This is a genomic window from Falsiroseomonas sp. (assembly GCF_051859025.1).
Lineage (GTDB): Bacteria > Pseudomonadota > Alphaproteobacteria > Acetobacterales > Acetobacteraceae > Falsiroseomonas.
Window position 1 is genome coordinate 1 of record NZ_JBHYGL010000017.1, and the last position, 53,699, is coordinate 53,699.

Annotated in this window: 57 protein-coding genes and 1 other RNA gene (1 of these 58 running past the window's edge); 19 read left to right on the forward strand and 39 right to left on the reverse strand. The window is 71.5% G+C overall.

The window, feature by feature from the left end; all coding sequences use genetic code 11:
• On the reverse strand, positions 1–981 hold the full coding sequence (locus tag ACTIE5_RS16360; RefSeq protein ID WP_439550770.1) for a Bug family tripartite tricarboxylate transporter substrate binding protein: 981 nt from the start codon (positions 979–981) through the stop codon (positions 1–3).
• 124 nt (positions 982–1,105) lie between these two features.
• Between ACTIE5_RS16360 and ACTIE5_RS16365 the strand changes: the two genes are divergently transcribed.
• Positions 1,106–2,281 carry a M20 metallopeptidase family protein gene (locus tag ACTIE5_RS16365; RefSeq protein WP_439550771.1) on the forward strand — a complete coding sequence of 392 codons (1,176 nt, stop codon included), beginning with the start codon at positions 1,106–1,108 and terminating at the stop codon, positions 2,279–2,281.
• Positions 2,278–3,261: a ketopantoate reductase family protein gene (locus ACTIE5_RS16370; RefSeq protein ID WP_439550772.1), complete on the forward strand. Its 984-nt coding sequence runs from the start codon at positions 2,278–2,280 to the stop codon at positions 3,259–3,261. Before ACTIE5_RS16365 ends, ACTIE5_RS16370 begins: the two co-directional genes overlap by 4 nt.
• Before the next feature lie 4 nt (positions 3,262–3,265).
• Here the strand turns inward: ACTIE5_RS16370 and ACTIE5_RS16375 are convergent, their stop codons facing one another.
• Entirely contained in the window at positions 3,266–4,186 is a 921-nt protein-coding gene (locus ACTIE5_RS16375) for a hypothetical protein (protein WP_439550773.1), read from the reverse strand.
• A gap of 67 nt (positions 4,187–4,253) precedes the next feature.
• Here ACTIE5_RS16375 and ACTIE5_RS16380 point away from each other — a divergent pair, with 67 nt between their 5' ends.
• The gene (locus ACTIE5_RS16380; RefSeq protein ID WP_439550774.1) at positions 4,254–4,907 is read left to right on the forward strand and encodes a cytochrome b; all 654 of its coding nucleotides are present in this window, start codon (positions 4,254–4,256) and stop codon (positions 4,905–4,907) included.
• An 8-nt stretch (positions 4,908–4,915) separates the two neighbouring features.
• On the opposite strand, the gene ACTIE5_RS16385 is transcribed toward ACTIE5_RS16380, so the two are convergent.
• A complete protein-coding gene (locus ACTIE5_RS16385) occupies positions 4,916–5,137 on the reverse strand; it encodes a hypothetical protein (protein WP_092958167.1) in 222 nt (73 codons plus the stop codon).
• 122 nt (positions 5,138–5,259) lie between these two features.
• Between ACTIE5_RS16385 and ACTIE5_RS16390 the strand changes: the two genes are divergently transcribed.
• Entirely contained in the window at positions 5,260–5,592 is a 333-nt protein-coding gene (locus ACTIE5_RS16390) for a DUF1491 family protein (RefSeq protein WP_439550775.1), read from the forward strand.
• Positions 5,593–5,632: 40 nt separating this feature from the next.
• Here the strand turns inward: ACTIE5_RS16390 and ACTIE5_RS16395 are convergent, their stop codons facing one another.
• The 11 genes from ACTIE5_RS16395 to ACTIE5_RS16445 all read right to left on the reverse strand — a co-directional run bounded on the left by ACTIE5_RS16395 (position 5,633) and on the right by ACTIE5_RS16445 (position 16,144).
• Positions 5,633–7,330: a methyl-accepting chemotaxis protein gene (locus ACTIE5_RS16395; protein ID WP_439550776.1), complete on the reverse strand. Its 1,698-nt coding sequence runs from the start codon at positions 7,328–7,330 to the stop codon at positions 5,633–5,635.
• An 84-nt stretch (positions 7,331–7,414) separates the two neighbouring features.
• Entirely contained in the window at positions 7,415–8,263 is an 849-nt protein-coding gene (locus tag ACTIE5_RS16400; protein WP_439550777.1) for an isocitrate lyase/PEP mutase family protein, read from the reverse strand.
• Positions 8,263–8,895: a uracil phosphoribosyltransferase gene (upp, locus tag ACTIE5_RS16405; RefSeq protein WP_439550778.1), complete on the reverse strand. Its 633-nt coding sequence runs from the start codon at positions 8,893–8,895 to the stop codon at positions 8,263–8,265. The genes ACTIE5_RS16400 and upp overlap by 1 nt, the downstream gene beginning before the upstream one ends.
• Before the next feature lie 46 nt (positions 8,896–8,941).
• Entirely contained in the window at positions 8,942–11,761 is a 2,820-nt protein-coding gene (locus ACTIE5_RS16410; RefSeq protein ID WP_439550779.1) for a peptidoglycan -binding protein, read from the reverse strand.
• Positions 11,761–12,900, reverse strand: a complete 1,140-nt coding sequence (locus ACTIE5_RS16415) for a flagellar motor protein MotA (RefSeq protein ID WP_439550780.1) — start codon at positions 12,898–12,900, stop codon at positions 11,761–11,763. The genes ACTIE5_RS16410 and ACTIE5_RS16415 overlap by 1 nt, the downstream gene beginning before the upstream one ends.
• Before the next feature lie 5 nt (positions 12,901–12,905).
• The gene (locus ACTIE5_RS16420) at positions 12,906–13,382 is read right to left on the reverse strand and encodes an OmpA family protein (protein WP_439550781.1); all 477 of its coding nucleotides are present in this window, start codon (positions 13,380–13,382) and stop codon (positions 12,906–12,908) included.
• A gap of 83 nt (positions 13,383–13,465) precedes the next feature.
• The gene (locus tag ACTIE5_RS16425) at positions 13,466–14,320 is read right to left on the reverse strand and encodes an inositol monophosphatase family protein (protein ID WP_439550782.1); all 855 of its coding nucleotides are present in this window, start codon (positions 14,318–14,320) and stop codon (positions 13,466–13,468) included.
• A 114-nt stretch (positions 14,321–14,434) separates the two neighbouring features.
• The gene (gene efp, locus ACTIE5_RS16430) at positions 14,435–15,004 is read right to left on the reverse strand and encodes an elongation factor P (RefSeq protein WP_439550783.1); all 570 of its coding nucleotides are present in this window, start codon (positions 15,002–15,004) and stop codon (positions 14,435–14,437) included.
• Between the two features lie 110 nt (positions 15,005–15,114).
• Positions 15,115–15,291, reverse strand: coding sequence for a hypothetical protein (locus ACTIE5_RS16435; protein ID WP_439550784.1), 177 nt, complete (start codon positions 15,289–15,291; stop codon positions 15,115–15,117).
• A 155-nt stretch (positions 15,292–15,446) separates the two neighbouring features.
• Positions 15,447–15,875 (reverse strand): type II toxin-antitoxin system VapC family toxin, encoded by a 429-nt coding sequence (locus ACTIE5_RS16440; protein ID WP_439550785.1) that lies wholly within the window; start codon positions 15,873–15,875, stop codon positions 15,447–15,449.
• Positions 15,872–16,144, reverse strand: coding sequence for a type II toxin-antitoxin system Phd/YefM family antitoxin (locus tag ACTIE5_RS16445; protein ID WP_439550786.1), 273 nt, complete (start codon positions 16,142–16,144; stop codon positions 15,872–15,874). The genes ACTIE5_RS16440 and ACTIE5_RS16445 overlap by 4 nt, the downstream gene beginning before the upstream one ends.
• Before the next feature lie 130 nt (positions 16,145–16,274).
• On the opposite strand from ACTIE5_RS16445, the gene ACTIE5_RS16450 reads away from it, so the two are divergent.
• Complete coding sequence (locus tag ACTIE5_RS16450; protein ID WP_439550787.1) at positions 16,275–17,192, forward strand: hypothetical protein; 918 nt, start codon at positions 16,275–16,277, stop codon at positions 17,190–17,192.
• A gap of 45 nt (positions 17,193–17,237) precedes the next feature.
• Here ACTIE5_RS16450 and ACTIE5_RS16455 read toward each other — a convergent pair whose 3' ends face one another.
• Entirely contained in the window at positions 17,238–18,236 is a 999-nt protein-coding gene (locus tag ACTIE5_RS16455; protein WP_439550788.1) for a lysine-2,3-aminomutase-like protein, read from the reverse strand.
• Between the two features lie 39 nt (positions 18,237–18,275).
• Here ACTIE5_RS16455 and epmA point away from each other — a divergent pair, with 39 nt between their 5' ends.
• Positions 18,276–19,400, forward strand: coding sequence for an EF-P lysine aminoacylase EpmA (epmA, locus tag ACTIE5_RS16460; protein WP_439550789.1), 1,125 nt, complete (start codon positions 18,276–18,278; stop codon positions 19,398–19,400).
• Positions 19,401–19,405: 5 nt separating this feature from the next.
• Here the strand turns inward: epmA and ACTIE5_RS16465 are convergent, their stop codons facing one another.
• The 3 genes from ACTIE5_RS16465 to ACTIE5_RS16475 are packed head-to-tail and all read right to left on the reverse strand — an operon-like array spanning position 19,406 to position 21,452.
• The gene (locus ACTIE5_RS16465) at positions 19,406–20,167 is read right to left on the reverse strand and encodes a sulfite exporter TauE/SafE family protein (protein ID WP_439550790.1); all 762 of its coding nucleotides are present in this window, start codon (positions 20,165–20,167) and stop codon (positions 19,406–19,408) included.
• A 29-nt stretch (positions 20,168–20,196) separates the two neighbouring features.
• Entirely contained in the window at positions 20,197–20,964 is a 768-nt protein-coding gene (locus ACTIE5_RS16470) for an FkbM family methyltransferase (protein ID WP_439550791.1), read from the reverse strand.
• Between the two features lie 14 nt (positions 20,965–20,978).
• On the reverse strand, positions 20,979–21,452 hold the full coding sequence (locus ACTIE5_RS16475; protein ID WP_439550792.1) for a hypothetical protein: 474 nt from the start codon (positions 21,450–21,452) through the stop codon (positions 20,979–20,981).
• Positions 21,453–21,740: 288 nt separating this feature from the next.
• On the opposite strand from ACTIE5_RS16475, the gene ACTIE5_RS16480 reads away from it, so the two are divergent.
• Complete coding sequence (locus ACTIE5_RS16480) at positions 21,741–22,100, forward strand: hypothetical protein (protein WP_439550793.1); 360 nt, start codon at positions 21,741–21,743, stop codon at positions 22,098–22,100.
• Between the two features lie 3 nt (positions 22,101–22,103).
• On the opposite strand, the gene ACTIE5_RS16485 is transcribed toward ACTIE5_RS16480, so the two are convergent.
• The gene (locus ACTIE5_RS16485) at positions 22,104–22,979 is read right to left on the reverse strand and encodes a PhzF family phenazine biosynthesis protein (RefSeq protein WP_439550794.1); all 876 of its coding nucleotides are present in this window, start codon (positions 22,977–22,979) and stop codon (positions 22,104–22,106) included.
• 131 nt (positions 22,980–23,110) lie between these two features.
• Between ACTIE5_RS16485 and ACTIE5_RS16490 the strand changes: the two genes are divergently transcribed.
• Positions 23,111–23,572 (forward strand): hypothetical protein, encoded by a 462-nt coding sequence (locus tag ACTIE5_RS16490; RefSeq protein ID WP_439550795.1) that lies wholly within the window; start codon positions 23,111–23,113, stop codon positions 23,570–23,572.
• Between the two features lie 7 nt (positions 23,573–23,579).
• Here ACTIE5_RS16490 and thiE read toward each other — a convergent pair whose 3' ends face one another.
• The 5 genes from thiE to ACTIE5_RS16515 all read right to left on the reverse strand — a co-directional run bounded on the left by thiE (position 23,580) and on the right by ACTIE5_RS16515 (position 26,945).
• Positions 23,580–24,224, reverse strand: a complete 645-nt coding sequence (gene thiE / locus ACTIE5_RS16495) for a thiamine phosphate synthase (RefSeq protein WP_439550796.1) — start codon at positions 24,222–24,224, stop codon at positions 23,580–23,582.
• Positions 24,225–24,264: 40 nt separating this feature from the next.
• A complete protein-coding gene (locus ACTIE5_RS16500; protein WP_439550797.1) occupies positions 24,265–24,693 on the reverse strand; it encodes a DUF4345 domain-containing protein in 429 nt (142 codons plus the stop codon).
• A 28-nt stretch (positions 24,694–24,721) separates the two neighbouring features.
• A complete protein-coding gene (locus ACTIE5_RS16505; RefSeq protein ID WP_439550798.1) occupies positions 24,722–25,450 on the reverse strand; it encodes a sulfite exporter TauE/SafE family protein in 729 nt (242 codons plus the stop codon).
• Positions 25,451–25,561: 111 nt separating this feature from the next.
• Positions 25,562–26,473, reverse strand: a complete 912-nt coding sequence (locus ACTIE5_RS16510) for a class I fructose-bisphosphate aldolase (protein WP_439550799.1) — start codon at positions 26,471–26,473, stop codon at positions 25,562–25,564.
• A gap of 46 nt (positions 26,474–26,519) precedes the next feature.
• Positions 26,520–26,945, reverse strand: coding sequence for a hypothetical protein (locus ACTIE5_RS16515; RefSeq protein ID WP_439550800.1), 426 nt, complete (start codon positions 26,943–26,945; stop codon positions 26,520–26,522).
• Positions 26,946–27,098: 153 nt separating this feature from the next.
• On the opposite strand from ACTIE5_RS16515, the gene ACTIE5_RS16520 reads away from it, so the two are divergent.
• The 5 genes from ACTIE5_RS16520 to ACTIE5_RS16540 all read left to right on the forward strand — a co-directional run bounded on the left by ACTIE5_RS16520 (position 27,099) and on the right by ACTIE5_RS16540 (position 29,370).
• Entirely contained in the window at positions 27,099–27,329 is a 231-nt protein-coding gene (locus tag ACTIE5_RS16520) for a hypothetical protein (RefSeq protein ID WP_139225993.1), read from the forward strand.
• A gap of 3 nt (positions 27,330–27,332) precedes the next feature.
• Positions 27,333–27,662 carry a cell division protein ZapA gene (locus ACTIE5_RS16525; protein WP_439550801.1) on the forward strand — a complete coding sequence of 110 codons (330 nt, stop codon included), beginning with the start codon at positions 27,333–27,335 and terminating at the stop codon, positions 27,660–27,662.
• A gap of 9 nt (positions 27,663–27,671) precedes the next feature.
• Positions 27,672–27,828: non-coding RNA, 6S RNA (gene ssrS, locus ACTIE5_RS16530), on the forward strand.
• A 139-nt stretch (positions 27,829–27,967) separates the two neighbouring features.
• Positions 27,968–28,549 (forward strand): 5-formyltetrahydrofolate cyclo-ligase, encoded by a 582-nt coding sequence (locus ACTIE5_RS16535; RefSeq protein ID WP_439550802.1) that lies wholly within the window; start codon positions 27,968–27,970, stop codon positions 28,547–28,549.
• Complete coding sequence (locus tag ACTIE5_RS16540; RefSeq protein ID WP_439550803.1) at positions 28,549–29,370, forward strand: TIGR00282 family metallophosphoesterase; 822 nt, start codon at positions 28,549–28,551, stop codon at positions 29,368–29,370. Before ACTIE5_RS16535 ends, ACTIE5_RS16540 begins: the two co-directional genes overlap by 1 nt.
• Here ACTIE5_RS16540 and ACTIE5_RS16545 read toward each other — a convergent pair.
• The 4 genes from ACTIE5_RS16545 to ACTIE5_RS16560 all read right to left on the reverse strand — a co-directional run bounded on the left by ACTIE5_RS16545 (position 29,367) and on the right by ACTIE5_RS16560 (position 33,671).
• Positions 29,367–30,323: a hydroxymethylglutaryl-CoA lyase gene (locus ACTIE5_RS16545; RefSeq protein ID WP_439550804.1), complete on the reverse strand. Its 957-nt coding sequence runs from the start codon at positions 30,321–30,323 to the stop codon at positions 29,367–29,369. The two genes, ACTIE5_RS16540 and ACTIE5_RS16545, sit on opposite strands and share 4 nt — an antisense overlap.
• A 45-nt stretch (positions 30,324–30,368) precedes the next feature.
• On the reverse strand, positions 30,369–31,355 hold the full coding sequence (gene ppk2, locus ACTIE5_RS16550) for a polyphosphate kinase 2 (protein WP_439550805.1): 987 nt from the start codon (positions 31,353–31,355) through the stop codon (positions 30,369–30,371).
• An 85-nt stretch (positions 31,356–31,440) separates the two neighbouring features.
• On the reverse strand, positions 31,441–32,181 hold the full coding sequence (locus tag ACTIE5_RS16555) for a metallophosphoesterase (protein ID WP_439550806.1): 741 nt from the start codon (positions 32,179–32,181) through the stop codon (positions 31,441–31,443).
• Positions 32,181–33,671: a cryptochrome/photolyase family protein gene (locus ACTIE5_RS16560; protein ID WP_439550807.1), complete on the reverse strand. Its 1,491-nt coding sequence runs from the start codon at positions 33,669–33,671 to the stop codon at positions 32,181–32,183. Before ACTIE5_RS16560 ends, ACTIE5_RS16555 begins: the two co-directional genes overlap by 1 nt.
• Positions 33,672–33,821: 150 nt before the next feature.
• Between ACTIE5_RS16560 and ACTIE5_RS16565 the strand changes: the two genes are divergently transcribed.
• Entirely contained in the window at positions 33,822–34,421 is a 600-nt protein-coding gene (locus tag ACTIE5_RS16565; protein WP_439550808.1) for a fasciclin domain-containing protein, read from the forward strand.
• Between the two features lie 58 nt (positions 34,422–34,479).
• Here ACTIE5_RS16565 and pdeM read toward each other — a convergent pair whose 3' ends face one another.
• The 4 genes from pdeM to ACTIE5_RS16585 all read right to left on the reverse strand — a co-directional run bounded on the left by pdeM (position 34,480) and on the right by ACTIE5_RS16585 (position 40,988).
• On the reverse strand, positions 34,480–35,205 hold the full coding sequence (pdeM, locus tag ACTIE5_RS16570; RefSeq protein WP_439550809.1) for a ligase-associated DNA damage response endonuclease PdeM: 726 nt from the start codon (positions 35,203–35,205) through the stop codon (positions 34,480–34,482).
• Positions 35,202–37,772 carry a ligase-associated DNA damage response DEXH box helicase gene (locus tag ACTIE5_RS16575; RefSeq protein ID WP_439550810.1) on the reverse strand — a complete coding sequence of 857 codons (2,571 nt, stop codon included), beginning with the start codon at positions 37,770–37,772 and terminating at the stop codon, positions 35,202–35,204. Before ACTIE5_RS16575 ends, pdeM begins: the two co-directional genes overlap by 4 nt.
• A gap of 48 nt (positions 37,773–37,820) precedes the next feature.
• On the reverse strand, positions 37,821–40,082 hold the full coding sequence (locus ACTIE5_RS16580; RefSeq protein WP_439550811.1) for a glycosyltransferase 61 family protein: 2,262 nt from the start codon (positions 40,080–40,082) through the stop codon (positions 37,821–37,823).
• A 255-nt stretch (positions 40,083–40,337) separates the two neighbouring features.
• Complete coding sequence (locus ACTIE5_RS16585; RefSeq protein WP_439550812.1) at positions 40,338–40,988, reverse strand: GNAT family N-acetyltransferase; 651 nt, start codon at positions 40,986–40,988, stop codon at positions 40,338–40,340.
• A 212-nt stretch (positions 40,989–41,200) separates the two neighbouring features.
• Between ACTIE5_RS16585 and ACTIE5_RS16590 the strand changes: the two genes are divergently transcribed.
• Positions 41,201–42,328 carry a ligase-associated DNA damage response exonuclease gene (locus ACTIE5_RS16590; RefSeq protein WP_439550813.1) on the forward strand — a complete coding sequence of 376 codons (1,128 nt, stop codon included), beginning with the start codon at positions 41,201–41,203 and terminating at the stop codon, positions 42,326–42,328.
• On the opposite strand, the gene ACTIE5_RS16595 is transcribed toward ACTIE5_RS16590, so the two are convergent.
• Positions 42,224–42,994 (reverse strand): hypothetical protein, encoded by a 771-nt coding sequence (locus ACTIE5_RS16595; protein WP_439550814.1) that lies wholly within the window; start codon positions 42,992–42,994, stop codon positions 42,224–42,226. The two genes, ACTIE5_RS16590 and ACTIE5_RS16595, sit on opposite strands and share 105 nt — an antisense overlap.
• A 41-nt stretch (positions 42,995–43,035) precedes the next feature.
• Between ACTIE5_RS16595 and ACTIE5_RS16600 the strand changes: the two genes are divergently transcribed.
• Positions 43,036–44,637 carry a cisplatin damage response ATP-dependent DNA ligase gene (locus tag ACTIE5_RS16600; protein ID WP_439550815.1) on the forward strand — a complete coding sequence of 534 codons (1,602 nt, stop codon included), beginning with the start codon at positions 43,036–43,038 and terminating at the stop codon, positions 44,635–44,637.
• Between the two features lie 155 nt (positions 44,638–44,792).
• Here ACTIE5_RS16600 and ACTIE5_RS16605 read toward each other — a convergent pair whose 3' ends face one another.
• Positions 44,793–46,856, reverse strand: coding sequence for a DUF4139 domain-containing protein (locus ACTIE5_RS16605; protein WP_439550816.1), 2,064 nt, complete (start codon positions 46,854–46,856; stop codon positions 44,793–44,795).
• Between the two features lie 131 nt (positions 46,857–46,987).
• Here ACTIE5_RS16605 and ACTIE5_RS16610 point away from each other — a divergent pair, with 131 nt between their 5' ends.
• The 3 genes from ACTIE5_RS16610 to bfr are packed head-to-tail and all read left to right on the forward strand — an operon-like array spanning position 46,988 to position 48,769.
• Positions 46,988–48,031, forward strand: coding sequence for a Fe(3+) ABC transporter substrate-binding protein (locus ACTIE5_RS16610; RefSeq protein WP_439550817.1), 1,044 nt, complete (start codon positions 46,988–46,990; stop codon positions 48,029–48,031).
• 35 nt (positions 48,032–48,066) lie between these two features.
• The gene (locus ACTIE5_RS16615) at positions 48,067–48,243 is read left to right on the forward strand and encodes a (2Fe-2S)-binding protein (RefSeq protein ID WP_092958090.1); all 177 of its coding nucleotides are present in this window, start codon (positions 48,067–48,069) and stop codon (positions 48,241–48,243) included.
• 43 nt (positions 48,244–48,286) lie between these two features.
• Complete coding sequence (gene bfr / locus ACTIE5_RS16620; RefSeq protein ID WP_439550818.1) at positions 48,287–48,769, forward strand: bacterioferritin; 483 nt, start codon at positions 48,287–48,289, stop codon at positions 48,767–48,769.
• 9 nt (positions 48,770–48,778) lie between these two features.
• On the opposite strand, the gene ACTIE5_RS16625 is transcribed toward bfr, so the two are convergent.
• The 5 genes from ACTIE5_RS16625 to ACTIE5_RS16645 form a co-directional block, all read right to left on the reverse strand.
• Entirely contained in the window at positions 48,779–49,012 is a 234-nt protein-coding gene (locus ACTIE5_RS16625) for a hypothetical protein (protein ID WP_439550819.1), read from the reverse strand.
• Between the two features lie 30 nt (positions 49,013–49,042).
• Positions 49,043–49,747 carry an MBL fold metallo-hydrolase gene (locus tag ACTIE5_RS16630; RefSeq protein WP_439550820.1) on the reverse strand — a complete coding sequence of 235 codons (705 nt, stop codon included), beginning with the start codon at positions 49,745–49,747 and terminating at the stop codon, positions 49,043–49,045.
• On the reverse strand, positions 49,744–51,264 hold the full coding sequence (locus ACTIE5_RS16635) for a GH3 family domain-containing protein (protein ID WP_439550821.1): 1,521 nt from the start codon (positions 51,262–51,264) through the stop codon (positions 49,744–49,746). Before ACTIE5_RS16635 ends, ACTIE5_RS16630 begins: the two co-directional genes overlap by 4 nt.
• A gap of 91 nt (positions 51,265–51,355) precedes the next feature.
• Positions 51,356–53,083, reverse strand: a complete 1,728-nt coding sequence (locus tag ACTIE5_RS16640) for an ABC transporter permease (protein WP_439550822.1) — start codon at positions 53,081–53,083, stop codon at positions 51,356–51,358.
• 23 nt (positions 53,084–53,106) lie between these two features.
• Positions 53,107–53,699, reverse strand: partial view of a flavin reductase family protein gene (locus tag ACTIE5_RS16645; RefSeq protein ID WP_439550823.1) — the 3' portion only. 49 nt of this gene lie beyond the right edge of the window; only the last 593 of its 642 coding nucleotides appear in the window; the start codon falls outside the window, past its right edge — the gene reads right to left on this strand; its stop codon occupies positions 53,107–53,109.

Here is a 53,699-nt window from a genome sequence, read left to right on the forward strand (position 1 = left end):
CTAGTCTGCCGTAGCTCCGGAGGTCCGCACAACCGGGGCCCATGCCGCAACCTCGGAGGCGACGAAGGCGCCGAATTGCGCCGTCGTCATGTCGCCCGGCGTGCCGCCCAGTTCCGCGAAGCGCTGGCGCGATTCGGGGGTGGCGATCACCGCCATCGTCTCCCGGTGCAGGCGTTCCACGATCGGCGCTGGCATCCCGGCCGGGCCGGACAGCGCGAACCAGGATGTGCTGACCAGGTCGAAACCCTGTTCGCGGAAGGTCGGCACATCGGGGAAGGCGGGGTGCCGTTCCGCGCTGCTCATCGCGATCGCGCGCACGCTGCCCTGGCGGACATGGCCCGCGGCGGAGGGAAGGCTGTCCGACATCATCGGCACCTGGCCCGCGATCACCGCCGTCATCGCCGGGCCGGCGCCGCGGAAGGGCACGTGGGTGTGGTCGATCCCTGCCATCTCGCTGAACCGGACCAGCAGGAGGTGGTTCGACGAACCGGCGCCGGAGGACGCCATGTCGAGCCCGCCGCGGCGCGTCTTCGCGATGCGGACGAGGTCGGCGAGGTTGCCGATCTCGCTTCGCGGGTTCACCACCCAGACGGAGGGGTTGGTGATGACCATGGCGATGTGGGTGAAGGACCGGACCGCGTCGTAGCGTACCCGGCTGCCGTAGAGGGCGGGGCTGATCGCGTGGCTCGCGATGTTGCTCATCACCAGGGTCTGGCCGTCCGGTGCCGCGTCAGCGACCACCTGGCTGCCTGTCGTCGCACCCGCGCCGGGGCGGTTCTCGACCACGACAGGAACGCCCAGTCGCTGGGCCAGCCCATCGGCCACCAGCCGGGCGCTGAGGTCCGTGCTGCCGCCGGGCGCGAAGGGCACCACGAGGCGGATGGAGCCTGACGGCCATGTCTGGGCGCGCACCAATGATGGCGCGGCTACCGCGGCAGCGGTTCCGGCGATCAACGCGCGGCGATGGATGAGCCCCGGCATTCGGCCTCCTTGGACGTTGGCAGGCGTATGGCACGCAGTTTCCGGCACTCGCAAGCCGGCGCTTCTTGCCATGACCACTTCTTCACCTACCATGGCGCCAGTAAATTGCGCGGAGTCAACGCCCATGCTCATCAACGATCCCGGGCGACGCATCCGGGAAGCCGTTTCGGCCATGGAGCCCTCCCTGGTCGCGATCCGCCGCGACCTGCACGCGCATCCCGAACTCGCCTTCGAGGAAACACGCACCGCGGGTGTCGTGGCTGCTGAACTCGCGCGGCTGGCGATACCGCATCGCGCGGGGCTCGGCCGCACCGGCGTCGTCGGTGTGATCGAAGGCGGGCGGCCAGGCCCGACGCTCGCCATCCGCGCGGACATGGACGCCCTGCCGATCCATGAGGATACGGGCCTGCCCTACGCCAGCACCGTCGCCGGCAAGATGCATGCCTGCGGCCACGACATCCACACCACCACGCTGCTCGGCGTCGCTGCCGTGCTGCGCGACATGGCGCCGCAACTCGCCGGCCGCGTGCTGCTGGTGTTCCAGCCGGCGGAGGAGATTCTTGAAGGCGCCGCCGCAATGATCGCCGATGGCGCGGCGGAGGGGATCGACCTCGCGCTCGGCTTCCACAACCATCCCGACATGAAGGTCGGCACCTTCGGCTTCGCGCGCGGCGCCTGCCTCGCGGCCTCCGACCGCTTCGACCTGATCGTGCGCGGCAAGTCGGGCCATGCGGCGCATCCCTATGCCGCCGTCGATCCCATCGTCGCCGCCGCGAATTTCGTCGCGCAGGTGCAGACGGTGGTGAGCCGGGAGGTGAAGCCGCTGCATCCCGCCGTGGTCACGATCGCGCAGTTCACCGGCGGCACCACCTACAACATCATTCCCGAACGCGTGCACCTCCGCGGCACCGTGCGGACGCTGCACGAGGCGGCGCGCGAAACGGCGGAGGTCGCGATCCGCCGCCTGGTGGCGGGGCTGGAGACGGGAATGCGCGTGGCCTGCACGCTCGACTACCAGCGCAAGGTGCCGCCGCTGGTCAATGACGATCGCGTGCTGGAACCCACCATGGCCGCCGTGCGCGCGCAGTTCGGCGAGGTGGTGGAGGAAGGCGAGGCCTCCATGGGCAGCGAGGACTTTGCCGAGTTCGCGGCGCGCGCGCCGTCCTTCCAATTGCGCATCGGCAGCGGTGCGGAGGGGCGCGACGACCGACTGCACAACGACAAGTACCAGCCTGATGAACGCTGCATCGGCCTTGGCGTGCAGGCGCTGAGCCGTGCCGCGCTGGACCTGCTGTCTTGAAGGTCTGCGTCTTCGGTGCCGGCGCCATCGGCGGGCATCTGGCGGCGCGGCTGGCGCGCGGTGGCGCGGAGGTTTCGGTGATTGCGCGCGGCGCGCACCTCGCCGCCATGCAGGCCAATGGCCTGACCGTTCATGCCCATGACGGCACGCATGTCGTGCCCGTGCGCGCGAGTGCGGATCCTGCCGAACTCGGCCCGCAGGATGCCGTGGTGGTCACGGTGAAGGCGCCGGCGCTGCCCGCCGTCGCGGCGGGCATCGGCCCGCTGCTGGGGCCGGATACGCCCGTGGCCTTCGTGATGAACGGCATTCCCTGGTGGTACTTCCTGGCCGGCGACGTCCCCATGGCGGGGCTGCGTCTGCCGGAGATCGATCCCGACGGTGTGCTGGAACGCAGCATCGGCATCCGCCGCACCATCGGCGGCGTGGTCTATTCCGCGACGGAGGTCATCGCACCTGGCGTGGTGCGATCCGAACACGGCAATATCCGCGTCATCCTGGGCGAACCCGATGGCAGCGTCAGCGACCGAGCGAAGGCGCTGTCCGGGGTGCTGGAAGCCGGCGGCATGCCATCGCCCGTCACGCCCGACATCCGTGCGGCGGTCTGGGCGAAGCTGCTCGGCAACCTGTCCTCCGGCCCCATCTGCGCGCTGACGCGCCGTGGCGTGCGGGACAGCCTGGCGGATCCGGAACTGCGCGCCATGGCGCGGACGGTGGCGGAGGAAGGGCGCGGCATCGCGGCCTCCCTCGGCATCGCCATTCCCGACGACGTGATCGATCGCGTCGCGGCCAGCAACATGCAGCACAAGCCGTCCATCCTGCAGGACCTTGAACTGGGCCGGCCGATGGAAATCGATGCGCTGTTCGGCCTGCCGCTGAAACTGGCGGGCCTCACGGGGGCGAGCGTGCCCAACCTGTCGCTGCTGGTGGCGCTGGTGAAGCAGGCGGCGCGCGGCGAGGGCCTTTATCCGCCGATCGGGTAGCGATTCAGCGCGGCATTTCCACCTGCCCCAGCACCCAGCCTTCCCAGCTGCGGATCCAGGGGTCGTCGGGCACATGGTCGGGCTGCCGCCCATCCAGCACGGCGATCATCGCCAGCAGGCCGAGCACGCAATCCATCCGGTCCTCCCCGGCCGCATCGGCGCCGAAGCCGGCCTGCATCATCGCCACCAGCGCCGGGGAGGGCTCCACCCGCAGGCGGGCCATGGCGGCGGCGAGTGGCGCGGCCAGGGCGCGGCGGGGGGCTTCGGCCCGCTTGCTGCCGGGCATCACCAGGCCAAGCTGCCGCAGCGCCTCCGCCGGATAGACCTCCGCCAACACGGCGCGGCCTGGGGCGAGCAGCGCGTGCAGCGCCCCATCGAAGGGCCACAGCGCGATGGGGGCGCGGTTGGCCAGGGCAGGGGCCAGCCAGTCCCGCCAGGCGCTGATGGCGGCCTTGCCGGATTGGTTGGCGCCCAGCGTCCAGAATACCGGCGCGCCGGCCGGGCGCAGCGCGGTCGCGCGGTCGCACCAGCGGGAGAGGCCCTGCGCGGAGCCCAGGCCGATGGCGGCCGCATGGGCGGCGCGTGTCATGCCCTTCACGCCGCGGGCGGGGTAGAAGGGGCGGGCGGCGCTCACCGTTTCCAGCGTCGGGCTGACCGTGAAGAAATCCGGCATCGCGGTGAGACCCGCGAGGAACTGGCGGAAGCCCGACTCGGGGCGCTGCGCCGCCCATTCGCGCGGCACGCCGAGGGGAAGGTCGAGTCCCAGCGCGACCGGCACGCCTTCCGCCAGCAGGGTCGGAAGCAGCGATGCGGTATCGCCCACCAGGCGCGGTGCCTCCGCCTGCCAGCCGCTATCGCCGCGCCGGGCGAGGGCGATCCAGCGCTTGGCGGGGCTGATGCTCCAATCCGCATGGGCGGCGATCACGGCTTTCGCTTCCAATGGCTGCGCCCGGTCATGCCATAGTGGCATCGAGGCCGGGAGAGGATGTCCGATGTCGAGCACCAGCGGGGTTCAGCCCCTTCGCGGCGAGGATTCCCAGCCGCTCCGCGGCGAGGATTCCCAGCCGCTCCGCGGCGAGGATTCCCAGCCGCTCCGCGGCCAGGATTCGGTTCACCCTGACGGCCAGTATTCCGCGCTCGCAAAACTGTTCCACTGGGTCACGGTGCCGCTGATGGGGCTGGCGCTGGCTTCCGGCCTGGTCATCCGCTTCATCAAGGATGATCCGAAGATGGCCTTCTACGCGCTGCATGAAAGCATCGGCCTGCTGATCCTGGGGCTGGCGGTGGCGCGGCTGGCCTGGCGGGGCATCAGCCGCCCGCCCGCGCTGCCGGACCACCTGCCGGCTTCCATGCGCGCCGCCGCGGCCGGCGTGCATCACGCGCTTTACGCGGCGCTGATCCTGCAGCCCCTGCTCGGCTTCTTCACCACCAATGCCTATGGTTTTCCGCAGCAGGGCGCCACGGCCTTCCTGGGCTTCATCGACCTGCCGAAATTCATGGAACCCTGGGCAACCCTGGCGACCGTGCTGCACTGGGGGCACAGCATCATCGGCTGGCTGTTCCTGCCCCTGCTGGCCGCCCATATCGGCGGCGCCATCTTCCACCATGCCATCCGCAAGGACGGCACGCTGATGCGGATGTTGTAAGGCGGGAACTACTTCTTGAGCGGCTGATGGGCCTTGTCGAGCAGGCGGCCGAACCAGCCCTTGGGCGCGGGCGGCTTCTCGGCCTCCGCCACCTTCGCGGCTTCGGCTGCTTCCAGCTTCGCGCGGCGGTCCTTCTCGGCCAGCCACTTCTCGAGTGTCATGCCGGCCTTCGCGGCGCGCTTCGCCTCATAGGCGCGCTGGCCTTCGGTCAGTTCCTGCGGCTTCGCCATGGGCTGGGGCACTCCCTTTCGCGTGAGTGAATGGCGTGGCGCGGCCGGCTTCGCAAGGGCCCGGCGGGTGGGTGCGCATCACGGCTTGCCTGCGGCGCCCGACGGGCCGAGGGTGCGGCCCCATGGATCCACGCGTGAAGGCCGGCATTTGGGTTTCGATGGCATTGCGCCTGTCCGACATCGCCGGACGGTCGGGCGCAGTGCTGCGCAAGGGGGACCCGGATTCGGGTGGCATCCTCTGCGTGCTGCGGGGCAGGGAGGGGATCATCGTCCTGTCCCAGGTGCGGGACGCGGAAGGCCGTCCCGCCTGGCTGCGCGGCACCGGGCCGGCGCCGGTCGATGACCAGGCGGCCGATGCCTATGTGGAGCGCCAGGTGAAGCGGGACCCGGATCTCTGGGTGGTGGAGTTCGACGCCCCGGACCTGAAGACACCCTTCGAGGCGACGATCCTGTAGAGGCCCCGCCCCCGCCTGCGCGGGGGAGGGGCCTGCCGGTTCAGGCCGCGGCTTGGCGGCGGAGCTGGCTGGTCAGGTTGCCGATCGCGCCCTTCAGCGCCTCGCCCTGGCGGGCGACCTCGGTGCTGGCGCGCTTCACTTCCTGCAGCGCCGTGACCGCGTCCCGAGCCGCATCACCCACGCCGGCGATGCCGCCGGAGACAGTTCGCGTGCCGACCGCCGCGTCATTCGCCGCGCGGGCAATCTCCCGCGTCGCCGCGCCCTGTTCCTCGACCGCGGAAGCGATGGCGGTGGCGGTGGTGCTGGCCTTGTCCACCGCTTCCCCGATGCCGCGGATGGCGTCCACTGCCGCGCGGGTCGTGGCCTGGATGTCGGCGATCTGGCGGTTCACCTCCTCCGTCGCGCGGGCGGTCTGGGCGGCAAGGGTCTTCACCTCCCCGGCCACCACGGCGAAGCCCTTGCCGGCCTCGCCGGCACGCGCGGCCTCGATGGTCGCGTTGAGGGCCAGCAGGTTGGTCTGGCCGGCGATGTCGCCGATCAGGCGCGTCACCTCCCCGATCTTGCGCGCGCCGTCAGCCAGCGCGGCCACGGTCTGGTCCGTCGCACGGGCGCGGTCGGCGGCTTCGCCGGTCGCGGCGGCTGAGGAAGCGACCTGGCGGGCGATCTCCGACACGGTGGCGGAAAGCTCTTCCGCCGCCGCGGCCACGGTCTGCACCGAATTGCTGGCCTGCTGCGCGCCGGAAGCGGCGCCGGCGGTCTGTTCCTGCGTATGGATCGCCGTCTGCCCGACCGTGGTGGCGGAGGCATCGAGCTGCGTCGCCGCGGCGCCGAGCGTGGCGGCGACGGCGCCGAGGGAGCTTTCGATCTGCTCCGCGAGTTGCAGCGTCGTGGCGCGGCGTTCACGGCTCGCGGCTTCGCGCGCCTCGGCGGCTTCCGCTTCCAGTTCGCGGGCACGGATGGAGTTCTGCTTGAGCGCCTCGACCGCCAGGGCCATGCCGCCGAGTTCGTCGCCACGCTCGGTGCCCGGCACGGGCTGGTCCAGCTTGCCATCGGCGATTCGAGCGAGGGAGGCGGTCAGCGCAGCGAGCGGACGGATCACCGTCAGCAAGATCATCAGCCCCGCCAGCAGCAGCGTGACCGGCACGCCGATGCCGACGGAGAAAAGGGCCGTGTGCCCGATCCCGTCCAGCACGCGGTCCGCTTCCTCGTATTGCGTCTGGGACTGGGCGGCGGCGCGTTCCTCGATCTGGCGAAGCAGGGTCCGGGCCTCGCCAACGCTTCGCGCCGCGTCGAGCGCCAGTCGCCCGGCCTCATCCAGGCTGCCGGTGCGCGAAAGGTCGCGGATCCGGTTGGCGATCGGTTCGTAGATGTCCAGCATGCCGCGCAACGTACGCAGATCGGCCTGGCCTTGGGTGGACGCGCTGCGGGCCACCTCATCCAGCCTCTCGCCCAGCATGGCGCGTTCACGCTCCATCGTCCGTTCGAAGGTCTCGCGGCGTTCGGCGGGCAGGTCGATCGGCAGGAATTCCACGGCGCGGGCGTAGGACAGTAGGTTGCTGGTGGCGCGCCCGGCGGCGAAGACGCGTTCGGTGGCGACGCGGTTCGCGATGGACCGCGCCTCGATGTCCTTCGATGCGCTGTAGGCGTTCCAGCCCAGCAGCGCGGCCACCGCCCCCACCAGCGCGATGGCAGCCAGAAGCTTGGGCAGAAGACGGATGCGGTTCAGTTGCGTGAGCACGGGTGGACCTCGGCGTTCATCGTCAACCGGGACGAGTTGTCCCAGGACTGCGTTTCTTTTGCCGAGGCGCGTGTTGACGCTGTCTTACTCCGTGGGATTTGTGGATGATTGTCCACGCCAAGCGAAAAATTTGTCCAGATCACCACCGGGCATGCGGGCGCCCAGCGCATCCAGGTCGCCCTGCATCAGCCGTGTCGCCGCTTCTGTCACGGCGCGCCAGGCGATGGCCGCCAGGGCGCCGCCGATGCTGACACGACGCACACCGAGCGCCGCGAGATCGGCCATGGAGAGCCCGATCGGGCGATGGACAAGGACATTGACGGGGCAGGGCCCCGCGACGCGCACCACCGATTCGATCTGTGACGCGGTCGTCAGCCCGGGCACATAGATCACATCCGCCCCCGCATCGCGGTAGGCGGTGATGCGGAGGAGCGATTCGAGCAGCGGGTCCGGATGACCGGTGAGGAAACACTCCGCCCGGCCCACCAGCATGACATCGGCGCCTGATGCGTCGATGGCATCCCGCGCCACGCGCAGCCGCGCAACCGACTCGGTGAGCGGGAAGAGCGGCCGGGCCGGATCGCCGGTCGCATCCTCCACCGACAATCCCGCGACGCCGGTCGCGACGCAGCGCGTTACGGCTTCGGCCACCTTGGCCGCGCCCTCCCCGAAGCCATGGCCGAAATCCGCGTTCACCGGCAGGTCGGTGGCGGCCACGATCTCCGCGATGGCTGCCAGCGTGGCATCGAGGTCGAGAGCCCCGTCCGCCAGGCCGCGCGCCCAGGCGGCGCCGCTGCTGGTCGTGGCCAGCGCCTTGAAGCCCTGGCCCGCCAGGTAGCGGGCGCTGCCGGCATCCCAGGGGTTGGGCAGCAGGAAGCAGCCTTCCGCGTGCAGCGCCCGGAAGGCGGCGCGCCGCTCTGCGAAGGGGTCCATCATTCCGTGCCGAAGCAGCGGTCCCCGGCATCGCCAAGGCCGGGGACGATGAAGCCGCGATGGTCCAGCTTCTCATCCAGCGCCGCCGTGAAGATCGGCACGTCCGGATGCGCGGCCGCGAGTTTCGCGACCCCTTCCGGCGCGGCCACGACGCAGACGAAGCGCAGATGCGGCGCGCCCGCTTCCTTCACCCGCTGCACCGCCGCGATGGCACTGCCGCCGGTGGCCAGCATGGGGTCGAACAGGATGGCGCCGCGCGTCTTCACCTCCGGCGGCATGCGCAGCATGTACTGGCTCGGCTTCAGCGTGTGTTCGTCCCGCACCAGGCCGACATGGCCGACAGGGGCTTCCGGCAGAACCTGCATGCCCCCTTCCATCAGGCCGAGCCCGGCGCGCAGCACCGCGACCAGCACGGGCTCCGGTGCCTCCAGCATGCGGTGGTCCATTTCCGTCAGCGGGGTCGTCACCTTCGCCATCACGGTCGGCAGGCCGCGCGTGGCCTCCATGGTCAGCAGCGCGCCGATTTCGGCCAGCAGCCGGCGAAAGCGGGCGGAGGGGGTGGCGGCATCGCGCAGCGCGGCCAGGCGATGGGCGAGCAGCGCGTGATCGACGATGTGGAGTTGCGGGACCATCTCGGGCTTCCAGGCAAAAGGGGTGGCGTCATGCAGGTGGCGAAGGTCAGCGGGGCGTGACCTCGACCACCGTGAGGTCGGCGGAAACGCGCTGGGCCGCGGCGCGGGCGGCGGCGATGGCAGCACGCAGCGCGGTGGCGAAATCCTGCACCGGTTCGATGATGGGACGCGGCGTGGCGAAAAGCGGTGCCTCCGACGCCACGGCCAGCACCAGGTCGGTGCCGAAGGGCGGCTCCGCCATCCAGCCCGGGAAATTCGGGCGCGGGGTGCCGAGGCGAAGCCGCAGCCCGGCCTGCTGCCGGCCCAGCGTCTCCAGCGTCACCGCCTTGTTGTCGGAGGACAGGTAGACCAGCGTGACATGCGCCGCCCAGTCCGGCAGCGCCACGTCGAAGAGCAGCGGATCGCCTTCCCGCACCGGATTGCCATTGCCGAGGCCGATGCGCATGGCCGCGGCGCCGGCGGAGGGCTCCACCGGCCGCAGCGCTTCCAGCACCGGGCAATAGGGGCCGTCGAATTCCGCGACGGCCAGGCGCGGCGTGGCGCCCGGCAGCGCGGCGCGGAGCCGGGCCTGGCTGCCACGCGGCCCGATGCCGGCCACCAGGCTGCCGCCCTGCAATTCCGCGACGCGCCCGCAGGCGAGCCCGCGGATCGCTTCCTGCGTGTTGCGTGCCGGCGTCGGTGCCGCGGCGCGCGTGCCGGCGGGCCCGGCTTCCAGGCGCAGCTCGATCCGCCGGTTGCGGGCAAAGGCGTCGGGCGTATCGCGGTCATCCAGCGGCTGGGTGTCGCCGAAGGCGGCGGCGGCCAGGCGGTTGGCGGGCAGGCCTTCCTGCATCAGCAATTGCGCGACCGCGATGGACCGCGCGGCGGAGAGTTCCCAGTTGCTGGCGAAGCGGCCACCGCCGCGCACCGGGCTGCGATCCGCATGGCCATCGACGCGCAGCACCCAGGCGAGGTCCGGCGGGAACTGCCCGGCCAGGTCGATCAGCACGCGGGCAAGGTCGCGGATCTGCGCCTGGCCACCCGGCGACAACTCCGCGCCGCCGACGGGGAACAGCACTTCCGACTGGAAGACGAAGCGGTCACCGACGATGCGGACTTCCGGCCGGTCGCCGAGCACGCGGCGGAGACGGCCGAAGAAGTCGGAGCGATACTGCTGCAACTCCTCGACCCGAGCGGCCAGCGCCGCGTTCAGCCGCGCGCCCAGGTTGACGATCTGCGCGTCCTTGTCCCGGCCTGCATTCTCCTCCGCTTCCAGCGTCGCGGCGACGCGGGCGAGTTCGGCGCGCAGCGCCTCCAGCTGGCGCGTCAGCAGCGCGACCTGGGTGCGGGCGCTTTCGGACAGGCGGGCATATTCGGCGGCCTGCCCATCGGCGGCGGTGCGGGAGCGTTCGGCATCCTGCACGCGGCGGCTGGCCTCCGTCGCGAGGAGCGTGGCGGCGGCCCGCGCCCGATCGGCATCCTGGGCGGCGCGCTGCGATTCCTGGGCCACGCGTTCGGCCGCGGCGCTGCGTGCTTCCGCGACGCCGGCGCCCTGCCGCGCCTCCCCGGCCAGGCGTTCGGCGGCGGCGGTGCGGGCGGCCGCTTCGGCAGCTGCGCGATGGGCGGCGCTGGCGCGCGCCGCGGCTTCGGCAGCCTCCCTCTCAGCAGTCGTGGCGCGGCCGGTGACGTTGGCGAGCAGGCGCTGAGCCTCCCCCAGTGCCGCTTCCGCCGTGCCGCGCAGCCTTTCCTCATCGCCGGCGCGTGCCATGGCCGCCGCCGCCTGGCGTTCCATCTGGTCCCGCAGGGCTTCCAGGCCGCGGATCTGGTCGGTCAGCCGGGCGATGTCGGACAGCCGCGCCTCGATCGTCGCGCGATCGGCGCGGACGGTGCGGTCCAGCGCGGCCGCTTCCTCCCGCAAGGTCGCGATATCCCGCTGCGCGGCGGCCAGAGACGCGCGGGCGGCGGCGAGGTCGCGGGCCAGCGCCTCGGCTTCCCGGCGGCGGGCTTCCAGCGATTCCGTCGCGGTGTCGCGCGCCTGGCGCGTGGCGGCCAGGTCGCGCGCCAGCGCCTGGCCCTGGTCGCGCGCCTGCGCCAATTCGCGTTCGCGCTGCGTGCGCTGGTCCCGTTCGGCGGTCAGGTTGCCCGACAGCGCCGTGATCTCGTTCCGCGCCATGGCGAGGTCACGCTGCGTCGCTTCCCGCGTCGTGCGTTCCTGGGCGAGGTCGCGCTGCGTCGCCTCCCGCGTGCCACGTTCCTGCGCCAGGTCGCGCGCAAGGGCGGTGGATTGGTCGCGCGCCGCCGCCAGGTCCCGGCGCACGGCCTCCAGCGCCGCACGCTCCGCCGCCAGCAGGCGCTGCGCGTCGGTCAGGGTGCGGACGGTGGCCGCGGCATCGCCGCCCGCGGCCTCGGCCCGCGCCAGCGCCTCCGCCAGACGCCCTTCGAGTTCCGCGATGCGCGCGGCACCGCCACCGGCGGCGAGTTCCAGATCCGCGATGCGGGCAGACAGGCGATCGCGTTCCGCCCGTGTCGCTTCGCGTTCCGCCGCCAGGCGGTCCCGTTCCTCCCGCAGCACGGAGAAGTTGCGGGCCAGCGCCTCCCGCGCCGCGCTGCTCGCGCGCAGTTCCTCCGCGGTGCGGGAGAGCCCGGTGCGCAGTTCCTCCGCCTGCCCGCGTTCCAGCGCCAGCAATTCGGAGAGTTCGCTGACTTGCCGGTTCAGCCGTTCCAGCGCCCGGTCGCGCGACGACAGCGCGACGGAAAGGAAGCCCTGCGCCAGCACGAAGACGAGCAGGACGAAGATGATGACCATGAGCAGCGTGGACAGCGCGTCCACATAGCCCGGCCATGCCTCCAGCCCGCCACCGCCCTTGCGCCTGCGCCGGAGTGCCATCAGCGCGGGGGTTCTTCGGCGAGGGCGGCAATGGTGCGCGCCAGGACCTTGATCTCGTTCCGGATCTCGCTCGTCGCCTGCATGCGGCCCTGGGTCATCTCCTCCAGGATCCGGGCCAGGTAGAGTTCCTGGTTGCGGATATGGCCGCGGCTTGCCTCATCCAGCGCGCCATTCGCGGTGGCTTCGGCCATGCGGGCGAGCGTGGGCGCCAGCGTCGCCTGGCTTTCCGCCATGCGGGACATCAGCACCTGCGCCGCGCGCATCTGGTCGGCCAGGATCGAAAGCCGCTCCGTCAGCGTCATCAGCGCCTGGTTCGACTGCACGCGTCCTTCCTCGCCACGGGCGATGGCGCGGTGCAGTTCCTCCATGTTCTCGGCGCTTTGTTCCAGCAGCGCCTGGACATAGGCGGGCATGGAGCCTTCGCCGTCGCCGCCCAGCGAACCGCTGGACAGCCGCGTGGAGGAGGCCAGCCAATCCTCCAGCTCCACATAGAAGCGGCTTTGCGCCTGGCCGGCCTGCAGGTCGAGGAAGCCCAGCACCAGCGCGCCGGCCAGCCCGAGCATGGATGAGGAGAAGGCGATCGACATGCCGCGAAGCGGCTCCGCCAGCCCCTGCTTCAGCTGGTTGAACAGCTGGTTGATGTCGCCGGAGCCGACCGACATGTTGGTGATGACGTCGGAGACGGAGCCGATCGTCAGCAGCAGGCCCCAGAAGGTGCCGAGCAGGCCGAGGAAGATCAGCAGCCCCGTCCCGTAGCGCGAAAGTTCCCGGCTCTCATCCAGGCGGGATTCGATGCCGTCCAGCACGCTGCGCATGGCCTGGGCGGACAGCGTCAGCCGTTCCGACCGGCGCTGCGCGAACATGCTGGCCATGGGCGCCAGCAGCCGCGGCGCGCGGTCCGGCGTGCCGGCCGTGGCGGGGTTCCTGAACCCCTCCAGCCATTCCACTTCCCGCGTCAGGGACAGCACCTGGCGGATGTTCCAGCCGATGCCCAGCATCAGCACCGCGGCGATGACGCTGTTCAGCAGGATGTTGGCGGCGAAGGCGTGGGCGAGTTCGCCCGACAGCAGCACGACCAGCACGGCGACGGCGCCGAGGAAGCCGAGCATGCGCCAGAGGAAGGTGGTCGGGCTGGTCATGCGGATCAGCTTCTCCCGGGTCGGCGTTCGCCGGCGCGGACCGCGCCGGGGGGCAGGATATCGGCAGCGTCCAGCGCGGCATTGGTGCGGCCGAGGGCACGGACATCGATCCGCGTCTCCTCCAGCCCGCCCGCCACCAGCGCATCCCGCACCGCCGTCGCGCGGGCCAGGCTGACGCGTCGCGCGGCGGAAGCATCGGCCACCGGGCCGCTGGCATGGCCTTCGATGGTGATGCGGCCGGAACCCTGGGCGTGGGCGGCGGCCAGCCGCCGGCCGATTTCCGCCAGCGTCGGTGCCATGCCCGCCTGCAGGCCCGACTGGCCGACGAGGAAGGCAACGCGGTAGGCCCCATCCCGCAGCGGCGACATGCCGGCCGGCAGGGCCAGCGGTGGGGGCGGCGCCGCGCGATGCTGCGCGCGCGCCGGCAGCGCGGGCAGGAGCGGGGCCGTGAGGGCGGCCAGAAGGACGCGGCGCGTGAGCATCCCAGCACCCTAGATGAAGTTCCGGCCCGGCGGAATCACCAGACCGGAATTGACGCCCCTGTCAGCGCTCCGCGCTGCGGTGGCTACCGCTCCGCGATACTGGCGCGGGCGGCCTGGGCGGCGGCGATACCCTCCGCCACCACTTCCCGCAGCTTCGGGTGCAGCGCCTGGTTGCCGACGACGACGTCGCCCGTCTCATAATGCTGGTCGCCGCCGCTGGGGTCGCTCACGAAGCCGCCGGCTTCCTTCACGATCACCAGCCCCGCCGCGATGTCCCACTTGTTGAGGCCGAGTTCCCAGAACCCGTCGTAGCGGCCGGCAGCGACCCAGGCGAGGTCGAGCGCCGCGGCACCGAAGCGCCGTACCCCCGCGACCTGCGGCATCAGGCGGCCGAGCGTCGCGCTGAATTCCGCCTTGCGCTGCACCTTGGCGAAGGGGATGCCCGTGGCGAAGACGGCGGAAACCATGTCCCGCCGCGCCGACACGCGCAGCCGCTTGTCGTTCAGGTAGGCGCCCATGCCCTTCTCGGCCCAGAAGAGCTCATTCCCCGCGGGGTTGTAGATGCAGCCGCCGACGAGTTCGGTCTGGTCCGGGCCGAGCCGCTTCTCGATGCCCACCGAGATCGCCCAATGCGGGATGCCGTGCAGGAAGTTGGTGGTGCCGTCGAGTGGATCGACCACCCAGCGCCATTCCCAATCGCCCTCGGCCTGGCCGCCTTCCTCGCCGAGGAATGCCCAGCCGGGGCGGGCGCGGGACAGTTCCTCCCGCAGCGTCTGCTCGGCGCGGAAATCGGCCTGGCTGACGAAATCGCCCGGGCCCTTCGACGTCACCTGGAGGTTCTCGACCTCTCCGAAATCGCGCAGCAGCCGGCGGGCGGCTTTCTGGACGGCGCCGACGACGACGGACATGGCGGGGGAGAGGCGAGGGGATACGGCCATGGGGCGGGCGGGGTCCGGATGAAGGGGTGGAAAGAGCGGAACGGCCCGCCCCCTGTGCGAGGGGCGGGCCGGGCAGGCGGTTCGGGTGCCCTGGCTTGCGGCCAGGGCGGGGCGTCAGCCCTTGGCGCGCTCGTAGTAGGACCCGTCCTCGGTCTTCACCACGATCCGCTCGCCGACCGTGATGAAGGGGGGGACCATGGTCTTGATGCCGTTGGAGAGCACGGCCGGCTTGTAGGAGGAAGCGGCGGTCTGGCCCTTCACGACGGGGTCAGCCTCCACGACTTCCAGCACCACCTGTTCCGGCAGGTCCATGGAGACGGGCTCGCCTTCGATCAGGCGGACGTTCACCGTCATGTTCTCGACAAGGAAGGGCAGGCGATCGCCGAGGATCTCCTTCGGCACCTGGGTCTGTTCGTAGGACTCAGGGTCCATGAGGACCAGCATCTCGCCTTCCGCGTAGGAGAAGGTGAATTCCTTGTCCTCGGTCGTCAGGCGTTCGACAGTATCCGCGGTGCGCCAGCGCTGGTCCTTCTTGGCGCCGGAGCGGATGTTGCGCATGTCCACCTGGATGACGGCCGCGCCCTTGCCCGGGATCATGATGTTCTGCTTGAGGATGGTGTAGCGCTGGCCTTCGAATTCGATGACCATGCCGGCACGCATCTGGTTGGCCTGCATCTTCGCCATGGCGGTCTGCGTCCTGGATCAGCGGGTGTGGTGTGTGACGGGGCGGATACAACGTGGGGGAGGTGAGGGCAAGCGGCGGGGCTTGGCGTCTCGCTGCCCGCGGTCGTAGGTCAGACGTCCCAGATCGCCGTGACGACCGTCAGTCGGAGCAGGGCGAAGCCGAACGCGATCACCGCACATGCCGCGCTCCCCCAAGCCTGTATCCGGTGGTCCAGCGCGAGTTCCCGTTCGCAATGGACCAGCCCCCCGGAAGCCTGGGCGTAGTCATCGGCCAGACAGGTGGCCATGAAGTCTGTGGCTGGAGCCATGGCTTCGTGGACAGCGCCGCCGGCCAGGGCAGCGCACAGCAGCGAGCCGGCGATGATGACGACGAACCGGCGCGTCGCGAAGCCCCAGCGGCCAGGCGGCGGCCATGCCTCCCGAGGTCATTCCCGAAGCGGCCTTAGCAACCCAGCACGCCCACATGGCCTGCGGCCCCGTAGGCCAGGATCAGTCGGTCCCGCGTGATGACGGTCAGGCCCTGATCGCGGGCGGTGGCGATGATGAGGCGGTCGCCCGGGTCGCCATGCAGGTCGCCCGGCAGCCATGAGGCATCGACGGCGATGCCCGGCGTCAGCGGCGCTTCCTTGATGCCGGGGGCCGACATCAGCCGGGCAAACCAGGTCTTCGGGTCCGGCGTGAAGACCATCGGTGCACGCTGGCCGCGCGGCCGGCTCAGCAGTCCGATCTCCCAGGCCGAAACGGGCGAGACGTGGATGCCTGGCCCTTCGCCGGCACGCTGGATGGCCGCAAGGGCGGCGGGCGCCATGGGGGCGCCATCCGCCAACCAGATCACCGCGCAGGTATCGAGCAGCACGCCGCCGGCCGTCATCGATAGGTCAGCCCCTCGGCGGCGCCGAATTCTTCCTCCGCCACCGGCGCTGTCAGGTCCAGCCCGGGCGGGATGGTGACGCTGCCGCGCATGAACCCGTGGAGCCCGGCCACCGCGGCCGGTTGCGCCATCGGCGCGGTGACCACGGCTACCACCTTGCCGCGCTTCGTCACCTCGACGCGCTCCCACTCCCCGGCATTCAGCCGGTCCAGCAGGTCGAGGCAGGTGGCCTTGAACTCGGTCGCGCTGATGAGTTTGGCGGTCGGCACCGGGGACCTCCTATGGTCATTTCAGATGACCATATGGAGCCCCGCGCAACAGGCGCAACACATTCCCCCACCCACCCGCTGCTAGCCTGCCCGCGCCGCCCATCCGCCTGGCGCCGGAGGTCCCGCCCCCATGACCTACTACTCCCCCGCCGCCTATGCTGGCCTCTATCACGCCATCCCCATCATCGATCAGTGCCTCGGCATCTCCGTCACGCTCGACATCCAGCGCTACGTCAACGGATGGACGCCGGAGAACCAGACCGAATACTACGTCCTGCTCTCCAAGCTCGCCGGGAAGCTCAAGCTGAAATCGCCAGCCGCCGTGCGGGCGCAGTCGCAGCCCTTCTTCATTAAGGGGCATGATTCGCTGATCAACCCGGCGGAGGAGTGGTACGACGCCTCCCTCTCCCGCGCCTATGCCTGCCGCGCCTCGCCGGAGGAGATCGCGGATGCGGTGCGGCTCGCGCATTTCTGCGGCATGACCAACGGCAATCCCAAGGCCTATGGGGAGAAGTGGTTCGGGCTGGACTGCAACACCTTCGTCGGCAACTGGCTCGGCATTTCCCCGTCCTCCGCCATCTTCGCCTATGCCATGGGCTACGGGAAAGGCGACAAGCTGCCGGGCGCCACGCCCGACGTCTACGCCACCCGCAACCGCCTGCCTTTGGCGCTGGTGACGGACGCCGCGAAGGTCACGGAAGGCACCGTCGCCTGCACCTTCGGGGAGAAGGATTCCCGCGGCTTCCGCTGGCGCCACATCGCGCTGGTGGAGAAATGCGAGCTGGTGCAGGGCTCGACCTACAACCTCTGGCTCGCGGAATGGGGCACCAAGGGGAATATCGAGAAGCACCGCACATCGCCCGCCAAGCCGAAGCAGGTGGAAATCACGTCAGGGAAATTCTGCGCGGAGATGCCGACGAAGGAGGTCCTGGCCTTCGATGGCACGGACCCCGGCGGCAAGGCCGCCAAGCGCATCTTCTTCGATGGCAGCAGCCTGGATGATCTGCCGCATCGCGGCTGGCATGTCGGCGGGATGTACGGCGTCTGAGGGCGGGATAACCCCCAACCTCACCCGCAAGCCCGGGGGAAGGAGTTAACCCACCTCCCACACCGGCCCGAGCGGCACCTTGCCCGCGCCGCCTGGCCGTTCCTGCACATAATTCGGCCAGGCGAGCCCGGTGACGCGGTGGCGCAGTTGGCGGAGCAGCGCGCGGCCTTCCTCCGCCGGTACCTCGAACCGCGCCGTCCCGGGGGCGTGGTCCAACTGGTGAAGGTAGTAGGGCTTCACGCGGTGCCGCAGCATGGTGCGGAACAGATCCTCCAGCGCTTGCGCGCTGTCATTCACCCCGCGCAGCAGCACGGATTGGCCCAGCAGCACCACGCCGGCTTGCGTCAGCCTTCGCAGCGCCGTCGCGGCCTCCACCGAAAACTCCCGCGCATGGTTGGCATGGACGCAGAGGAACAGCGCCTTCTCCGTCCCCATCGCCGCGGCCAGAGCCTCCGTCACGCGGCCCGGATCGGCGACGGGCACGCGGGTGTGGATGCGCAGCACCTCGATATGCGGGATCGCGGCCAGGCGGGACAGGATGGCGCCGAGGCGCCGCGGCGACAGCATCAGGGGATCGCCGCCGGTCAGGATCGCCTCCCGCACCGCGGGCGTGCGTTCGAACCAGGAAAGCGCGCCCTCCAGTTCCGCTTCCGTCAGCAGCCCGCCATCGGGGCCGACGACCTCTCGCCGGAAGCAGAAGCGGCAATAGACGGGGCAGGCGAGGAGGGGCTTCAGCAGCGCCCGGTCGGGGTAGCGATGCACCACGCCGGGGACGGGGGTGAAGGCTTCGTCGGCCGTGGGGTCCAGCAATTCATGCGGCGCCGTCACCAGTTCCTCGGCGCGGGGGATGTATTGCGCGGCGATGGGGTCGGCGGGGTCGGCGGCGTCGATCAGCCGGGCCATGGCCGGCGTGACGGCGATGGAATAGCGGGCCTGCACGGCCTCCAGCGCCGGCACGGCGGCGGCGGGCACCAGGCCGGCATCGGCCAGGCCGGCGGCGTCGCGCAGCGTGCGGGTGTGGTTTGGGGCAGGGGCTTCGGGCATGATCCGGCCCTCCTAAACCGCAATGCGGGGCGCGCGTCCATGGCCGAGACCGTCAGTCATCCCCAGGGGCACCCCCAGGGGCACCCATGGAACCGCCTGACCGCCCGGCTTCCCTTCCTCAGGCGCCGCGCGCGCCTGACGGCCGATGTGCGCGCCTTCTTCGCCGCTCGCGGCTACATGGAGGCCGAGACCCCCTGCCTGGTGCCGGTGCCGGGGATGGAGGTTCATCTGCGCGCCTTCGCCAGCGCCTATGAACCGCATCTCGGTGTCGGCGCGCGGGTACCGCTGTGGCTGCGCACCTCCCCGGAACTCGCCCTGAAGCGGCTGCTGGTGGGGGGTTCGGGCAAGGTCTTCGAACTCGCGCGGGTGTGGCGGAACGGGGAAGCGAGCCCGCGCCACGCGCCGGAATTCACCATGCTGGAGTGGTATGCGCCGGGGCAGGGGATGGCCGGGCTGATGGCGGAGACGGAGCTGCTGCTGCGCTCCGTCGCCCCCCGCCATGTCGCCCATGGGGACGCGACCTGCGACCTCGCGCTTCCCTTCGAACGCCTGACCATGGCGGAGGCCTTCAGCCGCCACTGCCGAGGCATGGACATCCTCGGCACCATCGATCCCGCGACCGGGGAGGGCGATGCGGGCAAGCTCCGCGCCAACGCCGCCCGCGCCGGGCTCGCGGTGCCGGAGACCGACAGCTGGGAGGATGGGTTCTTCCGGCTGATGCTGGACCAGGTGGAGCCGCATCTCGGCCGCGGCCGCGCGACTTTCCTCACCCATTGGCCCGCGCCCCAGGCGGCGCTGGCCCGGCGCGACCCGCGGGATGGCCGCGTGGCGCTGCGGTTCGAACTGTTCGTGGCGGGCCTCGAACTCGCCAATGCCTTCGACGAGTTGACCGACCCGGTGGAGCAGCGCGCGCGCTTCGAACGTGATGTGGCGGAGCGGCGGCGGGAGAGCGGCGAGGAAGGCTGGGGCGTGGATGAGGATTTCCTCGCGGCGCTGGAGCAGGGGATGCCGGAGGGTGCGGGCATCGCGCTCGGCTTCGATCGCCTGGCGATGCTGGTGAGCGGCGCGCGGGACATCGAGGACGTGCTGTGGCTGCCCGCCGTGCCACGCGATGCGCCCCTGGCGCTACCGGCGCCGGTGAAGCTGCTGGAAGGGCCGGGGTAGCGCTTTCAGCCCGCCAGCCCGTCCCACAGCAGCTTGAGGCCCGTCGCCACCAGCAGGATGTGGCACCACCAGTAGAGCCGCTTCTGGTCCAGCCTCTGGTGCAGCGTCCAGCCGCCCCAGACACCCAGCCAGACGAAGGGCAGGCAGGCCGCCATCAGCAGCCAGGTGCCGGGCGTCGGCGGCGCCGCCATCAGCCAGGGGCCGACCTTCAGCAGATTGGCGACGGTGAAGTAGATGCTGGTGGTGCCGGCATAGACGGCCTTGGGCAGTTGCAGGGGCAGCAGGTACATCGCGAGCGGCGGTCCGCCGGAATGCGCCAGCATGGTCGTGATGCCGGAAGCCGTGCCCGCCAGAACCCCCCGCCTGGCGCTGCGCGGCCGGGGCGCGACCGGCGCCTGCCCGGCCCGCTGACTCGCAAAATACTTCGGGGCGAAGGCCAGCGTCACCACCGCCATCGCCAGCGCCACCCCATCACGCGGCAGCAGCGCCACGATCGCCGTGCCGATGACGACGCCCACCGCCAGGCCCGGCAGCAGCACGGCCAGATCCGGCTTCGACCAGGTGCCCGGCTTCCAGTAGCGGAAGGCCGCGACATCCATCGCGAGGAAGAGGGGGGCCAGCATCGCGCCGGCCTCCACCGGGTCCATCGCCAGGGCCAGCAGCGGGATGCCCAGCAGCGCGAAGCCGCCCCCGAAGGCGCCCTTCAGCCCCGCGATCAGCGTGGTGGCGATGGGCGCGAGCAGCCAGGCGAGCCAGAGGTGATCCATCGGCCGCCAGCGTCCCGCGGCCCTGCGCGTCACGCAAGCCGGGCGATGATGTCGGCGTCGCGTTCAACCGGCCAGGCGTAGAAGGTGAAGATGTAGGGGTCGGATGCCGCAAACACCGCGGGATCGGGGGACGCCACCTGCATCGTCGCGGCATCGAAGCCCGCGATCGGATGGAAGCGGCCTTCGTGGTGGTAGCGAACGGCGTAGCCCAGTCCCGCCAGCAGCGCCGGCACGTCCCGCGTGCTGCCGGGGCGGTGGCGCTCCTCCACCTCCAGGCTCAGCACGGGGCGGCAGCGGCGCAGCGTCTCCGCCCCGCCGCGCAGTACCTCCTCCTCGAACCCCTCGGCATCGACCTTCACATGGGCCAGGTCCTGCAGGCCGAGGCTGTCGATGGTCACGACCTCCACGTGATGCCGCTGCACGGTGATGGAGGCGAAGCCGGCATAGTCCTTGGCCGCACTCGCCCATTGCTCCTGCACCACGCCATCCAGCACGGGGACGGAGAGCGTCAGGTTGCCTGGCGCCGCGCCCAGCGCACGGGGATGCAGCGCGACATTCGGCGGGATCGTTCCCCCATGCGCCGCCCGCATCGCGGCATCGAGGCGCGCGAAGGCGCTGGGCAGCGGCTCGAACGCCAGCAGGCGGCTGGCGGGGAGGTAGGAGAGCGGGATGGCCAGCAGGCCATCATGCGCGCCGACATCCAGGATGGTGCCGGCCGTGTGCAGGCGGGTGTGAAAAGCCAGTTCGTCCATGTCGTCGCCCGCCCCGAGATGCCCGCCCGCATGTGGGGCGGGCATCGCACCGCGTCAGGTCAACGCGGCGCAATCTCCGAAATGCGGAGCTGGGCGGGCACGCGGCTGCCGCGATCGTAATGGCCGATCCAGATGTCGTACTGGCCGGATTGCGGGTTGCGGAAGACCAGGCCCGCATTGGTGCTGCCGGCATGGTCGTCGTTGCAGGCCCACTGCCCGTTGGGCAGGTTCACCACGATAGTCACATCCGCGCGCGACACGGCGGAGAGATACAGCGGCAGCCCCTGGCCCGCGCGGTAGTTCAGCCGCACATCCGGCGCATCCGCGATCGACCCCACGCATTGCGACCCGCCGAGGCGTTCCGCCGGCAGGTTCCCGCCCGCCGTCACCGCCACCACCGTCGGGTCCGGCGCGAAATTGGCGCTGAGGTTCAGCGTGCCGAAGGATGGCGGCCGGTTGAAGTTCTGCGCCAGCACGGGCGCGGCGGTGACAAGGGCTGCCGCGGCAACGGCGGCCAGGGTGCGACGCTTCATGGTGTTCCTCCTCCGGCGCCTTCCTGCGCCTGCATGGCCGGCACCCTCCATCACGGGGCGCAAGCCGGACGCCATCGCCCGCCCGGCGCCCCATGAGGCCGGTGCGCCAGCCTAGGCCGCTGCCTTGCGGTCGCGAACCGTTGCGACATCGCCTTGAGGCGGGAAAATGCGCCCGCCGTGCTCTTTTTGGCCCCGCTCTGCATCCAGGGCGGTGCCGGCCCCGTAGCGGAGGGGGGAAGCGAATCGCCCCGTCGCAACCAGGGGTAGCCCATGCCACGATCAGCCTTCTTGACCACCCTGGTGCTCGCGCTTTCCACCACCCAAGCCCAGGCCCAGGCCCAGCCCCCTGGTGACTTCGCCGCCTGGCCGCCGCTGGAACGGCGGTTCGAGAGCACGGGCGGCGGCGGATGGATGATCGAGGATTACGACCCCGTGCGCATCGGCTCGGAATGCCGCACGCTGTTCACCGCGGAGTCGCCGACCGGCGACCGGATCCAGAACGTGGTCGTCTTCGATGTCGTGCCGCTGGCGGGCGGCGGCGTGCTCTGCACCAATGGCCGCTGGCGTGGCCGTGACGGCAGCGGGCAGGGGACGACGCCGCTGCGGGTCTTCATCGGCGCGGATGGCGCCCGCTTCCGCTCCCCGTGACGGCTACAGGTATAGCCACCCTCGCGTGACGGACACGACGCCGCCGCCGACCGAAACGCGGATCGCCCCGGCCTCGCGCCAGGCCTCCACGGCCAGCAGGCTCGGGCGCCCCATCTCGATCCCCTGTTCCACGGTGATCGAAAGGCGATCCGTGCCGGCGCGGTCCAGCAGCCAGCCGCCCAGCGCGACATTGGCGGACCCCGTCGCCGGGTCCTCCACCAGGCCGCCCAGAGGGGCGAACATGCGCGTCCGCAGCCGGAGTTCGTCCCCATCCCCGCCCTGCCGGCAGAACAGGTGGAGGCCCACCGCGCTGCTGGCCGGCAGGTGGCGGCGGAAGGCGGCGGTATCCGGCGTGGCGGCGGCCAGCGTGGCTTCGTCCGCCACCTCCGCCAGCGCGAAGGGCGTGCCGCAGGATGCGATCACCGCGTCCCCGACGATGGCGGGCACCCCGGCGCAGGTGGCGATCCCCGCGGCATCCAGCACCGCCCCCGCCGCGAAGGGCTGGGGCGCGGTGATGGTGGCGGCGACGGTGTGGTCCGTCTCATCCCGCGTCAGGATGGCGCTGACGCGCCCTGCCTTCTGGTCCAGTTCCAGCCGATCCCCCGCGATACCGAGGTAGCGCGCGATCAGGACGGCGGCGCCGACATTCGGGTGGCCCGCGAAGGGAAGTTCCATCGCGGGGGTGAAGATGCGGATGCGGGCGGTGGCCGTCGCGGCATCGGCCGCTTCCACGAAGACGGTTTCGCTGAGGTTGAATTCGCGGGCGATCGCCTGCATCGCGGCGCTGTCGAGCGCGGCCGCATCCCGCACCACGGCAAGCGGGTTGCCGCCGAAGCGCTGGCTGGTGAAGACATCGCAGGTTTCATAGGGCAGGCGCATGGGCGGGTCCTTTCGGTATCCGTGCCCCTGGGCATGCGCGGGCGCGGCGCGGCGGGCAAGGGGGGCATGCAGGGGCGCGGTGCCGGCCGGCGCCGCGTGACCGCCTGGCCGGCCCATGGCAGGCTGTGCGGATGGGCAATGATTTCCTTCGCCGCGTCACCGGCAGCGGCCTGCGGCGCATGGCGGCCGCCATCCTGCTGGCGGCGCTGGCGGCCATGGCGGCCGGCCTGCCGGCGCTGACGCTGGTGGCGATGCTGCAGGGCCAGGCGACGCTGCCCGCGACCCTGCCCGGGACCCTGGCCGAGTGGCGGGAGGCGTTGGACCTCTGGCTGGACATGCTGCCGCTGTTGCCCTTCGCCATGCTGTTCACGGTGATCGGCGGGCTGCCGCTGCATCTCGCCCTGGCTGCTCTCCGCCGCCAGGGTTTTCTCGAATATGCGCTGGCCGGGGCGCTGGGCGGGGGGCTGCTGCTGAACGTTGTGCTCAATGCGTCCGGCGGACTCGGGTTGCGGCCCTTCCTGCAAGGGGCGGCGACCGGTGTGGTGGCGGGGCTCGTGTTCCGGGCGGTGTGGCGCCCGATTCCGTCAGGCTGAGGCGCCCTCAGGCTTGGGCAATCGCCGCGTTCATCGCCCGCACCCCGGCGGCAGGGCCTTCCGGGTGGTTCCAGACGGCGCCGACCACGGCCAGGAAATTCGCCCCGGCCCGGACCAGCGGCGCGCAGTTCGCCGCCGTGATTCCGCCGATGGCGACCGACGGCAATTCGAACATCTCGCTCCACCATTCCAGGATCTCGGGCTCCGCGTGGTGCTGCGCATCCTTGGTGGTGGTGGGGAAGAAGGCGCCGAAGGCGACGTAGTCCGCGCCCTTCTCCCCGGCCTCCATCGCCAGGTGGCGGGAGGCATGGCAGGTGACGCCGATGGTCGCCTCCGCCCCCAGCAGCTTGCGGGCGGCGAGGGGGTCGCCATCCCCCTGGCCCAGATGCACGCCATCGCAGCCCGCGCGCTTCGCCAGATCCATCCGGTCATTCATCAGCACGGCGACGCCCGCGGCCTGGGCGATGGGCAGGATCGCGGCGGCGGCGCGCAGGATCGCCTCATCCGCCACATCCTTCAGCCGGATCTGCAAGGCCGCGACATCCCCGGCATCCAGCGCGCGCGCCAGGCCGTCCGCGAAGCCGGGCAGGTCCGGCAGGGCAGGGGGGGTGATGAGGTAGAGGCGGCAATCGCGGTCGGGGGCGTCGGGCATGGCAGGGATGTCGCGCGCCCGGCCGGGATTGGGAAGGGGGTCAGGCGCCGCCGAGCCAGCGGTAGAGGTCGCCCGGACGGGGCTCGGCCTCCGCCCCCGCCCGCCTGGCGCGCCACCACAGCCACAGCGCAGGCGTCACCAGCAACTCCATGCCCAGTGCCAGCAGGTGCGGCAGTGGCGGGCGGACATGCCCCAGCACGCCCGCCAGCCGCGCCAGGCCACCGAGCGCCACGATCAGCACCAGGATGGTGAAGACACCGCCGCGCCGCTTCATATCCGCCGCGCACCACCAGGCCAGGATGCCGAAGCCCATCAGCAGGCCCGAGAGGTAGCGCATGTGGCTGTCCGTCGCCGGGCCCGCCGCTTCGCCCAGGAAGCCCGCGCCACTCACCACCCCGGCGGCGCCGGCGGTCAGGGGCACAAGGGCGGCGATGCGGATGGCGAGGGGCAGCATGAACGCGATACGCACCAGGCCCGGCTTTGGATGCAACGCACAATCACGATATTCCGCGCCAGGCGAGTTGCGCCCCGATGCCCAGCAGCGCCAGGAAGAACAGGCGCCGGAACAGCGCCGGCGGTATCCGTCCGCGCAGCCTGGTCCCCACCGCCATGCCGATCAGTGCCGGCGGCAGCGCGAGGAGGGAGGCCAGGGAGGTCGCCGGCGTCACACTCCCCGCCCAGGCCAACGCCGCGCCCAGCGCCAGCGTCGCCGCCAGGAAGGCCAGCCCCAGCGCCTGCACCAGCGCATCCCGCGCCAGGCCGAGCGCGCCCAGCCAGGGCACCACCGGCATGACGAAGACGCCCGTGGCACCGGTGATGAGACCGCCCATGAGCCCGACCGGCACCGCGCCCAGCTGCTCCGCCCGAGGCGACAGTTGCAGCGGCGGCGCCGCCAGCCCCCAGGCGGCATAGGCGACCAGCGCCCCACCCAGCAGGCCGAGCGCGGCCGGGCCGCCCGCCGTCAGCAGGCCGATTCCCACGAAGCAGCCCGGCACAAGCGCCAGCAGCATCGGCCACAGCCGCCGCAGCAGCGGCCGCAGCGCCGGCCCGGCGCATTGCATGATGTTGGTGGCCAGCGATGGCAGCAGCAGCAGCGAGGCGGCCTCCGCCGGCGGCATCACCAGGGCCAGCAGCCCGATGGAGATGGTCGGCAGGCCGAGCCCGATGATGCCTTTGGCGAGGCCCGCCACGAGGAAGACGAGGAGGATGAGGGGAAGATTGTCCATGGCCCATCCTGGCGTCATGCCGCCTGGCCATGCTTCGGGCAGGGCCGAACGAAAAGCGGCGGCGGGGTTGCCCCCGCCGCCGCGCCGCGATCCAGGCCGTTCAGGCCAGGGTCAGTTCTTGTAGACGTCGATGATGGCCTGCAGCAGTGCCAGCGCATCCGCCTTCGGCCGCTGGAAGGCGTTGCGGCCCATGATGGAGCCGTTGCCGCCGCCGGCATGGATGGCGCGGACTTCCTTGATGATGTCGTCCTGGCCCTTCGCCTCGCCGCCCGAGAACACGACCAGGCGCCGGCCGCCGAAGCAGGCCTGCACGATGTGGGCGAAGCGCGCCGCGGCATCGTCCTGCACCGGGTTCTTGGTGTAGGTCGCCTTGGCGGCATCGAGGGAGACGGCTGCGGTCGGCGGCTTCACCTTGATGATGTGCGCGCCGGTCAGCGCCGCCATGTGCGCGGCATAGGCGCAGATGTCGAGAGCGGTTTCGCCGACCTTGTCCAGCATCGGGCCGCGCGGATAGGACCACACGACGACGGCGAGGCCGACGGACTTCGCCTCCTCCGCCAGCTCCCGCAGCTCTTCCATCATCTCGAACTGGTATTCGGAGCCCGGGTAGATGGTGAAGCCGATGGCGGAGCAGCCGAGGCGCAGCGCATCGCCGATCGTCGCCGTCACGGCCTGGTCCTTGGTGGTGGACAGGCTGTTGCTGCTGTTCATCTTCAGGATGGTCGGGATCGTGCCGGCATAGGTGGCGGCACCGGCTTCGATCATGCCGAGCGGCGCGGCATAGGCGTTCAGCCCGGCCTCGATCGCGAGTTCGAACAGGTAGCGCGGGTCATAGGCCGCGGGGTTCGGCGCGAAGCTGCGCGCGGGGCCATGCTCGAAGCCCTGGTCCACCGGCAGGATCACCATGCGGCCGGTGCCGGCGAGCTTCCCAGTCATCAGGATGCGGGCCAGGTTGGCCTTCGTCCCGGGGTTGTCGCTCTCGTACCAGGACAGGATTTCCTGGACCTTCGGCGTCAGGCGCATCGTGGAGTTTTCCTCGGACAAAGGCGGTTGCGGGCTTGGGCGGGGTCTAGCGCAGGTGTCCGCGCGTGTCATCCGGTGGAACGGTCAACCATGCGGCGAGCCGCGCCTGCCCGGCGGGGTGGCGGAGGTCGAGTGACCGGGCCTCCATCGCAGGCGGGCGGCCAGGAAGCAGCAGGGCCCCGGCCTCCGCGCAGGCACTGGCGATGGCCGTGAAGGCGGGGCAGGAGGCATCGAGCACGATGCCGCGACATCCCGCCCGCAGCGCCGCCAGCGCGTCCCCGGCCGCCGGCCCGCAGCACAGCAGGTCCGGCGCCGCCACGGCGGGGTGCGCGGCGCGCGCTTCATCGACCAGCGCGCGCCAGGCGCGGGGGCCAAGGAAGCCCGCCGCACCCTCCGCCGACAGCAGCGCCACGCCGCCCGGCCCCGTCAGCGCCAGCGCGGCCGCCGCTTCCGCCGCCGAGACGACCATCACCGCGCGAGGAATCCGGCTGGGAATCGCGCTCACCGTTGACCCGCAACGCCTTGCATGCAAAGCGTTGCAGCATGCCGGGACCGTCTGCGGCAAGCGCGCTGCGCGCTGCGTGGGCACCGGCATCGGATCAGGCTTGGGGGCTTCGGAACAACCGTGTCAGGTGCACGCGCGTCAGGTGCGGGGATCGATGCCGGGGGCGATCCGACGGGTCGCGCCCTGGCGCGGCTTGAAGCCGCGGTGGAACGCCTGGCGGATGCCGCCGCCCGGCCGCGGCCGGAAGGGGTCGCTGGCGAAGGCGTGTCCCGCGCCGCGGTTGCGGCAATCGCCGACAGGCTGGACGAGACGATTGCGCGGCTTCGCGCGGCGCTCGGAGAGGATCAATAGGCAATGGGTCAGGTTACAGTCCGCGTCGGCGGCTACAGCCACCCCGTCTCCTGCGAGGACGGGCAGGAGGCACACCTCGTCTCCCTGGCGTCCGAGGTGGACAAGCGCGTCAACTCGATCAAGGCGATGGGCGGGCAGTTCGGCGAAAGCCGCCTGATCCTGCTGGGCGCGCTGCTGCTGGCCGATGAGGTGCATGATTTGAAGGTGGCGCTTGCCCAGGCCCGCGCCGGCCAGGTCGCCGCCGCGCCGCAGCCGGACCCGCGGCTGGCGGAACGCCTGGCCCGCATCGCCGACCGGATCGAGGGCATTGCCCAGACCCTCGACCGCCCCTAACTAGGGTGGGCGGGGCTGCCCGGTTGGTGAGGCACTTTAACCCCCGGGGCCAATGAGCATCCTCCGGGGGCTGGCGCTGTTCGGGCCGTGGTCCGAGCATCTGGCTCCCACCTGCACCAGCAGGTCTCAGGAGGGTTATCAAGCCCACGGCCATGGTGGCTCCGCACTTGCTTTTTTTGTGCCCTCAGACGGCGGGCGCCCGCTCCGCGGGCTTGCCTTCGCGCCTACGCGCTGCGGCGCCAGCGTTGAGCGCGTGCTGCGCGCGGGCTCGCTATCGCGGGCCGTGGCGGTGATCGATTGGTCCGATGATGCTCTGCCCAGTCCTGCTCGCTGAACTGAAGGCGGAGGCGCGGAAGGCCGCGCTGGCGCGGCGCCTGGGGCAGGACGCTCTCACTTGTGGCGAGGCGCTGGCGGCGCATCTGATGCGGGACCTGCCGCCGCCGCCCGGTGCCATCGTCGCGGGCTTCTGGCCGATGGGGCCGGAGATCGACATACGCCCGCTGCTGCACGCCCTGCATGAACGTGGCCACGCCATCGCGCTGCCGGTGACGCCGAAGCGCGGGCAGCCCCTTCATTTCCGCCAGTGGCGCCCCGACGATGCGCTCGCGCGCGGCCCCATGGGCACGTCCCAGCCGGGGCCCGACGCGGCCGCGCTGGTGCCGGACTGGCTGCTCGTGCCCCTGCTGGCCTTCGATCGCGCCGGCCGGCGGCTTGGCTATGGCGGCGGCTACTACGACCGGACGCTCGCCGCGCTGCCCGGCGCCACCGCCATCGGCACTGCCTTCGCCTGCCAGGAGGTTGACGAAGTGCCCGCGGGGCCCGAGGACGCGCCCCTGACCGCGATCGTGACCGAGCGTGGTGTGACCCGCGCCGGAGTGGCCGATTGATGCGTATCCTGTTCCTGGGTGACCTGGTCGGCCGTGCCGGCCGCGATGCCGCGAATGCCGCCATCCCCCTGCTGCGCGAACGCCTGGCGCTCGACCTGGTCGTGGTGAACGGGGAGAATGCCAGCCACGGCTTCGGCCTGGCCCCCGACATGGCCCGCGCCCTGTTCCTGGCCGGCGCCGATGTGGTGACACTCGGCAACCACGCCTGGGACCGGAAGGAGATCATCCCCTATATCGAAGGCGAGCCCCGCCTGATCCGCCCGATGAACTACCCTCCCGGCACCCCCGGCAAGGGCGCCTTCATCGCCGTCCTGGCCGATGGCCGCCGCGCCCTGGTGATGCAGGCGATGGGCCGGCTGTTCATGGATGCGCTGGACGATCCCTTCCGCGGCGTGCAGGCCACCGTCGCGCCCCACCGCATGGGCACGGGCGGCACGGTGCAGGCCATCATCCTGGATTTCCATGCCGAGGCGTCTTCCGAGAAACTCGCCATGGGCCACAGCTTCGACGGCAAGGTCTCTCTCGTCGTCGGCACCCACACGCATACGCCAAGCGCCGACCACCAGATCCTGCCCGGCGGCACCGCCTACCAGACCGATGCCGGCATGTGCGGTGACTATGACAGCGTGATCGGCATGCAGAAGGGCGGCGCCGCGCTGCGCTTCTGGAAGAAGGTACCCGGCGAGAAGCTGGCCCCCGCCGAGGGGGAGGCGACGGTCTGCGGGCTGTTCGTGGAGACGGATGACGCGACCGGCCTGGCCCGGCGGGTGGAGCCGGTGCGGATGGGCGGGCGGCTGAGCCAGGCGATGCCGGCGGCTTAGGCCGCGCGTCGGAACCGGGCCAGCGTGCCACTCCGCAGCAGCGTGCTCGGCAGGCGGTGGCCGACCACCTCCTCCGCCAGCCGCCCGGCCGCCACCAGCGCGTCGAGGTCCACGCCGGTCTCGATGCCCATCTCCTGGCACAGCAGGACCAGTTCCTCGCTCGCGATGTTGCCCGGCGCGCCGGGCTGGCCGGCGAAGGGGCAGCCACCCAGGCCCCCTACCGTCGTGTCGAAGCGATGGATGCCCATCCGCAGCCCCGCATGGGCATTGGCGATGCCGAGGCCGCGGGTATCGTGCAGGTGCAGGATCACGGACAGGTCAGGCCAGCGGCTCCGGACCTCCCCGACCACGCGCTCGATCCGCGCGGGCGTGGCCCAGCCCATCGTGTCCGCCAGCGTCGCCTCCGGCAGGGAAAGCCCATGGGCGGCCCCGATGGCGAAGGCATCCTCCAGCGCCTCGATCACCGCCGCCACCGGCACATCGCCAGCATAGTTGCAGCCGAAGGCGGCCTGGACGCTGATGCGCGTGACCGGCACGCCCGCTTCCTGGTGGGCGCGGACATTCACGTGCTGCGCCTCGATGTTCTTCGCGCGGTCGCGGTTGAGATTCTTCAGCGAGAAGGCCTCGCTGGCCACGACGGTGACGGCGGTTTCGATCTTCATGCGGTCGCGGAAGGACAAGGCGCGGGCCATGCCGGCCGCGTTGAACCACAGCGCGGTGTAGGTGACGCCGGGCGCGGGATCGAAGCCCGCGGCCACCGGTTCCGCATCCGCCCAGCCGGGGACGATCTTCGGGCTGACGAAGGAACAGACCTGGATATGGTGCAGTCCGGTGGCGGACAGCGCATCCACCAGCGCGATCTTGCGCGCGGTCGGGATGGGCCCGGGCTCGATCTGGAAGCCCTCCCGCGGGCCTTCCTCCCGGATCTCCACGCGCTTCGGCAGGTCGGTCATGGCGGTTCCTCCGACGGCAGGTCTACCCCGCCGGGGGGCGCGCCGCTACTTCACGCCCCGGCGCTGGTCCGGATGCAGCGCGGTGCCGAGGATGCTGGACGACCGCCCGATCACATGCCCCGCGCCGCCCACGATCAGCGGATCGGGCGCATGCACCACGCCCTCGTCCTTCCCCTCATAGGGCAGGACGTGGAGGAAGTGGCGCATCGCCTCCAGCCTGGCGCGGCGCTTGTCGTTGGATTTCACGATGGTCCAGGGCGCGTCGGCGGTGTCGGTGTAGAAGAACATCGCCTCCTTCGCCTCGGTGTAGTCGTCCCATTTGTCGAGGCTCGCCTTGTCGATCGGCGAGAGCTTCCACTGCTTCAGCGGATCGGTCTCCCGCGCCTCGAACCGCTTCAGCTGTTCGTCCCGCGTGACGCTGAACCAGAACTTGAAGAGGCGGATGCCGGACCGCGTGAGCATCCGTTCCAGCTCCGGCGCCTGGCGCATGAATTCCAGGTATTCGGAGGGCGAGCAGAACCCCATCACGCGTTCCACGCCGGCGCGATTGTACCAGGACCGGTCGAAGAAAACCATGTCGCCGCCGGCGGGCAGGTGCTGGATATAGCGCTGGAAGTACCATTGCGTGCGCTCGCGCTCATTCGGCTTTTCCAGCGCGACGACGCGCGCGGCGCGCGGGTTCAAATGTTCCATGAAGCGCTTGATGGTGCCGCCCTTGCCGGCGGCGTCGCGGCCCTCGAACAGGATGACGATGCGTTCGTTGGTGTCCTTCACCCAGGCCTGCGCCTTCAGCAGTTCCACCTGCAGCGGCTTCACCCGCGCCATGTATTCCCGTTCCGTCAGGCGGGTGGCGTAGGGGTATTCGCCGGTCTCGAAGGCGCGGCGCACCGCTTCGGGATCGTGGCGCGGCGCCGCCCGGCGATGCGGGCGCACCAGATCCGCGGCCGCATGGGCGATGCTGGCGGCACCTTCCGGCGCCTGGCCGTCGGGCGTGGGCAGGGGTTCGGGCAGGGTGGTGCCGTCTTCGGTCATGGCGGGCGTCTCCATCGCGGGTGCAGGCTGCGCCCGGCGCGCATGTGGCACGATGATCTGTGTCAATCGGATGAAGACAAGCGCATCACGCCCAGGCCGGCATGTCGATCCAGGCGAGGTGCCCGCCCTTGCCCGCGCCGCAATCCACGAAGATGGCGCGCCCCCCTTGCGCGCCTTCCGCGACATAGGGCCGGCCATCGGTGCTGCGCCGATCGTGCCCGCAGACGACGATCATGTCGGCCGGGATGCGGTCCACCCAGTCATGCACCCGGTCGGGGAAGCCATCGGCGCGCATCCGGCCCGTGACCTGGCCATACAGCGCGCGCGTCATCAGCCCCTGCGCCTTGCGTTCGCCGGCATCGGGCGGCGGCGCGCTGTGCAGCATCCCGGGGTGGAAGCCGCCATGGACGAAAAGCCGCCCGCCATCATGCACCCAGGCCGGCGCGCGGCCGATCTCCTCGATCGCGCGCGCCTTCAGCACATCCCCATCCGGGGCGGCATCCAGCTGCGAGAGCGTGCGGTGCAGCCCCTCCGGCTGGCCGCGCACCGGCGCGCCGGTCAGCGCCCGGCGCAGCTTGTGGTCGTGGTTGCCGAGGATGAAGAGCCCGCGCCCTTCGTCGATCAGCGCGAACATCCGGCGCAGCACTTCCGGGCTGTCCGGCCCGTGGTCGGTCAGGTCGCCGAGCTGGATGATGAACATGTCGGCCGCCAGCGCGCCCTCGATCGCGTGGATGAAGGCCGCGGCATCCCCATGCACGTCGGCGACCACGCGCAGCCCCGCGAAGCCGCGCCACAGATGCCCGACCGGGCTCGGCAGGGGGGGCATCACGCGGCGTCCCCAGGCTTTCGCAGCGCGGCGAAGGCGGCCAGCGCGCGGGCGCGGCCATCGGCATGGTCCACCACCGGCCGCGGATAGGTGGCGCCGAGCCGGATGCCACAGGCCGAGAGGATGCCCGCCGGCGCGTCCCAGGGCTTGTGGATGAAGGCCGCCGGCAGCTTCGCCAGTTCCGGCACGAAGCGGCGCACATAGGCGCCCTCCGGGTCGAACTTCTCCCCCTGCAGCACGGGGTTGAACACGCGGAAATAGGGCGCGGCATCGGTGCCGCAGCCCGCCACCCATTGCCAGGACGCGCTGTTGGAAGCGAGGTCGGCATCCACCAGCGTATCGTGGAACCAGGCCTCGCCCGCCTGCCAGGGCTGCATCAGGTGCTTCACCAGCAGGCTCGCCGCGATCATGCGCACGCGGTTGTGCATCCAGCCGAGCTGCCACAACTGCCGCATCCCCGCATCGACGACGGGATAGCCCGTGCGGCCCTGCTGCCAGGCGGCCAGCAGCGCCTGGTCCGGCACCCAGGGGAAGGCATCGAATTCGCCCCGCAGCGCGCGTTCGGGCATCTCCTGCCGATGCCACAGCAGGTGGTAGGCGAATTCCCGCCAGAGGATCTCCTTCAGGAAGGTCTCCGTGGCCCCCGCCGCCGCCCCGGCCGCTCGGGCGGCGTGCCAGACCTGCACGGGGGAGATTTCGCCCCAGCGGAGATGGGGCGACAGGCCGGATGATCCCTCGATGCCCGGCATGTTCCGGTCGCTGTCGTAGCGGCCGAGCGCGCGGGCCGTGAAGCGCGAAAGCCGCGCGGCCGCCCCTTCCTCCCCGGGCTGCCACATCGCGCCGAAGCCCCGGGCCCAGTCGGGCTCGCCCTTCACGGGGTACAGGGCAAGGCTGTCCAGCGTCTCCCCCCCCGCCGGTGCCTCGACCCCCGGGATGCGATCCGGCGCGGGCAGGGGCGGGGGCGGGTCGCCGGCGGCCAGCAGGGTCTTCGCGAAGGGCGTATAGACGGCATAGGGCTTGCCGCTGCCTGACCCGAAGCCATGCGGTTCCCGCAGGATGGCCGTGGTGTGCAGCACCAGACCGCGGCCCGCGCCCTGCAAGGCCTCATGCACCCGGCGCGACTGCTCCCGCGCCCAGGGCTCGTAGCCGCGCCCCGCATGGATTTCCGTCGCACCGATGGTGGCGGCGAGGGCCGGGATGATCGTCTCCGCCCGGCCACGCGCCAGCAGCAGCGGCGCCCCGCGCGCGGCGAGCGACCGCCCCAGCGAATCGAGGCTGCCCTTCAGCCACCACCGCGCCGCGCCGCCATGCGCCCATTCTCCAGCCGCCTCATCGTCGAGCACGAAGACCGGCAGCACGCGCCGCCCACCCGCCATCGCGGCCTGCAGGGCGCGGTGATCGGCCAGCCGGAGGTCGTGGCGGTACCAGAGAAGGGCGGGCCCGGAGGAAGGCAGCCGGGAGGGAGAGGGGGAGGCGGCGATCGCAGTCATCCCCCTCATGTAGGACGAAACGCGCGCGGCGCGAGCATCCCGAGAGAACCATCGCGGGTTCGCGGCGTTGGATGGACGACCGCAAGCAGCCGGAACGACCACCTTCGGTGGATGGCCGGCCTGGCGGGACACGGAAAAAGGAAAAGACGCATGATCCCGATGCAGAGGCGCGGGCTGTTCACGCTCGCCGCGGCGGGCGCCGCGATGGGTGCAGGCCTGGCCGCGCCGACGGTGCTGCGCGCCCAGACGCAGCTCCGCACGCTGGCCGATACCATGGCCGGGGATTCCCGGTTCTCGCAGTTCCTGAACCTGATCACCCATGGTTCGATGGTGGAGAAGTTCCGCCAGGCGGCGCCGATGACGGTCTTCGCGCCGATCGACGCGGCTTTCTCGGGCGCTCCGTCCGGCATGCTCGACCAGCTGATGGGCGGTTCGCAGTCCGGGCAGAACCGGAACGACGTGGATCGCCTGCGCCTCGGCGCGCTGATCGACTACCACACCGTGCCGGGCATGCTGCGCGCGGCGGAACTGACGGGTGATCGTCGCCTGCGGACCGTGAACGGCGCCGACATCGCGCTGACCTCCGCCAATGGCCGCCTGTCGCTGCAGAACCCGGCGCCCGGGCAGCAGATCGCGGGCTTCAGCGCGGCGGGGCAGAATGTCTCGGCCCGCCCGGCGCAGGTGGTGCAGGCCGATATCATGGCGAGCAACGGCATCATCCATGCCATCGACCAGGTGATCTGGCCGTAAGGCGGGGCCACACCCCCACCCCACCCTCCCCCGCGCCCGCGGGGGAGGGTTTTCTCGTTCAGGGGCCGTTCGCGGCCTCGGCCTCCATCGCGCGCATGGCGCCACGCAGCGGGCCGGTGGCGAAGCTGTAGAGGCGTTCCTGGCCAATCAGGAAGGCGCGGCCCCCCCGGTGGAACAGCTTCGCGATGGCGGGGTCGCGGATATCCAGCCCACCCGTGAAGGCACCGAAGGCCGGCAGCATCAGGCGGCGGCCATCCGTCAGGAAGCAGGGCCGCGTCACGCCGCCACCCCGCACCGGCATGGTCGCCTTGGGGTGGAAATGGCCGGAGACCTCGATGACACCCAGGGGCAGGCGCGCGGCCTGGGCCTCATGGCGGAAGATGATGGCGCCGATGCGGAGTTCCGTGACGGCGGTGCCGGGCAGCCCTTCCGGCGGTTCCGGGTCATGGTTGCCGAGCAGCCAGGTGACTTCCCGCCCTTCCAGCAGCCGCTTCAGCGTGGCGCAGTCGGCGGGCGGCAGGCGGGCGCAGCCATGGCGGTCATGGAAGCTGTCGCCCATCAGGACCAGCTTCTGCGGGTTCCACTTGCGCAGCGCGGCGCCCAGGCGTTCCAGCGTATCCCGCGTGTCGTAGGGCGGCACGAACTGGCCGCGGGCGGCGAAGTGGCTGCCCTTCTCCAGGTGCAAATCCGTCACGGCCAGCAGCTTCTGGGCGGGCCAGGCGCAGATGCCGGCGGGGTCCAGCATCAGGCGCTGGCCGGCCATGTGGAGGGGGGCGGCGGTCATCGGTCTGGGCTTCCGAGGTTCTTGGGGGCGGTACGTACGAAACGGTTGTAGCGGGCCTTCTTGTCGCGGGGCCGGCGAGCCCTGTCACGATCCCCGCGCGGTGGAATCGCTTCGGTGACGGTGGCCAATACCTCGTTGAAGGCATCGGTGCCGAGGGTCGCGTCGGCGACCAGCGCCTCCGCCTCCGCCAGCAGCGCATCCTCCGCGCCGCCGGCGACCCATTCGCGCCCTTCCTCGATCAGGGCGGGAACGGCGAGGGGGGAGACGCGGTCGAGCGCCCGGTGCCGGATGCCGCCGGCCCGGGCGCGGGCCAGGATCAACCCGATGCGCGCCACGTCGGTCAGCCCCGCCGCCGCTTCCTGCCGCGTCGCGCGCAGCAGGATGTGGTCGGGTTCATGCTTGCGCAGCACGTCGTAGATCAGGTCCGAATTCATCGTCATCTGGCGCCCGGATTTCTGATTCCCCCCCCCTGGGCCCGGATGGTTCTTCTCGATCAGTCCCGCGATGGTGGCGATATTGCGGAAGGTGCGGCGGAGCATGGAGCTTTCCGCCATCCACTCCTCCAGCTCCTCCCCCAATATGTCCTCCTCGAACAGCCGCTCCACGCCTTGCGGTTCGAAGGCGCACCAGGCGGCAAGGACGTAATCGGTGGCGAGGTAGCCGAGCGGCGCCATGCCGAGCTTTTCCATCCGCTTGGTCACCAGCATGCCGAGCGACTGGTGCGCGAGCCGCCCCTCGAAGCAATAGGCGACGAGGAACCATTTCTCGCCGCGCGGGAAGGTCTCCACCAGCAGCCCGTCGCGGGGTGGCATTTCCGATTGCTTCTGCTGCAGCCGCAGCCATTCCTGCACGGGGGCAGGGAGGGCCTTCCAGGCCTTGGGATCGGCCAGGATCGCGCGGACGCGGGCGGCCAGGTAGGTCGTCAGCGGCATCCGGCTGCCGGCATAGGCAGGCACGCGGGGCTCGCCTTCCCCGCCGCGCGTCACCAGGCAGGCGGTGGTGTCGAGGCCCTCGAACCGCAGCAATTGCCCCGCGAAGATGAAGCAGTCGCCGGGGGTGAGGGTGGAGACGAACCATTCCTCCACCTCCCCCAGCACGCCGCCGCCGCGCAGCCGCACCTTCATCAGCGGCGTCTCGACGATGGTGCCGAGATTCATGCGCAGCTGGCGGGCGACGGCGGTGGACTTCACGTGGATGGCGCCCTGCGCGTCCCGGAACAACTTTCGAAAACGGTCGTAGGATTGCAGGGCGTAGCCGCCATCCTCCACGAAGCGCAGCGCGTCGTCGAAGTCGCGGCGCGCCAAGGCGGCGTATGGGGCGGCGCGGGTCACCTCGGCGTAGAGGTCGTCGGGCAGAAAAGGCCCGGCCACCGCCACGGCCAGGATGTGCTGCGCCAGCACGTCCAGCCCGCCGGGCCGGGGCGGGTCGCCGTCCAGCTCATGCGCCGCGATGGCCTGGCGGGCGGCGGTGCATTCAATGACCTCGAAGCGGTTGGCCGGGACCAGCACGGCCTGGCTCGCCTCATCCATCCGGTGGTTGGCGCGGCCGATGCGCTGGAGGAGGCGAGCCACCCCCTTCGGCGCGCCCACCTGCACCACCTGGTCCACGGCGCCCCAATCGATGCCGAGGTCGAGGGACGCCGTCGCCACCACCGCGCGCAGGCGCCCGGCTGCCATGGCGGCTTCGACCTTGCGGCGCTGCTCCACGGTCAGGGACCCGTGATGCAGGCCGATCGGCAGATTGTCGTCATTCATCTTCCACAGCGCCTGGAAGCAGAGCTCCGCCTGGGCGCGGGTGTTGACGAAGACGATGGTGACGCCGGCCTCCCGGATCCGCCGATAGACCTCCGGCATCGAGGCCAGGCCCATATGCCCGCCCCAGGGCAGGCGGCCCTCCGGCAGCAGGATGTCGAGGCGCGGCTCCGCGCCACCCTCGCCCACCACCAGCGCCACGTCATCGACGCCGCCGGTGGGCGAGAGGTAGCGGCGCAGCGGGTCCGGGTGGGCGACGGTGGCGGAAAGCCCGACGCGCCGCGCGCCCGGGGCGATGGTGCCGAGCCGCGCCAGGCCCAGCGCCAGCTGGTCCCCGCGCTTGCTGCCGGCAATGGCGTGGATCTCATCCACCACCACCGCCGCCAGCCCGCCGAAGAAGCTGCCGGCATCGGGCAGGGTCAGCAGCAGCGCCAGGCTTTCCGGCGTGGTCAGCAGGAAGTTCGGCGGATTCTCCCGCTGCCGGGCGCGGCGGTTCTGGGGGGTGTCGCCGGTCCGGGTCTCGATCCGGATGGGCAGGCCCATCTCCTCCACCGGCTGGGTCAGGTTCCGCGCGATATCGACGGCCAGCGCCTTGAGGGGTGAGATGTAGAGGGTGTGCAGCCCCTCCCGCGGCGTCTCATGCAGGTCGATCAGGCTGGGCAGGAAGCCCGCCAGCGTCTTGCCGCCGCCCGTCGGCGCCACAAGCAGCGCACTCGACCCCTGCCGCGCCGCCGCCAGCAGCGCCAACTGGTGTGCCCGCGGCGCCCAGCCCCGGCCGGCAAACCAGGCGGCAAATAGTTCCGGTAATGTTCGCATGTCCGCCCATTATGGCGCCGCTTCCGGATTGGGGAAGGGGCGGTGAGCCTATCGGGCGGCGGCCGGCTTTGGCGCCCGTGGCCTGGCGGGCATCAGCCGCGCACGCGGCACCATGAAGCGGCCGAAGGTCGTGCCCGGCGGCGCCTCCTCCGGCAGGGGCATGGCTTCCAGCTCGCCCCAGGCATCGGCTCGCTCCGCGGCGGTCAGGAAGCCCTTATCCTCCAGCCAGTCGCCGAGCTGGCGGTAGTCCAGCACCGTGGGCCCCTGGTTCGCCGCCGCGGCACGGCCCTTCACGCTGGCCGCATCCTCGGGCAGGGCGATGCCGGCGATGGCATCGCCGACATGCACCTCCGTCATGCCGGAGCCCAGCAATTGCTGCGCGAACTTCGTCTTCGGCGGCAGGCGTCGCAGGAGGATGCCGACGCGCTGCTCCGGCCTGGCGACATAGGCGTAGAGGTGAAGCGCGGAACCCTCGGCGAAGACCAGGGACCTGGCGGCGCGGTAGAGCGCGATCTGGTCGGCAAGGGACCGCTCCTCCGGCCGCAGCACCTGCCAGCCCGCCCGCAGGAAGGCCCGTTCCAGCGCATCCTCCGCCGCGAAGCGCGCCGGCGGGGCGAGTGAGGCGCGGGAGACATAGAGGCCCGGCAGCGTGGCGGGGCCGTCCTGCCCCGCCGGGCCGGCCATGCGCCGGACGAATTGCCGGAAGACGGGATGGCCCGCCGCGACATCGGGGGATGCGTTCAGCATCAGGACCGATGGCACCGCCAGTTGTTCGAAGATGGTGGGGCGGATCACCACATGCAGCTTCTTCCCGCCCAGCCCCAGCAGCCGCAGCGTGGCCTGGATGTAGGAACGCTCCAGCGTCAGGCTGGCGAAGCGCGCGGCGTTGCCCGGGCGCGGGGAGGCGAGGGTCCAGACGATGCCGTCGGCCCAGTCCCGCAGCGGCTCCATCGCCCAGAGCCGGCCGAGGCTTTCCGTCAGGAAGTGCCCGAAATGATGATGCAGGCTGCCGCCATAGAGCCACCTTCCCCGCTGCGTGATGGGCGTCCGCAGCGCCGGCCCGCAGGCTTCCAGCGCCACGGCCAGGTCGGGCCTCGGCATGTGCACGCGGCCGCCGGCGCGATGGAGGCTGCGCGGGATGATGGCGCCCGATGCCGTGTAGGGGCCGCCATCGACGGCCGTGCCGGTGGGGCTGCCGTAGCCGTACTCGGCCTCGATCGCCGGGTCGGCCAGCGCGAGGATGCGCATGGATGGCAGCACCACGGCGTTGTCGTGATGCTCGATCGCCGGTTCCTCGTCATAGCCGACATGCCGGTCCAGGAAGGCGCGCAGCAGGTCGCGGTTCCGGTCGGCCACGGCTTCTGCCTCGGCCGGGTCCGCGCCGGTCGTCCCGGCATCCGCCGCTTCCGGCAGGGTTGCTGCCGGCGGGGTGTCCCCGGTGCCGGTTGGCGCCTCCGTCGGGGCCCCAATCGCACCAGGGGCGGGCGGGATGGCCAGGCGGAAGCGCGCCGGAATGCGGAAGGGCGCGCGCAGCCGGGTGGGGTCCCGTGCTGCCTCCTTGTCCGCCAGCAGGGCGCGGAATTCGGCCTCCCCCAGTTCCGGCGCATCGGGCGGTATGGCCTGGGGGAAGGCCTGGGCGGCCAGGCGCTTGGCCTCCATGCGCCAATGCCCGCCATGCTGGCTGGCGATCGCCTCGGCCGACCAGGTCACGGACAGGCGCTTCGCCTGGGTTTCCTCGAACAGCGCGGCGTCGACGAATTTCAGGTGGAACAGGTAGAGGTCGGGATCGAGTTCCGCGGGCTGCGGGCAGTGATGGAAGCCGGGCCGCCAGACCACCGGCACGCGGGAGACCAGCGGCTTGCAGTAGCGCTGGCTGAACTTCGCGAAGCCGCGCTGGGCGAGGATGGGCTGCGCCGGGTCCAGCGCCGCTTCCGCCCCTGCCACCTGCACCACATCGCAGCCCATGGCACGCAGCGTCGGATGCCGCGACCGGGCGATGAGATCGGCCAGGCCCGCATGGCGCGCCGGATCGGCGACGAGGAATTCATCGGCGTCGGAGAAGATGACCGCATCGTAGTAGGCCAGCAGCGACGCCTGGTAGTGGCTGACGCAGCGCGCCCGCGCCACCTCCTCGAATTCGCCCCGGGGCAGGCGGATGGTGTTGGCGACCACGCCATCGGCGCTGCCATCGGTGGATCCGTGGTCGAGGCAGAACAGGTTCTCCGCGCCGACCTCCCGCCCGTAATGCGCGGCCCAGAGCCGGAGGAACAGGGGCTCGTTGTAGACCATGGTGAAGGCGGCGATCTTCATCGCGGCTGATTGCTCCCCCTGGCTGCCGAGGTCCCTGCCACGGGTGCCGCGGTGGGCGTGGCAGGGGCGCCGGTGCGCAGGGCGCGCCGGCCGAGCCTGGAACCCGCGGGCGGAGCATCGCCGATCTGTCCGGCGATGGCCAGACCCGTGGGCCGATCCCCGCGCTATGGACGGGCCATGGCCGGATCGGCGCTGGCCTTCGCGATTCCGAAGGCGCGAGCAACGCGCCACCGGGATGAGGGCGGGGGCGAGGCGTCAGCGCCGCCGGCCGCGCCGATGCCTGCCCTTGCCGATGGGCTTCGCGGGGGGTGTCGGGGATTGCGGCGCGGCATGTTCGAGCGCGAGTGACGGCTCCGGCGCCAGGGATGGCGCGGCCTTCGGTGTCCCGGCCGCTGCCTCAACGGCCGCAGCGGGAGGGCCATCCCGCGCCGGCCCCGGCGCCGCTTCCGATGGGGGTTCCGAAGGGGCTTCCGATCGGGAGGCCAGCGGCTTCGCGAGCCATACGAGGCCGGCCGCTCCGGGCCCCGCGGGCAGCACGGCCAGCTGCCGGTAGCCATGGCGCAGGAAGAAGCCCGGCGCCTCGAACTCATAGGCACGCACGAGCAGCTGGGCCAGGCCATGCTTGCGGGCCGCATCCTCCGCCGCCAGCAGGAGGCGGCGGCCGACGCCCTGGTTCCGCGCTGCCTCCGCCACCCAGAACTGCCCGAGCTCGGCCACGCCCAGCATGCCGCTGATGGATACCGCGCCGATCGCCTCCCCGTTAGTCCCGCGCGCCACCACCCAGCTCGCCAACCGGCCCATGCCGGGCTGCACGGCCTGGCGCCGGCGCCGCTTGCCGTCCTGGCGGACCGTCAGCACCAGCTCTTCGGGCGGCTTCGGGGTGGCCTCGATTCCAAACTCGATCATGGGTTCTCCGTCGATGACGCGCGGCACGGGCCGGCATCGAAGCCTTGAGGTGGCGCAGGGTTCCGGCGCCTCGCAATTGCCGTCCTGTTTGCTCGTATAGGAGGATGGCGGTGTAGGTCCGCTTAAACGGCGCTGGTCGATAGGACGTGATCGCCAGGCGTGACGAAGGGCCGGCACCTTGACCAGCCGGCCGGGCCCACGATGTCCCGGCCATGCCCCATCCTTCGACCTGGATGCGCGTCACGCCTCAGGGGCTGTGGTGCGAAGCCGGTGACTTCTTCATCGATCCCGTCCGGGCCGTGCCCCATGCCGTGATCACCCATGGCCATTCCGACCATGCACGGCCGGACCACGGCGCCGTGCTCGGCACGCCGGAGACGCTCGCCATCATGACCCAGCGCATGGGTGAGGGGCGGGCCGGGCATGTCCAGCAGGCGCTGCGATACGGGGAGGTCGTGGTGCGCAACGGCGTCGCCATCCGCCTGGTGCCGGCGGGGCATGTGCTGGGATCGGCCCAGGTGGTGCTGGACTGGCAGGGCAGCCGGATCGTGATCTCCGGCGACTACAAGAGGCGCCTCGACCCCACCTGCACGCTGTTCGAGCCGGTGGAATGCGACGTCTTCGTCACCGAGGCGACCTTCGCCCTGCCGGTCTTCCGCCACCCGCCCGCGGATGTGGAGGTGGGGCGGCTGCTGGACAGCGTGCGGCTGTTCCCGGACCGCGCGCACCTGGTCGGCGTCTATGCGCTGGGCAAGTGCCAGCGGCTGATCGCCTTGTTGCGCCAGGCCGGCTGGGACCGGCCGATCTGGCTGCATGGCGGGCTGCTGGCGATGTGCGAACTCTATGCGCGGCACGGCATCGACCTCGGCGACCTGCGCCCCGTGCCGACGCCCGCGAAGCGTGGCGGCGGTGGCCTGCTGGCCGGGGAGATCGTGCTGGCGCCCACGGGCGCGGAGGCGACGCCATGGGTGCGGCGCCTGGCGGAACCCGTGATCTGCGCGGCGTCCGGCTGGATGCGGGTCCGTCAGCGCGCCAAGGCCAAGGGCGTCGAACTGCCCCTCATCGTCTCCGACCACGCGGATTGGGAGGAGTTGCTGCAGACGGTGGAGGAAGTGCGCGCGCCAGAGGTCTGGGTGACGCATGGGCGGGACGATGCGCTAGTCCACGCCATGGGCCTGCGTGGCGTGAAGGGCCGCGCCCTGCATCTGCTGGGCCGGGGCGAGGAGGATGAGGCGCTAGAGGCGCCAGCGCCTTCGGGCGAGGCGCCAGGCGCCGAGGAGATGGCCGCGCCAGCAGGAACGGAGCGTGAGGTGGGTGCAGGTGGTGCGGATGCGGGATGACCGGCCGATGCGCTGCCCCCAGGCCTTCTCGAACGCCGCCTGGCACCTCAGGAAACCGGCATCGACGCGGCCGGGGCTGAGGTGATGCAGGTGGAAGTCGATCACCCAGGCGCTGCGCCCGGCCTGCCGGGCCGCGAGACAGAGATCCGTGCCGTAGAGATGGAAACCCGCGAGGTCCGCGGATGGCACGATCCCCGTTCCGCCCTTGAGCAGAAGAAAATTCTCGTCGAGGCTGTGCACCAGGCCGGGGAAGGGGCCGCGCGCCTGGTCCGCGCCATGCGGGTCCGTGATGCGGATGAGCAGTTGTCCTTCGGGCGAGGCACCCGCATTGCCGGCGATGGCCCAGGACGGGTCATGCGCCTCCAGCGTCGCCAGCCTGGCCCGCAGCACCGCGGCGCAGTCGCCGATCAGGCGCACATCCTGGTGGCAGCAGATGATGAAGTGGCCACGGGCACGGCGGATCATCTCCGCCAGCCCCGTGAAGGCGCACCAGCGATTGCCCTGGCTGTTGTCGAGGTGGATGAACTCCGCATGCCCGAAGCCATGCGCCACGAAGCTGGCCTGCATGGCCAACCATTGCGCGTGGTCCGTCACGAGGGTGCAGATGGAGAATTCGGGCGCCGCTGCCTCGCTGATGGTCTCCGGCAGGGCGGCGATGCTGTTCACGGCGCCGTGTTGTTACAGGGGCGTCGCCAGGGGGGCAAGCAATGAGCCTGCCGGCCTTTTCGGCGCTGCTGGAACGCCTCGCCTTCACGCCGGGGCGGAATGCCAAGCTCGCGCTGCTGCGGCAGTGGTTCGCGACGCAGCCGGACCCGGATCGCGGCGTCGGGCTGGCGGCGCTGACGGGGGAGCTTTCCCTCAGCGCCGCCAAGCCGGCGCTGGTGCGCGAGCTGGCGGCGTCCCGCACCGATCCCGTGCTGTTCGACCTGTCCTATGACTATGTCGGCGATCTCGCGGAGACCGTCGCGCTGATCTGGGTGCCGCGTGCCGGGGTCAATGCGCCGCCGCCATCCCTGGCGGAGGTGGTGGAGGCGCTGGAGGCTACGCCGAAATCCGAATTGCCGGCGCTGATCGCGGGCTGGCTGGATACGCTGGATGCCAATGGGCGCCTCGCCCTCATCAAGCTGGTGACGGGCGGGCTCCGTGTCGGCATCTCCGCGCGCCTGGCCAAGACGGCGCTAGCGGAATGGGCGGGCGTCGAGGTCGCGGCGGTGGAGGAGGTTTGGCACGGCCTCACGCTGCCCTACCTCGACCTGTTTGCCTGGCTGGAGAAGCGCGGCCCGCAGCCGGATGCGCGCGACCTGCCGGTGTTCCGGCCCCTCATGCTGGCCCACCCGCTGGAGGAGCCGGACCTCGCCGCACTGGATCCCGCGCAGCACAGGGCGGAGTGGAAGTGGGACGGCATCCGCGTGCAACTCTCCGCCACCGGCGGCGGCCGGCGCATCTGGTCCCGCGGCGCGGAGGATATTTCCGCGGGCTTTCCCGAGATCATCGCCGCGATGGACTTTCGGGCCGTGCTGGATGGGGAGTTGCTGGTGGTGCGGGAGGGCGAGGTAGCGCCCTTCGCGGACCTCCAGCAGCGGCTGAACCGGAAGGTGGTGAGTGCCCGGATGCAGGCGGCGCATCCCGTCGCCGTCCGGCTCTATGACATCCTGTTCGATGGGGACGAGGATTGTCGCGCGTTGCCCTTCGACGAACGCCGCGCAAGGCTGGAGGCGTGGTTCGAACGCACCAGGCCGGCGCGGATGGAGCTTTCCGCGCAGATCGCCTTCGCCTCGATCGACCAGCTTTCCGCCATCCGCGACGGCGCCCGGGCGGCGGCGATCGAGGGGCTGATGATCAAGCGCGCCGACAGCCCCTATGTCGCCGGGCGCGTGAAGGGGATGTGGTGGAAGTGGAAGCGCGCGCCGCTCGGCGTCGATGCGGTGCTGATGTATGCGCAGCGGGGCCACGGCAAGCGCAGCTCCTACTACTCCGACTACACCTTCGGGCTCTGGCGGCCGGACGGGCAGGGGGGCGAGGAACTGGTGCCGATCGGCAAGGCCTATAGCGGCTACACGGACCAGGAACTGCTGTGGCTGGACCGCTGGATCCGCAACCACACCACCGCCCGCTTCGGCCCGGTGCGGGAGGTGGAGAAGGGCCTGGTGCTGGAGGTGATCTTCGATGCCGCCCAGCGCAGCGGCCGGCACAAATCCGGCGTCGCGCTCCGCTTCCCCCGCATCGCCCGGATCCGCGCCGACAAGCCGGCTGAGGAGGCGGACCGGCTGGCGACGCTGGAGGCGATGATCGCGGGGGAGGAGGCGTGAGGCCCTCAGTTTCTAACCCGATTTAGCTCTTTTAGCACTTTTAGCACCGTTTTCGCGGGGTCCGACCGGGCGGTTTGGGTGCAATTCGGATGCTGATGGGTGAAACATATCAGGAACGCAAGCCTGGATGGTAGCGGTTTATGGCGCCCTGCCCCTCACTCCATCCGCGCCAGCAGATCCTGCGCCGCCCGCGCCCAGCCATCCCAGGCGGCATCGGCGGCGGTGCCGGCGCGGTCGGCGGCCAGGCTCGCGGCGTTCAGGCGGCGGCGGGCTTCCTCCCGCTCCGCCCCGCTGCGGTCCTCCGCCGCCGCGCGGGCGCGGGTCAGCGCGGCCTCCGCGGTGCGGTAGCCGCGGATGGCGGTGCGGGCGGCATCCAGCAACCCGCGCAGTTCCGCCATGCGGTCCGCCAGCGCGGCCAGGCGGTCGCGGCCCGGGGCCTCGGCGGGCAGGCGTTCCAGCGTGACGCGCAGATTCTCCAGCGTCGCGGGGCCGCCGGGCAGGCGGCGCAGGCTCTGCTCCACATCGATGTCGCGCCAGCGCAGCAGGATCGGGTCGCCGAGGCCCGCATCCCAGACCGGCAATTCGCGCCGGGTCTCCTGTTCCCAGGCGAAGCGCAGCGTCTGCGGGCCGCCTTCCAGCACCACCTCATGCCGCAGGCCGAAATCGCCCTCCGCCGCCACCGTGAAGCGCGGCGTGAAGCCGGGGCGGCGGGGCAGGTCCACCACCATCCGCGCGCCGCGCCCGGCATCCGGGGCGGCGCCGGGGTCCAGCGCGAGGGCGGCTTCCTGGCGCACCACCAGGCGCAGCACCACCACGCCACGGCGGAAATCGGCGCCGGCCGGCCTTTCCCCGCCAGCCTGGGCGGATGACAGGCGCAGGTCGCGGTCCCGCGCGAAGCCGACCAGCCGTGTCTCCCCGGGCGCCACGGCGCGGATCTCGGCATCGCCGAGGAAGGCACCGGCCTCCGGCCCCTCCGCGCCATAGAGCGTGGCCAGGCCATCGGGCAGCGTGTGGCCGGAGGTGTTGCGCAGCCGCAGCGCGGAGAGCGGGTTGCGGGCCTGGAGGTCCTGCACCCACCACAGCCTTTCGGCGGGCAGCGTGGCATCGAGGAAGGGGAGGTTCGCCGTTTCCCCGCTTCGCACCGTCACGGGGTTCGGCAGGGCGAAGGCGACGCGGCCGGCGGCGCTGGCGGGCAGGGCGGCGGGCACGGGGGCCACGCTGTCGGCGAAGCGTAGCGCGGCTTCCGGCGCGGGGGCGGCCCCGGGGGCGGCCATGGCGCGCGGGGCCGGGGCCGCCATCGCCGGGGCCATCGCCAGGGGCATTGGCGCCGGGGGCGGTGGGGTGGCGCCGGTATCAGCGCGGACGGAAACTCCCTCCGCCACCCGCACCGGCAGGTCGGGGCGCGCGACGCGGATGGGCGCGTAGAGTGCCTGCTGGAAGGCGGCGGGATTGCCGGAGACGAGGGCGAGGCGGACCCCGTTCCAATCCGCGCCGGACCGGTTCTCCACCACCGCCCATCCCTGCAGCCGCGCCTCCCCCTGCCGCGCGGGCACGACCAGGCGCCAGGAGGGTTTCCAGAGCGGCGCGGCGGCGACGTAGCCGATCGAGACCTCCCGCGCCGTCGTGGCGCCGGCCAGCCGCACCTCCACCACGCGGCTGTCGGCGGTGCTGGCGGCGGCCAGGGCTTCGGCGGCGCGGCGGAGGCGGCCGGCGAGGTCCGGGTCGGCGAATCGGATGGAATCGCCATCGGCCAGCGACAGGCTGCGCAGGCCCTGTTCCGTCACCAGCGTGAGGCGCAGCGCGGGGGCGGCGTTCGGCGGCTGCACCTCCTCCGCATCCACCAGGCGGCCCGTGGCGCCCGCGGCCTCCACCGCCTGGCCGCGCAGCGCGCGCAGCAGGGTGGCGCGGTTGGCGAAATCCTCGGGCTTCAGGGGCAGGCCGCGGAAGGCTTCTGCCACCAGGTCCTGCGCGGGCAGGCGCACGCCTTCGACGCGGCCGGCGGGGTCGCGCACCAGCAGGGATTTCAGGACATCGTCCACATCCTCCACCGGGATGCGGAAGGATAGCGGCGCATCGGGCGCCAGGCGGCCCGCACGCTCGATCTGCGCCAGGCCGGCATTGGACAGCGTGACGGTCGTGACGGGGAGGTCCTGCGCGCCCGCCGGGAACCACACCGGCAAGGCCAGGAGCAGGGGGGCGAGCAGCAGGTGCTTGCGCATGGGGTGGGTTCCTCCGTCCGCGCATGGTGGGGGCGGCGGCGCCTGGGGGGAAGCGGGATGCGGTAGCGCGACACTTGCGAACGCTTCTCAATTGCGATAATCAGGGGTCAACGCACACGGAAAGGCCGCCAATGACCGCGCTCGCTCCCCGCCGCCTCATGCTCGCCGCGCTGCTGATGGCAGCACCTGCCGTCGCCCAGGCCCAGGCGCCGAACCGCGGGGAAGTCGCGGTCTATTCCGCCCGTCACTACGACACGGACCGCCGGCTGTATGACGCCTTCACGCGGGAGACGGGCATCCGCGTCCGCCTGATCGAGGGCGATGCCGACCAGCTGGTGGAGCGCATCCGGACGGAGGGTGCGAACAGCCCGGCCGATGTCCTCATCACCGTCGATGCCGCGCGGCTGGCGCGGGCGAAGGATGCGGGCGTGACCCAGCCCGCCCGTTCCGCGGTGCTGGAGGAGCGCGTGCCGGCCGGGCTGCGGGATGCGGAGGGGCATTGGTTCGCCGTCTCCCAGCGCGCCCGCGTCATCATGTATGACAAGACCCGCGGCCTGCCGCAGGGCCTGACGCGCTACGAGGACCTGGCGAGCGAGCGTTTCCGCGGCCAGATCTGCGTGCGCGCCGCCAACCACCCCTACAATGTGAGCCTGGCGGCTTCGATCCTGGCGGCAGACGGCCAGGCGGCGACGGAAGCCTGGGCGCGCGGCGTGGCCGCCAATTTGGCCCGCCCGCCGCAGGGCGGCGACCGCGACCAGTTCCGCGCCATCCCGCCGGGCCAGTGCCAGCTGGCGATCGCCAATACCTATTACCTCGGCCAGATCGGCGCGTCGGAGAACCCGGCGGACAAGGCGCTGTTCGAACGGCTGGGCGTGATCTTCCCGAACCAGGGTGCGGGCGACCGGGGCGCGCATGTGAACATCTCCGGCGTCGCGCTGGTCCGCACCTCGCCCAACCGCGACAACGCCGTGCGCTTCATGGAATTCATGACGACGGCGGAGGCGCAGCGGATCTTCGCGCTGGGCAACATGGAATACCCGGTGGTGGCGGGCGTGCCGCTGCACCCCGCGCTGGTGGCGATGGGCGAGTTCCGGGCGGAGCCGGTGCATGCGACGCAATCCGCGGCCAATGCGGCCGAGGCGCTGCGGATCATGCAGCGGGCGGGCTGGCGCTGAGGCGGCGAGTCGACGGTTAACGGGAGGCCCGCGCCATGGTCATCTGCCTTTGCAACGTGTTGACTCACCAGCAGATTGCCGCGGCAGTGGCGGCGGGGGCCGATCGTCCTCATGATGTATACGCCGCCTGCGGCTGCCAGGCCCAGTGCGGCTGCTGCACCCGGACCATCCTCGAGATGGTCCGGGCCGGGGCCACCTCCGCGTCGCGGTGAGGGCCCCGGGCCCCGCCACGCCACGCCGGAGAACCGACGCAAGATGCGCGACCCCAAGGTCATCGAATACCTGAACGCCCAGCTGACCAACGAGCTGACCGCGATCAACCAGTATTTCCTCCACAGCCGCACGCTGCGCCATTGGGGCGTCACGAAGCTGGCGCGGAAGGAATACGAGGAATCGATCGAGGAGATGAAGCACGCGGACTGGCTGATCGAGCGCATCCTGTTCCTCGGCGGCCTGCCCAATGTGCAGCGGCTGAACCAGGTGCTGATCGGCCAGAATGTGCAGGAGGTGCTGGAAGCCGACCTCAAGCTGGAGGAGAAGGCGCTGGTCGATCTGCGTGACGGCATCGCCCATGCCGAGAGCGTGCGCGACTATGTCAGCCGCGACCTGATGCTGAAGATCCTGGCGAATGAGGAGGAGCACGAGGATTTCCTCGACCGCCAGTTCGACCTCATCCGCCAGATCGGGATCGAGCGCTACATCCTGCTGAACAGCGACGCGGCGCCCGACCAGGAATAGGGGGGCGCCTTATCCCCACTGCCACGGCGTGGGGACGAAGGCGAAGCCCTGGCCCGATGCCTCCACATGGCCGAGGCCGGGCCAGGGGAAGTGGTATCCCAGCACCTGCAGCCGGTCCGTCGCCGCCATGTCCAGCGTGCGGCGGCGGGTGGCGCTGGCCTGGGCCGGGTCGCTGTCGAAGCCGAAGGGCCAGTCGGGGCGGGATAGCGCCAGCACGTGGTGGTTGGCGACATCGCCCAGCACCAGCAGGCGCTGGCCCTCGCTTTCCAGATGCTAGCCGACATGGCCGGGGGTGTGGCCCGGCGTCGGCACGGCGCGGATGCCCGGCGCCACTTCCGCATTCACGGCCATCATGGTGAAGCGGTCCCGCCGCGGCAGCAGCACGGCGCGGGTGCCCTGCACGAAGCTGCGGATCGGCTCGGCCTGGGATAGCAGCGCCTCATTCGTCCAGGTGTCGAAATCGGTGGAGGACATGGCGTAGCGGGCATTCGGGAAGACGCTGGCGCCGGTGGCGTCCGCGATGCCCCAGGCGTGGTCGGGATGGGCATGGGTGAAGGCCACCACATCCACCTCCGCCGGATCGATCCCCGCCGCCTTCAGCGATTCAACCAGGCGCCCGGTGCCGGGGCCGAAGACGGGCTGCGCACCGACGCCGGCATCCAGCAGGATCAGCTGGGCGCCGGTGTTCACGACCAGGCAGTTGATGGCGGTGGGCAGCCGATCCTCCGGCAGGAAGGCGCGACGCAGCGCGGCGCGCACTTCCGCCTCCGTCGCCACGCCGCCGCCGAAGGTGGGGTGGGGCGGGGCGAGGTTGATGGTGCCGTCGGAGACGACGGTGCATTCGAAGGCGCCGAGGCGGAAGCGGTACCAGCCCGCGACCTGCCCGCCGCGTGGCGGCGCTGCGGCCGCGGCAAGGCGCGGTGGCAGCAGGGCGGCGCCGAAGCCGGCGGCGAGGGTGGCGCGGCGGGTCGTCTTCATGGCGGTGGGCCTTCCTGGCGGGGGGTGAGCAGCAGGGCTGCTGCCGGGGCGAGAAGCGCGGCGGCCGCCGCGAAGCGCGCGGGGTCGGCAATGATGTGGGGCACCTTGTGCTGCCCGCCAAGCTGGCCGGTGGCGCGCATCCAGCCTTCGAACCGGCCCGGCGGCAGCAGCGTGACGCGGGGCGCCAGCATTTGGCCGTCCCGGCGGTGCGCGGCGTAGCCGGCATTGGCGCCCATCAGCCCCTGGTCCAGCAGGGTGGCCAGGGCCTCCGCCTGGCCGGTGGCTTCCAGCAGGAAGTGGTGGCGGCCCTGGGCGCCCCGGAATTCGGGGCCGCAGCACCATTCGGCGGGGACGATGCGCAGCGCCTCGCACGCCGCTTCCAGCGCCGCCACCACCTCATGCCCCTGCAGATGTTCCCCGAAGGCGGAGAGCGTCCAGGCGGTGCGGCCGGTGAGGAGGAGGCGGGGCGGGCTGCGGTCGATGAAGCGGACGACATCGCCGATGATGTAGGCGTGCAGGCCCGATACCGTCGTCATCACCACGGCGTAGTCGATGCCGGTCTCGATCGTCGCGGCCCAGTGGCGGGTTGGGTTCGGGCGATCGAGTTCACCGAGCGGGACGAATTCGTAGAAGACGCCGCGGTCGAGGTTCAGGCGAAGCCCTTCCCCATCCCCGCGATCGGCGATGGCGATGAAGCCTTCGCTGGCGGCATACACCTCCCTCGTCATGCAGCCCGGCGGCAGGTAGGGCGCGATGCGGGCGCGATAGGGCGGCCAGGCGACGCCGCCATGGATGAGGAGTTCGAGCCGCGGGAAGGGGGGCGCGCCAGGGGCCTCCGCCATGCGGTCCAGCAGCATCAGCAGCCAGGATGGCGTGCCGGACAGCAGGCGGATGGCGGGGCGCGGCGTGGTCATGGCGAGCGCCGCGATCTTGCTGTCCCAGTCCGGCATCAGTGCCAGGCGTTCCGGCGGCCAGAGCCAGGGGCGGATCGCCAGCGGTGCCTCATGCGCCACGATGCCGGAGAGGTCCCCGGCGCGGACGCCGGGGCCGATGAGGTCGAGCGCGGTGGACCCGCCCAGCATCAGCGCCCGGCCATCGAGGGGCCGGCTGGCGGGGTGGTGGTGCAGGTGCCAGGCGAGGATGTCGAAGGTCGCGCCGCGATTGGCGCGCATCATGGCGGCGGAGACCGGCAGGCGCTTGGTGCGGCCCGCCGTGGTGCCGGATGACAGCGCGATATAGGGCATCCGCCCGGGCCAGGTGATGTCCCGCAGGATCGGGTAGTCCTGCTTCCACCATTCCTCCCAGAAGGCCTCGTAGCGGCGCAGCGGCACGCGGGCCTGGAAGGATGCGACATCGCGGATCGTGGCGAAGCCATGGGCGCGGCCGAAGCGCGTTTCCCGGGCCCGCGCCAGCAGGCGCAGCAGCAGGTCCTGCTGGGTGGCGGCGGGATCGATCCGGGCCAGGGAAGCGATGCGGCGGCGGGACCAGGCGCGGATGAGGGGCGTTCCGTCCAGCATCAGGGGCGGCACCCGGGTAGTATACTTCCCATCCTGGGAAGATGGCAGCTTCGCGGCTTTCGTCCAGCCCGCGCTTCCTCAAGATCGGGCGTCAGCCCTTCCGCATGCCCCGCACCAGGGCGATCACGGGCAGCAGGCCCACCACGACGATCAGCAGCGCGCTGGTCGAAGCCTCCGCCAGGCGTTCGTCGGAGGCCAGCGAATGGACGCGCACCGCCAGCGTGTCGAAATCGAAGGGCCGGACGATGAGGGTGGCCGGCAGTTCCTTCATCGTGTCCACGAAGACCAGCACGCCCGCGGTGAGGAGCGCGCCGCGGGCCAGTGGCAACTCCACCTCCCGCACCGCCTGGCCGGGGCGGCGGCCGAGCACGCGGGCGGCGGCGAAGAGGCTGGGCTTCACCCGCGTCAGCCCCGATTCGACGGCGGCAAGCGCGACGCCGAGGAAGCGGACCAGATAGGCGAAGACCAGCGCCGCCATGGTGCCGGACAGCAGCAGGCCGGTGGAGATGCCGAAGCGCGCGCGCATCCAGGCATCCACCGCATTGTCGAACAGCGCGAAGGGCACCAGCGTGCCGACCGCGATGACGGAACCCGGCAGCGCATAGCCGAGGGAGGCCAGCCGGTTCGCCGCGCCCCGCAGGCGGGAGGGATGCAGCCGGTTGCCCCAGGCCAGCAGCGCGCCCAGCGCGACCGCGATCACGGCCGTGACGGAGGCGAGCGTCAGGCTGTTCAGCGCGAAGGGCAGGGTGCGGCGGGCATCGAGGGGGTCGCCGGATTGCAGCATCAGCGCCAGCAGCGTGCCGCCAGGGATGACGAAGCCCAGCAGGACCGGCGTGGCGCAGGCGATGATGGCGGCGGCCTGCTTCCAGCCGCGCAGCACCACGGGGCGCAGCGGCGGGTTCCGCGTGGTGGTGGGGTGGTAGCGTCGGCCACCGCGGGACAGGCGTTCCAGCAGCAGCAGCAGCGCCACCACGCCCATCAGGCAGGCCGCCAGCTGCGCCGCCGCCGGGCGGTCCCCCTGGCCGAACCAGGCGTCGTAGATGCCGGTGGTGAAGGTGCGGACGGCGAAGTGCTGCACCGTGCCGAAATCGGCCAGCACCTCCATCAGCACCAGCGCCACGCCGGCGGCGATGGCCGGGCGCGCCATCGGCAGCGCCACATGCAGGAAGGTGCGGGGCAGGCCATGGCCCAGCGTGCGGCTGGCTTCCAGCAGGCAGACGCTCTGCTGCAGGAACGCATTGCGGCACAGCAGATAGACATAGGGGTAGAGCACGGCTGCAAGCATCAGCGCCGCGCCCGGCAGGCTGCGGATCTCGGGGAACCAGTACTGGCCCCAGCGCAGGCCGGTGGCGGCGCGGATCGCTTCCTGCACCGGGCCTGCCACGTCCAGCAGCCAGACATAGGCGTAGCCGCAGACATAGGCCGGCATGGCCATGGGCAGCAGCAGCGCCACTTCCAGGAAGCCCCGGCCGCGGAAGGCGCAGGTGGAGACGAGCCAGGCGGAGATCGCGCCCATGCAGGCCGCCATCACGCCCACCAGCACGGAGAGCAGCACGGAATTGACCAGCAGTTCCGCCAGCATGGTGCGGAGGATATGCGCCCAGGCCTGCCCCCCGGGCGTGGAGAAGACGGCCGCGGAGAAGACGGGCGTGGCGGCGGTGAGGAGGACGGAGGCCAGCGGCGCGGTGATGAGCACGGCCACCAGCACCGCCGCCCAGGCCCAGAAGGGCGCGGCGCGGCGGCGGCGCGGGGCCGCGGGCGCGCGTGGCGGCCCCGCGGGTTCCGCGCCGCCCAGCCGGCCGGACAAGCCGCCTGACATGCCGCCTGACATGGGGAGGGGTGCTACTCCGCCGCCTTCTTCCGCGCGGCCCATTCCGCCGGCGTGATGCGGGGGATTTCCACCCGGTCCCGCGTGGTGGAATACCAGCCGCGGCCATGCATGCGGCCCACGAGGTCCAGCTTCGGCGTGTCGATATAGGCGCGCTCGGCGTTCATCACCGCCTCATCCGCCACATGCATCGACTTAACCTCCCCCATCACCATGGTGTGGACGCCGACGGGGATCGTCTTCCACAGCGTGCATTCCATGGCGACCGGGCTTTCCGCGATGCGCGGCGTGCCGATCTTCGTGGAGGCGATGGTGGTGAGGCCGGCCTCCGCCAGTTCATCGACCTCCGGCGAGAAGTCGGCGGCGGTGATGACCATGCGTTCCGCCAGGTCGAAGGGCACCATCGACAGGGTGAATTCGCCGGTGGCCTGGATGTTGGAGAGCGTGTCCTTGGCCGAGCCCTCCGGCCGCGGGCCGACCGAAATGGCGACGACGGCCGGATCCTCGCCGAACACGTTGAAGAAGGAATAGGGCGCGGCGTTCAGCACGCCGGCGGCATCGCGGGTGACGACCCAGGCGATCGGCCGCGGGACGACGCAGGAGACGA

Bases quoted from the DNA above. Each gene is read 5' to 3' on its own strand.
- ACTIE5_RS16360 (WP_439550770.1), bottom strand. From the start codon at position 981: ATGCCGGGGCTCATCCATCGCCGCGCGTTGATCGCCGGAACCGCTGCC.
- ACTIE5_RS16365 (WP_439550771.1), top strand. From the start codon at position 1,106: ATGCTCATCAACGATCCCGGGCGACGCATCCGGGAAGCCGTTTCGGCC.
- ACTIE5_RS16380 (WP_439550774.1), top strand. From the start codon at position 4,254: ATGTCGAGCACCAGCGGGGTTCAGCCCCTTCGCGGCGAGGATTCCCAG.
- ACTIE5_RS16385 (WP_092958167.1), bottom strand. From the start codon at position 5,137: ATGGCGAAGCCGCAGGAACTGACCGAAGGCCAGCGCGCCTATGAGGCG.
- ACTIE5_RS16390 (WP_439550775.1), top strand. From the start codon at position 5,260: ATGGATCCACGCGTGAAGGCCGGCATTTGGGTTTCGATGGCATTGCGC.
- ACTIE5_RS16400 (WP_439550777.1), bottom strand. From the start codon at position 8,263: ATGGACCCCTTCGCAGAGCGGCGCGCCGCCTTCCGGGCGCTGCACGCG.
- upp (WP_439550778.1), bottom strand. From the start codon at position 8,895: ATGGTCCCGCAACTCCACATCGTCGATCACGCGCTGCTCGCCCATCGC.
- ACTIE5_RS16410 (WP_439550779.1), bottom strand. From the start codon at position 11,761: ATGGCACTCCGGCGCAGGCGCAAGGGCGGTGGCGGGCTGGAGGCATGG.
- ACTIE5_RS16415 (WP_439550780.1), bottom strand. From the start codon at position 12,900: ATGACCAGCCCGACCACCTTCCTCTGGCGCATGCTCGGCTTCCTCGGC.
- ACTIE5_RS16420 (WP_439550781.1), bottom strand. From the start codon at position 13,382: ATGCTCACGCGCCGCGTCCTTCTGGCCGCCCTCACGGCCCCGCTCCTG.
- ACTIE5_RS16425 (WP_439550782.1), bottom strand. From the start codon at position 14,320: ATGGCCGTATCCCCTCGCCTCTCCCCCGCCATGTCCGTCGTCGTCGGC.
- efp (WP_439550783.1), bottom strand. From the start codon at position 15,004: ATGGCGAAGATGCAGGCCAACCAGATGCGTGCCGGCATGGTCATCGAA.
- ACTIE5_RS16435 (WP_439550784.1), bottom strand. From the start codon at position 15,291: ATGGCCACCTGTCTGGCCGATGACTACGCCCAGGCTTCCGGGGGGCTG.
- ACTIE5_RS16440 (WP_439550785.1), bottom strand. From the start codon at position 15,875: ATGACGGCCGGCGGCGTGCTGCTCGATACCTGCGCGGTGATCTGGTTG.
- ACTIE5_RS16450 (WP_439550787.1), top strand. From the start codon at position 16,275: ATGACCTACTACTCCCCCGCCGCCTATGCTGGCCTCTATCACGCCATC.
- ACTIE5_RS16455 (WP_439550788.1), bottom strand. From the start codon at position 18,236: ATGCCCGAAGCCCCTGCCCCAAACCACACCCGCACGCTGCGCGACGCC.
- epmA (WP_439550789.1), top strand. From the start codon at position 18,276: ATGGCCGAGACCGTCAGTCATCCCCAGGGGCACCCCCAGGGGCACCCA.
- ACTIE5_RS16465 (WP_439550790.1), bottom strand. From the start codon at position 20,167: ATGGATCACCTCTGGCTCGCCTGGCTGCTCGCGCCCATCGCCACCACG.
- ACTIE5_RS16470 (WP_439550791.1), bottom strand. From the start codon at position 20,964: ATGCCCGCCCCACATGCGGGCGGGCATCTCGGGGCGGGCGACGACATG.
- ACTIE5_RS16475 (WP_439550792.1), bottom strand. From the start codon at position 21,452: ATGAAGCGTCGCACCCTGGCCGCCGTTGCCGCGGCAGCCCTTGTCACC.
- ACTIE5_RS16485 (WP_439550794.1), bottom strand. From the start codon at position 22,979: ATGCGCCTGCCCTATGAAACCTGCGATGTCTTCACCAGCCAGCGCTTC.
- ACTIE5_RS16490 (WP_439550795.1), top strand. From the start codon at position 23,111: ATGGGCAATGATTTCCTTCGCCGCGTCACCGGCAGCGGCCTGCGGCGC.
- thiE (WP_439550796.1), bottom strand. From the start codon at position 24,224: ATGCCCGACGCCCCCGACCGCGATTGCCGCCTCTACCTCATCACCCCC.
- ACTIE5_RS16505 (WP_439550798.1), bottom strand. From the start codon at position 25,450: ATGGACAATCTTCCCCTCATCCTCCTCGTCTTCCTCGTGGCGGGCCTC.
- ACTIE5_RS16510 (WP_439550799.1), bottom strand. From the start codon at position 26,473: ATGCGCCTGACGCCGAAGGTCCAGGAAATCCTGTCCTGGTACGAGAGC.
- ACTIE5_RS16525 (WP_439550801.1), top strand. From the start codon at position 27,333: ATGGGTCAGGTTACAGTCCGCGTCGGCGGCTACAGCCACCCCGTCTCC.
- ACTIE5_RS16535 (WP_439550802.1), top strand. From the start codon at position 27,968: ATGATGCTCTGCCCAGTCCTGCTCGCTGAACTGAAGGCGGAGGCGCGG.
- ACTIE5_RS16540 (WP_439550803.1), top strand. From the start codon at position 28,549: ATGCGTATCCTGTTCCTGGGTGACCTGGTCGGCCGTGCCGGCCGCGAT.
- ACTIE5_RS16545 (WP_439550804.1), bottom strand. From the start codon at position 30,323: ATGACCGACCTGCCGAAGCGCGTGGAGATCCGGGAGGAAGGCCCGCGG.
- ppk2 (WP_439550805.1), bottom strand. From the start codon at position 31,355: ATGACCGAAGACGGCACCACCCTGCCCGAACCCCTGCCCACGCCCGAC.
- ACTIE5_RS16555 (WP_439550806.1), bottom strand. From the start codon at position 32,181: ATGCCCCCCCTGCCGAGCCCGGTCGGGCATCTGTGGCGCGGCTTCGCG.
- ACTIE5_RS16560 (WP_439550807.1), bottom strand. From the start codon at position 33,671: ATGACTGCGATCGCCGCCTCCCCCTCTCCCTCCCGGCTGCCTTCCTCC.
- ACTIE5_RS16565 (WP_439550808.1), top strand. From the start codon at position 33,822: ATGATCCCGATGCAGAGGCGCGGGCTGTTCACGCTCGCCGCGGCGGGC.
- pdeM (WP_439550809.1), bottom strand. From the start codon at position 35,205: ATGACCGCCGCCCCCCTCCACATGGCCGGCCAGCGCCTGATGCTGGAC.
- ACTIE5_RS16575 (WP_439550810.1), bottom strand. From the start codon at position 37,772: ATGCGAACATTACCGGAACTATTTGCCGCCTGGTTTGCCGGCCGGGGC.
- ACTIE5_RS16580 (WP_439550811.1), bottom strand. From the start codon at position 40,082: ATGAAGATCGCCGCCTTCACCATGGTCTACAACGAGCCCCTGTTCCTC.
- ACTIE5_RS16585 (WP_439550812.1), bottom strand. From the start codon at position 40,988: ATGATCGAGTTTGGAATCGAGGCCACCCCGAAGCCGCCCGAAGAGCTG.
- ACTIE5_RS16590 (WP_439550813.1), top strand. From the start codon at position 41,201: ATGCCCCATCCTTCGACCTGGATGCGCGTCACGCCTCAGGGGCTGTGG.
- ACTIE5_RS16600 (WP_439550815.1), top strand. From the start codon at position 43,036: ATGAGCCTGCCGGCCTTTTCGGCGCTGCTGGAACGCCTCGCCTTCACG.
- ACTIE5_RS16605 (WP_439550816.1), bottom strand. From the start codon at position 46,856: ATGCGCAAGCACCTGCTGCTCGCCCCCCTGCTCCTGGCCTTGCCGGTG.
- ACTIE5_RS16610 (WP_439550817.1), top strand. From the start codon at position 46,988: ATGACCGCGCTCGCTCCCCGCCGCCTCATGCTCGCCGCGCTGCTGATG.
- ACTIE5_RS16615 (WP_092958090.1), top strand. From the start codon at position 48,067: ATGGTCATCTGCCTTTGCAACGTGTTGACTCACCAGCAGATTGCCGCG.
- bfr (WP_439550818.1), top strand. From the start codon at position 48,287: ATGCGCGACCCCAAGGTCATCGAATACCTGAACGCCCAGCTGACCAAC.
- ACTIE5_RS16630 (WP_439550820.1), bottom strand. From the start codon at position 49,747: ATGAAGACGACCCGCCGCGCCACCCTCGCCGCCGGCTTCGGCGCCGCC.
- ACTIE5_RS16635 (WP_439550821.1), bottom strand. From the start codon at position 51,264: ATGCTGGACGGAACGCCCCTCATCCGCGCCTGGTCCCGCCGCCGCATC.
- ACTIE5_RS16640 (WP_439550822.1), bottom strand. From the start codon at position 53,083: ATGTCAGGCGGCTTGTCCGGCCGGCTGGGCGGCGCGGAACCCGCGGGG.